The following is a 53,712-nucleotide window of genomic DNA, read 5'->3' on the forward strand; positions in this document are numbered from 1 at the left end:
TTTCCGCAACAGATCGAAAGGTGCTTTGTCCGCTTGCGCGATACGGGCTGTCAGGATCAGCGGTTGAAGCGTCTTCACGGCGATGAACCTTCGGGCCAGGTTGCGAACGGGTCTTCGAAGCCGAGATCTGGGATGCGGGCCCTCAATATCAATCCTTCAGTTGCGCGAACCAGTCGGCATAGGGCGTGTTCTTGGCCATATGCCGGTTGAGATCCGGCTCGCCGTCATCCCACCAGACAGGGCCGCGTTCGCCAAGCTGAACCTTGGCATCGTCGACCCGCCGGCGCGCTTCGGCCATCGCGTCGGGTTTGCCTTTCGCATCGCGGACGGCCCGGCGTGCCGACATCAGGTCCGAGACCAGCTCCTGACGCGTCTCGGCGTCCAGTGCCGGGTTGCTTCGACGCCAGAGCCTGCCGCGGACGACGAAGTATTTGCCGTCGGGTGTATCCGGATACGTCTCGCTCATCGTCCAACCCCGGTTTTCGCCATACCGATTACAGGAGCGTTCCCTGCGGAGGGTCAACGACGGGCGGCTGTGGTTGTTCACCGCGGCGCGTCAATTCGGCGCGGGCGGTGAAGCGGATATCGATATCCCGGTCTTCCGCGAGGTCCCGAAGCGCATCTTCGCTGATCCGGTCCCAGGGCTTGCCGCGATCCGCGCCTGATGGCACGCGCGGCAGCAGACCCGGCTCGCTGCTCCAGGCCAGGAGGTCTTCGAGCGATGCCTCGTTGAGGAGGTCGCGGAGGTGGTGCGCCGTGACATAGGCGTCAGGCATGGCACGATGCGCCGGCAGGCCGATCTCGTGGACCAGACCTTCTGGCATACGCAGGTAGCGCAGCATCTGGTTGGAGAACCGCGGCAGTTCGGGCCAGACCCGCAGGCTGCATTTCCAGGTGCAGATCCAGGGCAGGCCACCCGTCAGCCGCGGTGTACAGTATCGCTGTTCGAAGGCTGCGCGATGGGCGGCAAGCGCTTCGATCCGGTGCGGGGGACGCAGGACAGTCGGTGCGATATCTTTCCAGAACGGCGCGTCGGCGACATGGCTGTCAAGGATGTGATGGATCGCGATCGTGTCGGGCGACATCGGACGGCCGGGATTGACCAGAAGTGCACCGCGGTCCTCGTCGACCTGCCATCTTCCGTCTGCCCCTTGGGTGACATCCTGCCAGCCGATCTCGCAGACGTCGTTCGGTCCGTTGCCGCCGGTCTCGAGGTCGATGACGCGGATGGTGGGATTGCTCATGTCGAAGTCCTTGTCGACGCTTATTGGCCGCGCTCTTTGTGTGCTTGTCGATTATAAATCGAGACCGAGCTGCGGTTGTTCCACGTCATCCGGCCCGGCGCCGACCAGCGAAGAGAGGGATACGCCCAGCAGCCTTACCGAACGCCGGAAAGGGTAGACGGTAGCCAGGAGCCCCGATGCCGCCGCCAGCACTTCCGCGACGCTTGCATAGGGGAGGGACGCCGTGCGGCTGCGTGTCGCCTGGGTGAAGTCGGAATATTTGATCTTCACGGTGACGGTCTTGCCCGAAATGCGATGCGCTTCGCAGTGGCGCCAGACCTTTTCGGCAAGTGGCCTCAGTTCGGCGGTCGCAAGGTCGAGGGCGTCGATATCCTCGACAAACGTATCCTCGGCGCCGACGGATTTGCGGATCCGGTCGGGACGGACCTGGCGCTCGTCGATGCCGCGGGCGATGCCGTAGAAATAGGGTCCGGATTTGCCAAAGCTCTCGGCGAGAAACTGCAGCGACTTCGACTTGAGGTCAGCGCCGGTCTCGATGCCGTATTTTTTCATCCGCTCGGCAGTCGCCGGCCCGACGCCGTGGAATTTCTTGACCGGCAGCGATTCCGCGAAGCCCGGACCGTTCTTTGGCGTGATCACGGCCTGACCATTCGGCTTGTTGAGATCGCTTGCCATCTTGGCGAGGAACTTGTTGTAGGAAATGCCGGCCGATGCGTTGAGGCCCGTCACCTGCTTGATCTTGGCCCGGATCTCCAGCGCAATCTCGGTGGCGATCTCCATGCCCTTCAGGTTCTCGGTGACGTCGAGATAGGCCTCATCAAGCGACAGCGGTTCGATCAGCGGCGTATATTCCGCAAAGATCTCCCGGATCTGCTGGGATACCGATTTGTAGACCTCGAATCGCGGCGGCACGAAGATCAGGTCCGGACATTTGCGCTTGGCCGTGACGGAGGGCATGGCGGAGTGAACGCCGAAGGCGCGCGCCTCGTAGCTTGCGGCCGCCACCACACCGCGCGCCGCAGATCCGCCGACCGCCAGCGGCTTGCCGCGCAGGTCAGGATTGTCGCGCTGCTCGACGGAGGCGTAGAACGCATCCATGTCGACATGGATGATCTTGCGGGTGGATATGGGGACCGTGACATTCATGCGGGCGTGCGGTTTGCTGGATCGTATGGAAACAAAAAGAGAACATAGCAGTCTTCCGACAAATATCCAAGCTCTCTGACCAGCTTCCTGTGCATGAGGGAAACAAGCGGGCTTTGAAGGCGTTTGCTTCTGGTGATCTAGCAACAGGAGACAGTTTCATGGCTGACGACAGCACGACAACCATTCGAGCGACTTTCGACACCCGTGCGGCGGCAGACCTTGCGGTCGAACATCTGGTTCAGCAGCACGGTATCTCGCGTCCGGATATCTTCATCCAGTCCGTCGGTGCCGACAACACGGTCGGATCCGCTCCGTCGGGTGGCGATGCGTCGCATGATGGCGGAGAGCGCACCGATGGCCCGCTGGAGGGCGAGATCGAGGTTTCCGCCGATATCACCGAGAGCAAGATGGCGGCGGTGCAGAAGAGTTTTGGCGAAGCAGGCGCGATACGCGTGACCGGCCGCTGATTTAGTGAACCGAGGGGCCGGCTCTCAGCCGGCTCCGTATGGCGGTGAGCTCAGAGGTTTGCTGCAATCGAATCGGCGACGAGCAGCGCATGTTCGGCAACCTGCGGAAAGCCCATCAGCTCGCCAAAATGTCCGCGTGCCAGCGGTCCGGCGATGAAAAGCCTTGGTTCGGACTTGCCATCCGCGTCTATCGCGTTGGACTGCTCGTTGCAGGAAAGACCAAGCCCCGTCGGATCGAGGTGCAGAAAGCCGTGATCGCCGAGTTGCCGCAGCCATTGCTGGCTCTGCAGCACGTTGCCGTGGGCCGGGCCGGTCGTGACCGCGACGGCATCGAACTGGCGGACTTCGACACCATTCTTCCCGCGCCGCTTGATGGTGACATCGATCATGTCTCCGTCGGTGCTGACGTCGACGATGCCTGCGGCGAGGATATCGAGCCTGCCGGCTGCCGCCTCCGCGTCGAGCACGTCTTCCACCTGCGGCGCAATCCGGAAGCGGTGGACGTCCCAATAGGGACGCAGGTGTCGCACGATCCGGCGGCGTGCCTCGAGCGGCAGATGCTTCCAGATGCCGCCGCCTTGCGAGCGCAACTGGTCGAGAACCGCATGCCAGGTCTGACCCTCTGCCTGCGCTTCCCTGATCGCGGCCCGCACGCGGTGCAGGATCTCGGATGCGCTTGTGGCGGGATGGTCGAGAAAGTCACCGAACGGTTCCTGCGCAAAGGTGGCGTGTCCGCGCGAGCGCAGGCCACGGCGCGAGAGGGCGGTAATGCTGCCGCTATGCCCGCAACGCTTCAACGAAGCGATAACATCTGCGGAGGTCAGCCCGTTGCCGACGACGAGGACCCGATCGTCGGCCCGGATCGGCGTCAATGCGTTCGGCGCTGTCGGGTCCGCGACATAGCGTGGATGCTCGGCCAGTCGTCTCAAGGAGCGTGGGGCAACGGGAGCAGGGTGGGTGGCAGCGATCACCAGGATATCGGCAACCAGCGTCTGCCCGGTGGTATCGGTGACATGCCATTGGTCTTGCCGCTTTTCGACGCCGGTCACCGCGGCGCAGATATGGCGGACGGCTCCTGATGCCAAAAGAGGTTGAAGGTTGGACAGGACATAGTTTCCGAAGATGCCCCGGCGCGGAAACACGTTGCCATCGGCGCGAAATGCCGCCTCATCGTCCGCAACGGAGCCGGTCGTTTCCATCCATCTCGAAAAATGCTCGGGATCGCCAGGAAGTATGCTCATTCGCGTTGCCGGGACGTTGATCCGGTGCACCGGGTCCCGCGTATCGTAGGCCAGGCCCCTGCCGATTTCCGCACGCGGCTCGAAAATGGTGATGTCGACGGCGTCCGCCTTGTGGCCCGTCGCGAGATGGAAAGCGACCGCTGCTCCGGTCACGCCGCCGCCGATAATGGCGATTGAAGATCGTGTTGGTTTAGGCCGTTCAGACGTCGTCGATGCTGTCACTGTCAGTCACTTCGGTTAGACGCGGCCGCTCTTTTAAACTCGCACGGTACGTCGTTGAATCAAAAATCGATAGGCGCTGCGCTTGCAAAAACGGGCTTTTTCCTAGGCATCGGAAACGGAGCACGTTTATCCCTTGGCGCGGCTAAATTTAGTCCAGTGTTCTCGCAGGCAATATTGTTCACGACTCCCTCTGACGCGACATTACACATCAAAGATCGGGAAGGAATGGAGAGCGTGATGATTGGTGGCGGCTTTTCGATATTTGGGATCGATCTGTTCGGATCGACAAGGCAGTTGGCCGGTGACCGAAAAGAAGAAGCCGCGGCATTGCCACGGCTCGAGACGCAGAAGGTCGAGGAGACTGATGCCGATCGACTGACGGATACCGACCAGCAGGACATTTTTCTCTGGAGTACGTCTCTCGCCTACTGAGACATGACGCGGAAGCCGGTCTCAGCCGGGCCTTCGTCATGTCTCAACCGTCCGGATGACGGGAATCGCAAGCAGTTTTCATCAGATAGAAGTTCGGGCGCCCGCAGTGGAGCGCCCGAAACCATTAATCGAGAAGTTCGGCAGGCACCTTGCCGCCGTTTTCGGACAGCTTCTTCAGCAGCGCCTTGTGTAGCCACATGTTCATCGTGGCGGAATCGCTCTGGTCGCCGGGGTAGCCGAGTTCGTCGGCCAGTTCCTTGCGCTCCGAAAGGCTCGCGTCCATGCCGAGGGCCTTCATCAGGTCGACGATCGAATGCTTCCAGTCGAGCTTCTGGCCGCTCTTCTTGACGGCTGCGTCGAGGACCGGTGCGATATCGACGGTCTGCATCGTGGCAGAGGTCGAGCCTGGAGTTGCGACTGGCGGTGCGCCTGCAGTCTTCGGAGCAGCCTGGGCTGTTCCGCCGACCGGCGGGGCTGTGGTCGCAGCAGGTTCTGGCGTTGCCATGGACGTCGGTGTCGGCTCGGCGCCTGTTGGCGAAGCCGGTGCTGCTGCTGCAGGATGACCGAAGATGGCGTCCTTGATCTTGCTGAATATGCTCATGGATAGTTCCTCCGTTGGTTTATGCCATACATGGTACGAGATCACGTCGATGACGGATCACTTTAGTTCTGCGGGACGACGACGCGATCGCCGCGTGAGCCGCGGTCTGAACGGTCCGGTCCACCACGACCGCTGGAACGGTCACGGCCATCGCGACCACCCCGATCATTGCGGCCGTCGCGGTCGTTGCGGATGTAGCCGGGGCGCTCCGGGCGGTCGCCACGGTTCCAGTCCCGATGCGGGCGATCGTTGTCACGGTCGGGCCGGCGTCCGTCGTGACGGCCGTGGTGGCGATCGCGATCCCGGTTATGACGGTAGCGGTAGTTCGGACCGTCGTAACGGTTGAACCGGTCGTAGCGATCGGACGAACGATACTCGGTGTAGGTGCCGCCTTCGCTGACGCAGCCCGCCAGCATCAGGCAGGCAAGACCGACAGCGGTCACCGCCTTCAATGCTCTGAATTTCATGTGATTGCCCCTGTTACCATTTTATCGAGTGCTAAACAGGAGAAGGGGCCAAGAAGTTCCTCATATACCTCTTCGGGCGTGCGTGGCGCTGCAACAGTTTTTGATGTCGTAATCTGAGGTGACCTGGCGCGTCTGTCCCTCTAGTATCGCGGCTTCACTCGGTTGGGGCATGCAATGGCAGAATTTCCGCAAAAGGCTAAGGTCGTCATCATCGGGCTCGGTGGCATCGTCGGTGCGTCGATCGCGCACCACCTTGTCGAGCGCGGCTGGGATGATATCGTCGGCATCGACAAGTCTGGGGTCCCGACCGATATCGGGTCGACCGCGCATGCCTCGGACTTCTGCTACACGACCAGCCATGACTACCTGTCGGTCTGGACCACCCAGTATTCGATCGATTTCTACGAGAAGATGGGGCACTACGCCCGCATCGGCGGTCTCGAAGTCGCGCGCACCGGCGACGATGCCTGGATGGAAGAGATCAAGCGCAAGCTGACCTCTGCCAAGGCCTTCGGCACCCGGGCGCATTACGTCTCGCCGTCCGAGATCAAGGCGATGTTCCCGCTGATCGAAGAGGATCAGGTGCAGGGCGGTCTGTTCGATCCGGATGCAGGCCTTGTCATTCCGCGCTCGCAGACTGTCGCCGGCAAGCTGGTGGACGCCGCCGAAAAAGCCGGAAAGCTCAAGGTATTTGGCAATACGGCGGCGCAGTCTCTGATTATCGAGGGCGGCCGCATCAAGGGCGTCGTCACCCACCGCGGCACGATCATGGCCGACCATGTCGTCGTCTGCGCCGGCATCTGGGGCCGGCTGATTGCCGAGATGGCGGGCGAGGATCTGCCGGTCATGCCGGTCGATCATCCGCTGACCTTTTTCGGGCCCTATAACGAGTTCGAAGGCACCGGCAAGGAAATCGGCTATCCGCTTTTGCGCGACCAGGGCAATTCGGCCTATATGCGCGACACCGGCGATCCGAAGACGACCGAAGGCGGGCAGATCGAGTGGGGTTATTACGAGACCACCCATCCGCGCCTCTGTCATCCCCGCGACATTCTTGAGAAGCACGAAGCGCGGCTGTCGCCGTCGCAGCGCGATCTCGACATGGAACAGATCATCGAGCCGCTGGAAAAGGCGATCGAGCTGACGCCGATCCTTGGCGAGCTCGGCTATAACGAAGGGCATTCGTTCAACGGTCTCTTGCAGGTGTCGGCCGGCGGCGGTGCCTCCTGCGGCGAAAGCCAGAAGGTGCGCGGGCTCTGGTACTGCGTTGCCATCTGGGTCAAGGACGGCCCGGCCTATGGCAAGCTGATCGCCGACTGGATGACCGATGGCCGCACCGAGATCGACCACAACTCGATTGATTATGCGCGCTTCTATCCGCATCAGCTGACGGAAGAGTTCATCGAGGGCCGCACCTTCGAGGCTGCCCAGAAGATCTATTTCCCGGCCGTTCATCCGCGCGAACCCTATGCGACGGGCCGCGGCGCCAAGCGCTCGCCGTTCCACGATCGCGAAAAGGAACTGGGCGGTTACTTCATGGAGCTCGGCGGCTGGGAGCGTGCCCACGGTTACGCCGCCAACGAGCATCTGCTGGAGAAATACGGCGACCGGGTTCCGACGCGCGAAAACGAGTGGGACAGCCGCCACATCTGGCGCGTGTCGAATGCCGAGCATCTGGCGATGAGCGAGGATTGCGGCATCGTCAACCTCTCGCATTTCCACATGGTCGATATAGAGGGGCCCGATCATGTCGAGCTGCTCGAATGGCTGTGTGCGGCCAAGATCGGCGGCGACGGTAATATCGGCAAGGGCATCTACACCCACTTCCTCGACGACGAGGGCATGGTGCGGGCCGATTTCACCGTCTTCCGCCTGGCTGATCGCGGCCGTCTCGTCAACGGCGCCGATGCCGGGCCGCGGGACCTGCTCTACATGAAGCGTGTCGCGCAGGATCGTGGCCTCGACGTCACAATCACCGATGTCTCGGAAAAGTTCATCACCATCGGCATCTGGGGCCCGAACGCGCGCGAGACGCTGAAGAAGGTCGTGGCCGACCCCGATGGTCTCAATGTCGAGAACTTCGCCTTCGCCGCGATCAAGCCTATCGAGATCGCCGGCAAGCATGTCACGGCGTTCCGCATCTCCTATGTGGGCGAGCAGGGCTGGGAACTGCATATGAAATACGAGGACGGCGTTGCCGTCTGGGATGCGCTGCGCGCCACCGGCGTGATGGCCTTTGGCGTCGAGACCTATGCCAACTCACGCCGCATGGAAAAGAGCCTGCGCCTGCAGAACGGCGATCTCCTGACCCAGTACAACCTGATCGAAGCGGATCTTGCCCGTCCGAAGGTCAAGGAAGCCGATTTCCGCGGCAAGGCGAAGCATCTCGAATACAAGGCCCGCGACCATCAGCCGGCGATGCTCTGCACGCTCGTGATGACCGACAATGTCGATGCGTCCGGTGTCGCCCGCTATCCGGTCGGCTCGCTGCCGGTGATGGATCCTGACACGGGCGAGGTTCTGATCGACGACCTTGGACGGCGTTCCTATACGACCTCGATCGCCTACGGCCCGACGATCGGCAAGAACATCGCGCTCGCCTATCTGCCCTGGTCGCATTGCCAGGTCGGCCGGAAACTGACGGTGGATTATTTCAACGAGGCCTTCCCGGTGGAAGTCGCAGCGGTCGGTTACAAGCCGCTCTACGATCCTGAGAACCTTAAGCCGAGAAGCTGATTTCTTCGGATCCGACAAACAAAAAACGCTCCGCGGATGTCCACGGAGCGCTTTTTTTATTGGCTGAGACTGGTCTTAGTACTGCGCAGTCGGGGACGAAGAGCCCTGCTGGTTGCCGTTGAGGCCGGTTGCGACGACCGAAACGCGGAACTTGCCGTCGAGGTTCTTGTCGAAGATCGCGCCGACGACGATGTCGGCCTCGGCTTCGACTTCGTCACGGATGCGGCTCGCAGCTTCGTCGACTTCGAACAGTGTCATGTCGGTACCGCCTGAGATCGAGATGAGCACGCCCTTGGCGCCCTTCATCGAGATGTCGTCGAGCAGCGGATTGGCGATTGCGGCTTCGGCGGCGATCAGCGCGCGGCCATCGCCGGATGCCTCGCCGGTTCCCATCATCGCACGACCCATGCCCTTCATCACCGATTTCACGTCGGCGAAGTCGAGGTTGATCAGGCCTTCCTTGACGATCAGGTCGGTGATGCAGCTGACGCCCGAAAAAAGCACGCGGTCCGCGATCATGAAGGCGTCGGCGAAGCTGGTCTTGGCGTCGGCAATGCGAAACAGGTTCTGGTTCGGAATGACGATGACCGTATCGGCGGCTTCACGCAGGGCTTCGATACCCTCGTTGGCCGTCTTCATGCGGCGATGCCCTTCGAACGAGAAGGGTTTTGTGACGACCGCAACCGTCAGGATGCCGGCAGAGCGCGCTGCGCGTGCAATCGCTGGCGCGGCACCGGTTCCGGTTCCACCACCCATGCCGGCGGTGACGAAACACATGTGCGAGCCGGCGAGATGATCCATGATCTCGTCGATCGATTCTTCGGCGGCCGCGCGGCCGATATCCGGCAGCGAGCCAGCACCGAGACCTTCGGTCACCTGCGCACCCAGCTGGATGCGGCGCGACGCCTTGGATGTCGCCAGAACCTGGGCATCCGTATTGGCGGCGATGAATTCCACGCCGTGGAGATTTTCCGTGATCATGTTGTTGATCGCGTTACCGCCACCGCCTCCGACACCGATCACGGTTATCTGCGGTTTCAATTCGGTCAAGCCGCTCTTAATATCCGTCATCTTCGTCTCCTTCAGCTCCTTCCGGTCGTCCCATACCAGAAGGACGGCGAATCGCCCCGCAGGCTATCTGTCCGCAAGGTCATAGACCAGAGCGCTGTCAGGCCAAAGAGGCAGGAGTAGGGTGAGGGCGATGTCATCGCAATTTAATGTACAGCATCCCTGAATTGAGCGCCTCACGAAGGTCGTGACCAATCCAAAATAGACCGTTGCGTAAATTGGTATGTTATACTATTACACTAGGCAACGGCAGAGATCGCGCGGGGATCGCTCTGGACAAGCACCGGCGTGTTCCCTATCAGTTGGGGCGCTACGGTTCTGCAATCGCAGATGAAAAGGGAATGCGGTGAGGCTTTCGGGCCAAGTCCGCGACTGCCCTCGCAACTGTAAGCGGCGAGCCAGCCATCGATACCACTGATCATCCGATCGGGAAGGCGATGGAAGGCGTTCGAGCCGCAAGTCAGGAGACCTGCCGTGGCATGGACAACCAACACCGGACGAGGGGTTCCGGCAGGGAGATGATTATGTCGCAAGCAATGCGCTCGTGCGCCATTTTGACGTCGAGCCGCGATGCGGCTTCAAGTCGTCCTGCCCTTTTTTCCGATCATTAAAGGACAGGACATGAAATCAGGGCTTATCGCCGCCTTAGTTGCGGCACTTCCCACATTCGCCTTTGCCGCACCGACCAGCTACCCGCTGACGATCGAGAATTGCGGTCGCTCCGTCACGTTCGAGAACGCGCCCCAGAAGATCGTCTCGATCGGTCAGGGCATGACCGAAGTGCTTTATTCGCTCGGGTTGGCCGACAAGGTGGCGGGCACTGCCGTCTGGGTCGGGCCGGTGCTTTTGCCCTATGCCGGAGTTGATGCGAAGATCAAACGGCTTGCCGACAACGACCCGAGCTTTGAATCGGTCGTCAGTCTCGAACCGGATCTGGTTGCTGCCGAGTTCGAGTGGCATGTCGGGCCGATGGGGTCCGTCGGCAAGCGCGAGCAGTTTTCCGATCTCGGCATCAACACCTATGTCTCGCCCGCCGATTGCGTCGCCAAGACCAATGTCGATGGCGGGGACGGCGTTCGCAACGAACTGTTCAAGATGGACCTGATCTACCGCGAGATTACCGAGCTCTCGAAGATCTTCGACGTCGAGGACAGGGGTACGGCCCTGATCGAAGACCTGAAACGACGCGAAGCCGCGGCCGTGGCATCGATCAAGGGTGTTGAGCTAAAGAACCTGCCGATCGTCTTCTGGTATTCCAGCAAGGAAACCAAGGGCGATGCCTTTATCGCCGGCAAGAACAGCGCACCGGCCTATATTCTCAACACGATCGGTGCCCGCAATGTGGTGACGACGGAAGAAGAATGGCCGCTGGTTGGCTGGGAAACGATTGCTGAGGCCAACCCCTCCGTCATCGTCATCGCCACCATGGACCGTCGCCGCTATGCCGCGGATGATCCGGCTGTGAAGATCAAGTTCCTCGAAACCGATCCTGTTGTCAGCCAGCTGGATGCGGTGAGAAAGAAGCGTTTCGTGATGATGGACGCGCAGTCAATGAACCCAACGATCCGCACGATCGAGGGCATCGAGACACTCGCCCGGGGCATCCAGTCCTTCGGCCTCGCGAATTAGGCGCGGCGGGTGATGACGTCTTTCCCTATTGCTGATTTCGACGAGATGGCGGCTGCACCCGATCAGTTCGGGCGTCTAACGTGAGGCGATCCTGCACTGGACGCTGGGTACTGGGTGCCGCGGGCGTGTTCCTCGTTCTCGCCGCGCTTCTCGTCGCCATCGTTGCCGGCGTGGCGATCGGCGAAATGACCATTCCCATGGAGACGACGATCGCTGCGGTGACAAACCGGCTCGGCTTTACGGCCGTGGCCTTGCCGCGCATTCAGGAAGCGGTGATCTGGGATTATCGCCTGTCGCGCTCACTTGTCGCGGCATTTTGCGGCGCCGGGCTGGCGCTGTCGGGGGCGATCCTGCAGTCGCTGCTGCGGAACTCGCTGGCCGAACCGTATGTTCTCGGCATTTCGGCTGGAGCATCGACCGGTGCGGTCAGCGTCATGCTGCTCGGGTTTGGCGCGGGCGCGATCTCGCTTTCCGCCGGAGCCTTTGTCGGCGCGCTGATCGCCTTTGTCTTCGTGGTGATGCTGTCGAGCGGACGCCAGACGGCGGACCGGACCATTCTTGCGGGCGTTGCCGCCTCGCAATTGTTCAACGCGCTGACCTCCTACATCGTCTCGACGTCTGCCAATGCCGAACAGGCGCGCAGCGTGATGTTCTGGCTGCTCGGCAGCCTTGCCGGCGTCCGCTGGCCGGAGGTGACGCTTGCCGCTTCGGTCGTCACCGTCGGGCTCATCGTCTGCATCTGGCATGCGCGGGCGCTCGATGCGTTTACCTTCGGCGAGGATGCGGCCCGTTCGCTCGGCATCGCCGTCCGGCGGGTCCGGGTGCTGCTGCTGCTTGTCACGGCGCTGATGACGGCGACGATCGTCAGCATGGTCGGCGCGATCGGCTTTGTCGGGCTCGTTATTCCACATGCCGCCCGGTTCATCGTAGGCCCTGGCCATATCCGGCTTTTGCCGGCCTGTGCGCTGATCGGGGCGCTGTTCATGGTGCTTGCCGATATCGTCTCGCGCATCGTCATCGCACCGCAGATCCTGCCGATCGGGGTGGTAACCGCGCTGGTCGGCGTTCCCTTTTTCTGCGTCATTCTCTACCGGGCAAGGAGGGTCGCATGACGTCCGACCCCGTCTCCGCCCCGGTCCTGGCCGCAACTGCCGTCCGGTGGCTTGCCGGGCGCAAGGTGATCGTCGATGGCGTCACGGTTTCGGTCGATGAGGGCCGGACGCTCGGGCTGATCGGGCCCAATGGTTCCGGCAAGTCGTCGCTGATCCGACTTCTCGCAGGTCTCCGGCCACCCGCCGCCGGCAATGTCACGCTGGATGGAAAGCCGATGAGCGGTTTCGCACGGCGCGAGCTTGCCAAGCGGGTTTCAGTCGTCGAACAGCATTCGGCAACCGAGGCGAATGTTACCGTCATCGACGTGGTCCGGCTTGGACGCACGCCGTACCGGTCGGCGCTGTCGCCGTGGACGCAAGAGGACGACCGGATCGTGACCGAGGCACTGGTCCGCGTCGGGCTGGACGATCGCCGCGAGCAGTTCTGGCATACGCTGTCGGGGGGCGAGCGTCAGCGCGTGCAGTTGGCCCGGGCGCTCGCACAGTCGCCGGCGGTGCTGATCCTCGACGAACCGACCAACCATCTCGACATCCAGCACCAGATCGACATCCTGCGGCTTGTCTCGGAGCTGCCGCTGACGACGGTCGTCGCGATCCACGATCTCAACCTCGCCGCCCGGTTCTGCGACGTGATCGCGGTGCTTTCCGAAGGACGTCTGGTCGCCTGCGGTTCGCCGGTCGATATTCTGACCGAGAAGATGATCGCAGACGTGTTCGGGGTTGAAGCCCATGTCTCGACCTCGCCGCATCACGGCCGGCTGCATATCCAGTTCCTGATGTGAACCAGTCTAGGCGGCGGCGATCTGCAGCAGGTTGCGCAAGAGCATCGCACGGGTGAGCGCGCCGACCGAACCCTGCGGCGGCGTTACCCAGCCTGCGACATCAGTGACATCGGCCGCTACATCCGAGACCATGGAACCGTCCGTGCCGTAGCTGATGCCGACGCCGACGACGGCGGCACCGGGCTTGACCATGTCTGCGGTGACGAAACCGGGCTGGCCGAGGGCGGCGATGACGATATCGGCGCGCCTGACTTCCTCGGCGATATCCCGAGAGCCGCTATGCAGCAGGGTTACCGTCGTATCGATTCCCTTGGCCGAGAGGAGCATCGCGAGCGGTCGCCCGACGAGCTGGCCGCGGCCGATTATCGCCACCCTGCGTCCGGCAAGCGGAAAGGCATTGTCCTGCAGAAGCGCGAGGATCGCGGCCGGGGTACAGGGCAGCAGGCCGGGCTTTCCCGCCATGAGAAGGCCGAGGTTCTGCGGATGCAGGCCGTCGATATCCTTGGCTGGTGAGACGGCAGTCATCACCCTTATCTCGTCGATCTGATCCGGCAGCGGCAGTTGCACCATCAGGCCATGGATGGCGGGATCGGCGTTCACAGCGGCAATCCGTTCGAGCAGGGCTTCGGTGGTCGTATCCGAGGGCAGGCGCAGGTCGATGGCCTCGATACCGACCTCGACGCAGTCTGCATGTTTTCGGCCGATATAGGTGGCGCTGGCCGGATCGTCTCCCACCAGCACCGTCACCATCTTCGGCGCAATGCCGCGCGCGCGGAGACCGGCAACCTGCGCTGCCATCTCGCGCCTCAGCCGGGCGGCGAGAGCTTCGCCGTCCAGCAGTGTTGCGGTCGTTCTCGGCAGGGTCACGCTCATTTCAGCCCGATCGAGGGATCGATGAAGCGGTTGGTGACGACCTGATCCGGCTTCACATCCGGGTCGGCGCGCTCGTCGAAACGCGGCTTGACCAGTTTGAGCATCTCGGCGACGCGGTCCATGTCGAAATCGCCGATCGTCGCGTTGGGGCCGTTGCCGATAATGCCGGTGTCGACCATCGTCTTTGCGGCATAGGCCATCAGCTCCGGCGCGGTCTTCCACCAGCTGGCAGCGTGACCGGCAGCGTTGAAGTCGACGATCACCTTGTTTGCCTCGGCCGGATCCTTGGCATAGTCGGCAGTTGCTTGCTGCAGAAGCGGGACGAGCTTTGCGAGGCACGGTGCAAGCTCTTCCATTCTAGCCGTCGCGACGGAGAGCATGCCGGTGTAGTTGCGATAGCCGAGGTCGTTCATGTTGAGGTAGCCGATCGGCTTGCCCCAGTTGTTGCCGTGCTCGAACTTGTAGACTTCGCTGGTGACAAAACCCTGGTTCAGCCATGTGCCGTTGTTGGTGACGAAATTCTCGCCGTCGCCGCGATAGCCCTCGACGAACACATCCGCGGGGACGCCCTGCTCGACGAGGTAGAGACCGAAGGTGCGCTTGATGGTCGAGACGTAGATCTTGCCCTTGCCGCTCTCTGCAAAGGTCTCGAGATCGGCGATCGACTTGAAGCCGTCAGGATAGGTGGCCTTGTCCCACAGGAGAACCGTCGGCGCGATATCGAGCGGTGCCATGACGCCGACAACCGGGAAGCGCTTGGAAAAGATAAAGGCGTTGTCCAGTTCCTGATAGCCGAGATGCGGCGTGACACCGGCCTTGGAATTGCCCATGTAAAGCGCCGAATAGGCAGTCTCGCCATCGCCCATGCCAAGCCCGCCGCCACCTTCGAGGATGGTCAGCTCGATGCCGGTCGAGCCGAGGGGACCGGTATATTGGCCTGACGTCATCTCCCCGCCCGAGCCGATCAGCTGATAGAGCGGACCTTGCTCGGCCTGGGCCAGCCAGTCTTTCTGGATGATGAACGGGCTGGGGCAGACATCGGCGAGCGGCGTCTTGTAGCGGCTCTTGGCGAACTCGCCGGCGGTCGCGCCATTTGTAGACAAGGCCGTTGCGAACGTGGCGATCACCACTGCGGTGGTCAGTGTGGCAGTCAGTTTATTTGTCATTTTTGTTCCCCTGATTGCTTTTTTTCTAGGTCAGTTCAGCGGCGGTGTCAGCGTTGCCTGTCGCTCGATTCGTGCCAATGCGCAAACAGCCGGTTCCCGAGCCAGTTGAAGGACAGGTAGACGGTGATCGACAGGGCAGAGGCGACGATCAGCGCGGCATACATCTGCTCGTATTTGAAATCGATTTTGGCGTTCATCAGCAGCTGTCCGAGGCCTCCCTTGCCGGACAGGAAGAACAGTTCTGAAACGATCGCGGCGATGACCGCGAGGCTGCCGGAGATCCGCAAGCCCGCAAACAGCGTCGGTGCCGCAGAGGGCAGCGCGGCCTTGCGCAGCATCACCCACCAGGAGGCATTCTGCAGCTTGAACAGTTCGAGAATGTTGCGATCGACGCTTTTGAGGCCAAGCAGCAGCGTCGTTGGAATGGCGAAGAAGGTGAACAGCGCGACGATCAGCACCTTGGGCAGAAAGCCGAAGCCGAGCGCGCTCTGGATCAGCGGAATGATCGCCATGATCGGGATCGACTGCAGCGCCACGAGATAGGGGAAGACCGCCTTCTCCAGCGCATAGACGCGGAACATGACGATTCCGAGCATGATGCCGACGGGGATAGAGACCGCGAGCCCCGTGATGGCGATGGAGATCGTGGTCAGCGCCCGCATCAGCAGCTCAGAGCGGAAGGCTGCAATGCCGAATGCCTGGCTCCACAGGCCCTCCGCACTCGGCATCAGGAACTGGCGATGGGCCGGAAGGTCGGCCCGGATCAGGGCATAGGCTGCGACGATCAGGATGCCGAGGAGGACAGGCGGTGCGACGCTCAAGACGAGACGGCGGCCGACGCTTGGTGCCGGTGCAAGCGGGACGGGACTGTAGCGTTCGACCTGGGCCTTCAGCGGCGGGGATTTGTAAGCGGCGACAATAGGATCCGACATGGCGCTCAAGCCTCTATGGCATGGCGAAGGGCACGCGATACCGCTCCGCACAGTTTCGAGAATTCCGGCTCGTAACGCAGGTCCGGCTGGCGCGGGAAGGGAAAGCCGATGTCGAACGTATCGATGATGCGGCCGGGACGGCGCGACATCACCACGACCTTGCTCGACATGTAGACGGCCTCGGGAATGGAGTGGGTGACGAAGATGCCGGTGAAACCTTCGCGGCAATGGAGGTCGATCACCTCGTCGTTCAGCCGTTCGCGGGTGATTTCGTCGAGCGCGCCGAACGGTTCGTCGAACATGAAGACGTTGGGATTGAGCGCGAGCGACCGCGCCAGCGAGGCGCGCATCCGCATGCCGCCGGAAAGCCTTCGCGGATAATGGGCCTCGAAGCCGGAAAGGCCGACGAGCTCGATCTTTTCCTTCGCGATTTCGCGGCGTTTGGCGGCCGGGTACCCGCGCAGCTCCATCAGCAGCTCTACATTCCCCTGCACGCGCCGCCATGGCAGCAGGGTCGCATCCTGGAACGTGTAGCCGAGCTGTTGCCGATCGACCCAGACATCGCCGGAACTGTGGCTCGACAGGCCGCTCGCGATCCGCAGCAGCGTCGATTTTCCGCAGCCGGACGGGCCGACGATCGACACGAACTCCCCATGGCCGATAGCAAGGTCGACATCGGAGAGCGCTTCCGTTCCATCCGGGAACGTCATGGAGACCTTTTCGAACACGACGGCATTGCCGCCGGGCAGGGGCGGATGGGGACGTGCACCAATATCGGTGGCGGCGACTGTCGGCGATCCCGTCATGACAAATCCCCTTTTCTCATCTCAAAACCGTCTCTCAAAACCGCAGCATGGACGTGCGGACCTGCGCGATGAAGGCCTCCGTGCGCTCATTGGTGACGTTGTTGATATCGTAGAGCGCGTGATATTTCACTTTTACCCGCGGATTGCAGACGACGCGCAGGAAGCGGGTGGCGTTGCGGCGTGGCGGATCGCCGAGAACCATCGCACGCCAGCGTTTCGAGCCATAGGTGGTGACGGTTGCGAGCTTGCGGATATTGGTAAGTCCCGGCGAAAGCTGCCCGTCCTGTAGATTGAACGAGACGTCGGGGAGGAAGACCCGGTCGAAATACCCCTTGAGGATCGCCGGCCAGCCGAAATTCCACACGGGATGGCAGAGAACCAGCGCATCGCAGGACATCAGCCGGTCGACATAGGGCGCGACGCGGCTGCGATTGATAGAAAGGTCGTGATAGTCTCGCCGATCTTCCGCCGACAGAACCGGATCGAACCCTTCGGCATAAAGATCCAGGTCGTCCACCGTATGCCCGGCCTCGAGCAGGCTCGCGACGACCGTATCGTGCAGGCGCGAGGCGAGGCTTTCCTTCAGCGGGTGGGCGTAAATGACATGTACCTTCATCGGTCCAAAATTCTCGTTATCGGTTGAAAAGGAAGATGCGGCCGGGAGCGGGGACCCAGTCAGGATGCGTCCAGGCGATCATCTTGCCGGGGTTGAGAAGGCCCTTCGGATCCGTCTGGCGCTTGAATTCGAGCTGGGCCGGATCGGTACGTTTCATGCCGCCTTCCTCGAGCGTTACCCGATGCGGGTTGAACACGGTGACGCCCAGCCTCACCTCGAGGATCTCGATCACCTCTTCGAGCCGCTCAGCGCTTTCGTAGCGCAGCAGCGGCATGGCGACCGCGGCGACCTTGCCGGAAAACCGGGTGAATTCGAAATGCAGGATCAGCTCGTCGCCGAATGTCTCGGCGATGCGGTCGATCGCGCCGTAGAGATCGTCCTGCGGCAGCATCATCTGCAGGTAGGTGATCGACGGATCGATCTTGATCGCTCGAAGCGTCGTGTGGTTCCAGGCCAGCTCATAGGCCGGCGGCAGGCGCATGCCGTCACCATCGCGGTCGGCGCGGAAGCGGATGGAGGCGCCGGCGGTGTCGTCGACCGCGGTGACCAGCCTATCGAGATCCTGCCTTGCGACCATGACCGCGATCAGCGCTTCGCCGGATTTCAGGAACGGTGCGTGCCGGGTGAAATAGCGATCGGGGATGGCGCTTTCGAAGGTCGAGAGCATGCGGAGCGTGATCGCGTCATCTTCTCCGAGACGAAAGGCGAGCCGGTTTGCGGCTGCAAAATCGGGTGTGCCGATCAGCACGTCGACCCAGTCTCCGGCCGGGTCGACCGGGATCTCGATTTCGGTGATGACGCCGTTGACGCCGTAGGCGTGTGCCGCCTTGGCAATGTCGTCGCCGACAAGGTCGAGGACGCGGGGCTCTGCCTCCATCGTCACAAGCCGCAGGCGGCAGATGTTGGCGGGATTGCGCAGACCGCCCCAGCGGATGGCGCCGACACCGCTCGATCCGCCGGCGATGAAACCGCCCAGCGTCGCAGTTGCCGTGGTGGAGGGAAACAGGCGGATTTCCAGACCCTTTTCGCGTGCCGCCAGTTCGAGATCCGCCATGACGGCGCCGGCTTGGGCAACGAGATGATCGTCACCGATGCGAACGACCACGTTCATGTGTTTCATATGCAGAACGACGCCGCCCTGCAGCGGCATGGACTGGCCGTAATTGCCGGTTCCGGCACCTCTGACAGTGACGGGCACGTTGCAGCGGTGGCAGATCGAAAGGATCTCGATCACCTCGGCCTCGCTGCGGGGAGCAACCACCAGATCGCCGCAGACGTCTTGCAAAAGATCCTTCAGGACCGGACTGTACCAGTAGAAGTCCCGGCTTTTCTGCTGCACCGTGCGCGGATTGTCGTCGATGTCGAACCGGGCGAGAGCTGCCCGGCAGGTCGTCATATCTGCACTCACGCGCGCCTCCGTTCGATACCTGCCGCTTCGGCAGTCTCGATCCCCAAGGGTTTGCCGTTGCGCAAAACCGTGCGGGCGGTGTTCGTGCGGGAGAAGAGGTCGGTCCAGCCGGTTGCCTCGAAGATGATCGCATCCGCCGGTCCGCCGGCGCGGATCATGCCTCCGTCTTCAACTCCCATGGCGGTCGCTGGTCCTGCGTTGCAGGCCTTGGCCCAGCCGGCGGGATCGCCTTCGAGCTGGCCAAGGAGCTGCGCCTGGCGCATCACATCCAGCATGTCGAAATCGCCGTAGGGGTAGAATGCGTCCTGCACATTGTCCGAGGCAAAGGCGACGTTGACGCCGGCGGCGCGCAGTTCGGTGACCGGCGCAAGGCCACGCAGGCGGGGCGTGCGGCCAGGCTTGCGGTCCTGCAGGAAGCCGTTGGTGAGCGGCAGCGCGACGACATGGATGCCGGCTTCGGCAATGCCGGCGATCAGGGCCTGCGCTTCGGGTTCGTCTTTCATCGCCAGCGCGCAGCAATGTCCGGCGACGATGCGCCCGGCAAACTTGTGCCGCAGGGCCGTCTCCACGACGAGCGACAGGCCGTCAGCGGACGCGTCCGTCGTTTCGTCCACGTGAAGATCGAGGTCCAGCCCGTGTCGTGCGGCTGCCAGAAACAGGCGGTCGATCCGCTCCGGCGTGGCGCTGCCCGGTCCGATAAAGCCGCCGAGCACGCCGCCGCGCTTGGCGATTTGCGCGCAGCGGCGATCGAAACCGTCCTGCTCCACCCGAAACAGCGCCATCAGGGCGACCGCCTGCAGGGTCAGCCGGTGCTTCCAGGCGGACTGGATTTCGCCAAAGGCGATCCAGGCGGGGCTGTTTTCGGGTTCCTCGAACGTATCGAGATGGGTGCGCAACGCGACCGTGCCGTGCTGTTCGGCCCTCACGAGTGCGCGGTCCATGCGCTGCATGATATCCTCGACCGTTCGGTTTGGCGCGTCGGCCATCGCCAGTTCGACCGCGCCGGCAAGGCCGTTGTCGGAAAAGCCGGTTCGCTCGGAAGTGAAAGCCTTGTCGAGATGGACGTGCATGTCGATGAAGCCGGGCAAAGCGAGGCGGCCCTGCGCATCCCACTCGCGCTCGCTTGAGGTGGGCGCATGGAAACGACCATCGCGGATCGTCACGTCGAAAGTGACGAGGCCGCTGCGGCTGTCTGCCGCGTGGTGGGGAAGGCCATCGACCAGCGCTGCGGGTGCACGCAGATTGTGGATGGTGAGCGGCGCGTCGCCGAATGGCGGGATAACGGCACTCATAGCGGCTGTATCCCGATGGCAGGCATTCCCGGATGCGCTGCGACCTCGTCCAGAAGCTTGGCGTAGCGGGTTGCCGCATGGGCAACGATGGCGGCGCCGATCTCTAGCGTTGCGGACGCGGCATCGCCGGCGACGCCTGCCGGGTGCAGGTCCTCCGCGACCCAGCCGGCGCTGATCGGGCCGAGCAGGCGAAGGACCTCGTTGTTCTCGGCGACGGCTGCCGAGGCCGGCACGAAATTGCGGGCTTCGCTCATCTCGACCAGATCCGGCCGGAAATGCAGCATGGCCGCGGTTTCGACCAGTCCGCCATGGATGCCGTCGCGCTGTTCGAGCAGTGAGACGAGACCCGGCGGAAAGCCCATCGAGATCCATCCTGCCGACACCACGAACAGCTCCGTTTCCAGCCGCAGGCTTCTCGCCGCGATCTGGAGAACCGGAACGTTGCCGCCATGGGCATTCAGAAACACCAGCTTGCGGAAGCCGGCGCGGGCAACGCCGTGACCGATCTGGGTGAGGGATGCCAGCAGCGTCGCCGCATCGAGCGTCAGCGTTCCGGGAAAGGAGAGGTGCTCGTCGGATTTCGCGTAAGCGATGGTAGGAAGGATGTAGACGTCTGCATCCTCGACACGCTGGGCCGCCTCGATCGCCATGCGCTCAGCCAGGATGCTATCGGTGGCGAGCGGCAGGTGCGGGCCGTGCTGCTCCGTCGCGCCGACAGGCAGGACCGCGACAGCGCGACCTCTGTCGATGGCTGCGAAATCGGTGGTCTTGAGGTCTTGCCAAAACTGAAACGACATGGTTTGTTCGCTTATCGAGCAATTGTTCGCTAAATCGTAACGGAAGCCGCCGGTTCGTCAAGGTGAAAAATGTTGCGGTGCGGAAAAGATAGGCAGAACTGGGTTTACCCTCGGGTCTGGAAGGAGCGCCGGTGCTGGATGAAAACGACAAGGAAGTCTCGCTGACCTTCGCCAAGGGGCTGGCCGTCCTGCTCGCCTTCGACGCGAAGGATCGGGCCATTACGATCACCGAGATTGCCGACAAGGTCCAGCTCAACCGCGCCGTCGCACGGCGGCTGGTGCGGACGCTGGAGCAGCTCGGCTATCTCGCCTGCGATCGCGGCCGCTATGAGCTGACCCCGCATGTGCTGCGGCTGAGCCAGGGCTTCATCGAGGGCCGGGGCATTCCGCAGATCATCCAGCCGGTGCTGCGCAATGCGGCGCAGGAGGTCGGCGAGTCCGTGTCCTATGCGATGCTGGACGAGACGGATGCCGTCTATGTCGCCCATGCGTTCCTACCCTCGAAATTCACGCTCAACCGTGTCACGACCGGCACGCGGGTGCCGTTGCTGCCGACAGCTTCGGGGCGGGCGATCCTCGCATTCCTGGATACCGTCCGGCTCGATGCGATCCTCGACGGCGCCGCCTTCTCGGCCCATACCGACCAGACCGAGACCCAGCGGGATCGTCTGGAGGAGGCGCTGAAACAGATCCGCGAGCGCGGCTATGCGCTGACGGACAGCGAATATGTCAGCGGCGTCGCGTCGCTGGCGGCCCCCGTGTTTCACCCCGGCATCGGCGAGGTCGTCGGTGCCGTGTCGATTATCTTCGAGCATGGGCAGTATGACGAGGCGGCGCTGGCCGAGATGGCGGCACGGCTGAAAATCTGCGCCGGGCAGATCGGCTCCACACTCTAGGGAAGTTACATGCTTGAGATCGTCACCGGGTTTGAAATTGCAGCCGGGATCAATACCGAAACACGCCGGCGCATTTCGGCAAGCGGCCGGACGGTTCGCTGCGTCGTGCTGCTCGATGACAGCAATCCCGGAATGGCCGCGTATGCGCGTCGGCAGCAGGTCAGCGCGCAGGAGGTCGGCATAGACCTGCAGCTCGAAACCTATCCGTCGGATGTCGGGAGGCTCACGGCGCGGCTGGAGGAACTGGCGGTTCTGGCCGAGATCGACGCAGTCGCGACACTCTATCCGTTGCCGGCGGGCATGGATGCGCGGACGGCTGCGCTTCTGATCGGGCAGAGCAAGGACGTGGACGGACTGCATCCACTCAACGCCGGTGACCTGGCGCTCGGCGCCGTGACCCGTCCCCCGGCGACGGCGAGGGCTTGTTTTCTGATGGCGCAGGCGCTGGCTGGGTCGCTCAAAGGGCGCGAGATCGTGCTGGTCGGCGCATCGCGCATCGTCGGTCGACCGCTCGCCAACCTGCTGCTTGACGCTGAGGCGACCGTCACGATTGCGCATGCGGCGACACGGGATCTGGCGGCTCATACGCGCCGCGCCGATATCGTCGTGACGGCTGCGGGCGTTGCCGGGTTGATCGGGTCGGAGCATCTTCGCGATGGCGCGATCGTTCTCGATGTCTCGATCAATCGCGGCCCGGCCGGACTTGTCGGTGATGTCGATCTCGACGCGATCGCCGGTCGCAACGTCACGGTGACGCATGTGCCCGATGGCATCGGCCCGGTTACAACGGCCTGCCTGATGCGCAATGTTGCGGAGGCGGCACTCGGAGTGTCCTGACGGAAATCAGTGCGGTGATATTGCGCTGCACTAGAATTTGCGCTTTTCTACTTATATCCGAACACAAGTTCGATAAACGAACAAACCGGGGAACTCGTAATGACCTTCCATCTTCGCAGCTTCGTGCTCAAAACGCTTTCCGCCGCTCTCGTCGTCGCCTCCGTCGGCTCGGCTCAAGCCGCGGACATCCGTCCCGGTGTCACCTTCGCGGGCACGCCGTCCACCGATCCCGCGCGTGCCGCCATGGAGAACCTGGTCTTCGACCTCGCCTCCGCCTGGGCGTCCTGCAATCGCGAACTGATGACGAATGCCGTTACGGAGGACGTGGCATTCTCCTACCCGACCAGCAGCATCACCGGTCGCGACAAGATGCTGGCCGACCTCGACACGTTCTGCAAGGCGGCCAAGGATACGAGCATCTACCTTCCGGAGGACGCGTTCTTTATCGATACGACGACCGGCCGCATCGCTGTCGAGCTGCAATTCCGCACGTTCCAGCGCGGCAACCGCCAGGTCGTCAATGATGTCTGGATCGCCCATGTGAAGGACGGCAAGATCTCGGTGATCAAGGAATATCTCGACGGCCGGGTGAAGGATCTGCAGGCGCTCGGCGTGCTTCAGCTCGAGGAAAGCCCGAAGACGCTGACGCCATGGCCGGCCCGCACCGAACAGTGGAAGGGCTGCTTCCCGATCGTGAAGGCAGCACCGGTCAACACCTGCCCGTAGTCCTCACGTCGTGAAGGCAGCACGCGAGCCTTGGGGTCGCGTGCTGCAGATTTCCGGTTATGCCGAGAGCAGGACGCTCATCTGATAACCGCCTTCGAGTTCCACGACCACGCGTCCGGCGCCGGGCAGCGGCATCGCGCCCGAGAGCGCACCTGTTGTCACTGCCATGCCTGCGGTGAGGGATGTCGCCGGGCGTGTGGCGTCATTGGCATAGGCGACCAGCCAGGCGAGCACGTCTCCGACTGGATGGGCCACTGGTCCGTCATAGACCGGGCTGCTGTCGTGGGTGACCTTGAGGACAAGCCCACCAACCGTGTCGATCAGCGTCTTCGGGACCTTCGGGCCGAGCGCATAGCCGCCATTGCCGATCCGGTCGGCGAGGTAGAGCGGGAAGGAAACGCTGCCACCTTCCTCGACTGCGGTGACAAGCAGTTCCGAGCCGAGATAGGCATCCGCCACCGCGTCCAGCACTTCCGCCCTTGTATAGGCTTCGGACCTCACCGGTAGATCCGCGCCGAGCTTGACGGCGATCTCGACTTCGAACCGCGTGCCGGGGGAGTAGGGAAGCTTCGCTTCGCTTGTGGTCTCGACGTAAGGGAACAGCGGCGCGATCACCGGATGCTTGTCCGTCGACATCGCGACCTTGATCATCTTCGCGTTGGCGCCGATTCTCTGTGCCACGGCGTTCTGTGCCGCCATCCCGGCCGCAATATCCTGGGGAAGGGCAAAGCTTGCGGACGGCGCCTTGCGGCCTTCGTTGCGCAGCGTGATCAGGCTCTCGGCCAGTGTTTCTGGATTGAACGCCTGGGTTGAGAGTTCGGCCATGAATGTCTCCGATCGAATGATTTGCGGCTGAGCTTTTTTGGGCTCTCGCCAGCGTTTCGCTGTGGTTCAGCGGGGTGGAGATCGTCGCGAACGCAGAGCCGTCCGTCAAGGCTTTGCGGGCAATATCCCGGCCCGACGCGCAGGTATCCGTTCAGCAGGCAGCCTTAACCTGCTGATATCGTTCGTTGAGACGTAGGGATTCTGCGTCAGTCGACGAGATACTTGTCGTTCTTTGCGCTCGGTATCTTCACCACCGTCAGCGTCGCGTCGGTGAGCGCTTCGAAGGCGTTGACCGTGCCGGGCTCGATGACGATCAGGCTGCCTTCGCCCCATTCCCTGTCCAGCATGCGGACACGGCCGGAGACGACGAGCGTGATTTCCCGGGCGATCTTGTGGTAGTGCCGGGCATCGCGATCGCCCGCCTTGTAGCTCTTGACGCCCACTTCGAACGCGTCGGTCTTGACGACGCTCGGATCGAAATCGCCGACGAACCAGCCGCCGATCATGTTGTCGAGATTATAGGAAGCTTCGCTCATCTTATGCCCTCAGATCGACAGTTCGCTCAGCTGGCGGTCGGATTTGATCGGATGATAGTCCTTCGCGTCGATCGGGTAGACGCCGATCTTCTTGTCCTCGAGGACGAGCTCGTTATAGACCGGGCAGACATAGAACATGTCGTTGTGCCGGGCGTCCTTGCGGATCGCGGCCTTGGCTGCCTTGACGAAATCGGACCCTTTGCGGAAGTAGTAAAAGCCCGCCGTCGCATTGTCGCTGATCGGGTGCTTTTCGGCCGCCTCAACGACCATCTGGCGCTCGTCGAGCCGGACGAACGAATAGCGCGGGTGGACCGACCGGAAGGTAACGGTGCCGCCATCGAGCTCGCGCCGGCTGAAATCGGCGATGATGGTTTCCATCGGAACGGTCAGGAATTCGTCGCCGTTGAGGATCAGAAGCGGTGTGTCGTTGTCGATGCTGCCGGCGGCCAGCAGCGCGGTGCAGGCAGCACCCTGGGTCTTGTCCTTGACGGCAACGATCTCGGCGGTCGGATCGATCAGCCGGACGACGTCGTCGAGATGATAGCGGCGCAGTTCCTTTTCCTGCATCGCGATGATCACCCGGTGGCCGGTGATCCGCGCGCATTGTTCTAGCAGGCGCTGCACCAGCGGCATGCCGTCCACCTCGACCAGCGGGGTCGGGAAGCTGTCTGCGGAAAGGATGCGGGGCTCGCCCGCCATGAGGATCAGGATGTTCATGCGACCACCTGCAATGCCGGAAGCTCGAACGATGCCTGCAGCTTGTCGATAGACTTGCAGATCGACTGGTAGTTCACCTCGGACACGTCGTTGACAACCATGACATGGGCACCGGAAGCGCGCGCTGCCCGAATTCCGTGGTCGTTGTCCTCGACGATCAGGCATTCTTCAGGCGCAAGGCCAAGGATGCCGATGGCCTTCAGGTAGATTTCCGGGCTGGGTTTGCCGACGCTCACGTCTTCGTTGCTGAGCTGGAATTCCAGGTAGTCCTCAAGGCCGGCCTTCGCCATCATCAGGTTGACGGTGCTGCGGATGGAGTTCGAGGCGACGCCGAGACGGTAGCCTTCGCCACGCAGGCGCGCGAGCGCATATTGCTGGCGAAATACCGGCTTGCATTTTGTGTGGATCAGCTCGGTCGTATAGCGCTGCTTCATCTCGTTGACGAAGCCGTGCAGGGATTCCGGAAGGCCGCGGGTGGAGGTCAGCATCTGCAGCTTGGTGCGGGTCGGCAGGCCGTCGAACGTGGTCAGGTGCTCGTGCAGCGGAATGGTAAAGCCGAACAGTTCCAGCGCGCGGTTGAGCGCTTCGTAATGCCATTCGCGGGCATCGATCAGCACGCCATCCATGTCGAAAATTACAGCCTTAATCATCGTCATCAAACCTCGTGCGCCAGACTTTGCGCTATACGCGCAGCAGTTCCTTGGCTTTCTCGGGAAAATCGGTGCAGATCATCAGCCCTTCGCGATCGCGCAGGCCGGACGAGACCAGCCAGTGCAGGAAAGGTTCGTATTCGTCTTGCCGGCGATGCAGGTCGGGCGCGACCAGCGCGACCAGCTTGCCGTCATCCAGCAGTTTTTCGACCAGCGGCGCTTCGTACCAGCGGCCGGGCAGAAAGTTGTCCAGCCAGACGCCGGTGATGCCGGGTTCGCTGTAAAGCGAAGGGACGCGCTCGTATTCGCTCAGTCGGGTAAACGAGGTCATGCCGCGCTTCACGCCCTGGATCAGGTCCGGAACCGAGCTGTCGAACAGGAAATAGTTGTCGTAGCCTTCGGCGGTCAGTACCTCGGCCAGCATATCATGCAGCCCGTCGGCCTTGATATTGAGTGCCAGCGTCGGAGACCCGTGCTGTCTGGCGAGGCTCAGAAGATAAGCGAAGGAGATTTCGGTGCCGTTTGGAATGTCGTGCGAGATGACCAGCCGCGGCTTGCCGCCAACGAGGCAGTCGCGCACATCGGTCTCGGTGCCGTAGCCGAGCGAGAACGACCGGACGAAGGCCTCGACCGTGTTCTTTTCCTCGGGGGATTTCCAGTATCCCCGATGGCTGAGGATCTGGATCATGCCGGTTCCTTGATCGACTGAGTCACGCTCAGAGACAGCGGCAGATTGCGGAAGCTCTCAAGATCTTCGGGAACGCCCAGGCCGTGCATGCCCTTGTCGACGGAGCCGATCGAATAGGCGCCGATCTTCATGCCGTCCTCGATCATGAAATTGTAGACGGGCGCCACGTAGAACTCGCCGTTGACGCGGAAGTCGCGCTCGATCATCCGGTCCGCATGGGCAACGAAGTCGGATCCCTTACGGAAATTGTAGATGCCGACGGTGGCGTGGTTGGAGATCACCTGTTTTTCGACGACGTTGTCGATAAAGCCGTTGTCGCCGAAGGAGACAAAGCTCCACTTCGGATCGTCCGCCGACATGGTCATGATCAGGCCATCGAGACCGTCTGCGGCGGCAAGGTAGGCGTTGATGTCGACATCGACATACTGATCGCAGTTGGCGATCATCATCGGGTTGCCGTTGTCGATGGCCTCGCGCGCCAGAAGCACGGTGCAGGCGGCGCCCTCGGTGACGGTTTCGACCAGATAGATATCGCAACCCGGCGCCCACTGGCGCAGATGCGCGTCGAGACCGTAATCCCGGACATGCGAGGCCTGGCAGATGAAGATGAAGTGATGCTCGACCTTTGGTTTAAGGTTCTCGATCACGAGGCGGATCATCGCGACGTCATGCACGGGCAGGAGCGGTTTTGGAAGCGTATAGCCGGCTTTTGCAAAGCGGCTTCCATGACCTGCCATCGGCACGACGATATTGAGCATCTGCGGCGGTATCCAAAATAAAAGTTTGCAGTTGATCTAGTGCCTTAACCTTAAGGCTTGAAGCTGGTGCCAAGCTGTCAAACGACCCCTGTTCGCAGCCTCGTTCCCGGCGGTTTGCCGGGCCCGAAACCCGCTATTCGGCCTGGATTTCGCCGAGCTGCATGCCCATCGACGGCGACGGTGTCGTCAGTCGCGGCCGGTTGAAGATCTTGTAGAGCGGGTTGTCGCATTCCGGATTGGCAAACAGCGTGTTGGAATCGAAGTAGCCGTCTTCGATGAAGCGCAGATTTGCGTGCATGGTGCGCAGGAAATAGTACATCAGATGCAGGTGAGCGCGGCCCGAAAGCTGGTTCATGATCATGGCATTGTAGAAATGCGAAATCGCGCTCTTGCCGATCACATGCACGGCGTCGCCGACGCGCCAGTGGTCACGCCAGTAGGATTTATATTCCTTGAAAGGAAAGTAGATGCTGTCGCGGCTGATATCGACATTCCAGTCCGTGATCTTCTTCCTGAACTGCAGGTCGAAGCGGATCACGGCGAGCGCATCGTATTCGTCTTGGGCGAACACGTGCTTGAGGCCTTCCTTGTAGGTCTCGATCTGCGAGCTGCCCTGCGCATCCAGCTTGATCAGCTCGCACGGTCCAAGCTTATCCTGAAGCTCGGCCAGGGCCGGGCTGTCATAGGTGGCGAGGTAGAGTTTCGCATCGGGATTGCTTTCACGCACCGGCGCCACAATATTCTCGATGATCGAGTCGATGTTCTTGCGCGCATCCATCGGCAGGCCGAAACGGTCCTTCTCGATGTAATTGTTGCCCCGGATCAGTACGGAAAGTCTCAACGTTGCCCCCTATGGAAACGATTATCGCAGTCGCTGATCAACGTCTTGCCCCCGCCGATCCTGTCTCTCTGCGATAGTCCCCGTAGCTGGTGCGGAGCAGGTCAGGCCCTCTTTCAGGCCGGAATCGACGCCGCCTGCACATCGGTCGCGGTCTGTTTCGGCTTGCCGTAGAGCCCGATATTCTCGTCGCCCCAGGCCTTTAACGCGGTCAGGATCGGTTTGATGGTGAGGCCGAGCGGCGAGAGGCTGTATTCCACCTTGGGCGGCACCTGCGCATAGACCTTGCGAGTGATCAACCCGTCCGCCTCCAGCTCGCGTAGCTGGTTGGTCAGCATGCGCTGGGTCACGGCGGGAATCTGGCGGCGGATTTCGTTGAAGCGCAGCGTGCCGTCCAACAGATGAAACAGGATGACGGACTTCCACTTGCCGTCGATCAGGCCGATCGCCGCTTCCACCGAGCAGCCGGGGCTGCAGTCGAACCTGGTATGGTGGGCCTTGGCCATCACGGTATCCTTTTTGACACTATAGGCTGTTTTTGTGCGTATTGGCTTTGGATGATCATAGCGCCATATGAGGCTTACATCAATTCTGCAAGCAAAGGAGAACGCCATGAAAGCCATAGCCTACAGAACTGCCGGATCGCTCGATCGGGACGACGCGCTTGAAAATGTCGAACTGGACCGGCCAAAGGCGACGGGGCGGGATATTCTCGTTGCGGTGAAAGCGATTTCGGTCAATCCGGTCGATTACAAGATCCGCAAGAACGTCTCGGCTGAAGACGGCCAGTGGAAGGTGCTGGGCTGGGATGTGGCGGGCGAGGTGGTCGAAATCGGCGATGACGTGTCCGCCTTCAAGCCGGGCGACGAAGTGTTCTATTCGGGTTCGCTGATCCGGCAGGGCGCCAACAGCGAGTTTCATCTGGTCGATGAGCGGATCGTCGGCCACAAGCCGAAGTCGATCTCGAATGCGCAGGCGGCCGCCTTGCCGCTGACGGCGATCACCGCGTGGGAAATGCTGTTCGACCGGCTCGATGTCGAAAAGCCGGTCCCGGGTGCAGCCAATGCGATCGTCATCATCGGTGGTGCTGGCGGTGTCGGATCGATCGCCATCCAGCTTGTCCGGGCTCTGACCGACCTCACCGTGATTGCGACGGCGTCACGGCCGGAGACCCAGGCCTGGGTCAAGGAACTGGGCGCCCATCACGTCATCGATCATTCCAAGCCGATCGCCGAACAGGTGAAGGCGCTCGGGATCGGCGCACCCGGTTTCGTCTTCTCGACGACCGAAACGCCACGTCATACGAAGGAGATCATCGAACTGATCGCGCCGCAGGGTCGATTCGGGCTGATCGACGATCCGGAAACCTTCGACATCACCGGTTTCAAGCGCAAGGCTCTTTCTGTGCATTGGGAGCTGATGTTCACCCGGTCGATCTATGAAACGGCCGACATGGACGAGCAGGGAGAGCTTCTGAACGAAGTCGCCGCACTGATCGATGCCGGCCGAATCCGCACCACCGTCACCGACGTGATGAGCCCGATCAATGCGGAAAACCTGAAGAAGGCGCATGCCACGCTGGAAAGCGGCAAGGCCCGCGGCAAGATCGTGCTCGAAGGGTTCTGAGGCCTGCGAAACAATGATCCGGGGTCAGCCCCGGATTACCTCTTCCGCTCCCATCGCGGCGGCGAGGAGCATCTCGTCGTCGTGAGCAACCGCCGACAGGAGGAATCCGACCGGCATGCCGGCTTCGCCGGTTCCGCAGGGGATCGACACGCCGCACCAGTCGAGGAAATTGCCGTAGCCAGTATTGCGGAGCGTCCTGCCGTTGGCCGCGAAAAACGCCTCGTCGTCGGCCTTCAATGGCGCAATGGCGGGTGCCACATGGGCGACGGAGGGGAAGGCGACGAGGCGACCGGCGATCAAGGCCTCCGTCTCTGCCGTCATCCGGGCGCGGGCATCGATGATTGCGAGATAGTCGGCGGTCGTGGTCTTTTCGCCAAGCCTGGTGCGGGCAACGACGCGCGGGTCCATTCCGCCAGCATCCGCACTCGCCAGTCGTTCTCGATGGAGCGCAAAGGCTTCCGCCGTCACCATCGGTCCGTATTTCGCCATCAGTTGCGGCAGTTCGTCGAAGGACGGGAAGGCGAGGCGGGTGATGCGGGCACCGCCTGCTGCCAGCCTCTCGATCGCTGCCTCGAACGCCTCGACCACACCCGGCTCGGCGCCGTCGAACACACCATTGGTGGGGATGACGATATCGAGCGGCTGCGTGGGCTTTCGCGGTGTCAGCGGTGTGCCGAGACCCCGCATTGCCGCGTCGATCCACACGGCGTCCTGTACGGTATTGCAAAGCGGTCCCAGCGAATCGAGGCTTCTCGCCAGCGGAAAGACGCCGTCCATGGCATATCGGCCACGGGTCGCCTTGTAGCCGACGACGCCGTTGAAGGCAGCCGGGATGCGGACCGAGCCGCCGGTGTCGGTTCCCATGGCAACCGGCACGAGGCCCGCAGCCACGGCCACGCCAGCACCTGACGAGGATCCGCCCGGCACGCGGGGCATGTCTGTCGAGCGCGGATTTTCCGGCGTGCCGTAGGTCGGATTGATGCCGATGCCCGAAAATGCAAATTCGCTCATGTTGGTGCGGCCGATCGCGACCATGCCGGCCTGTTTCAGGAGATCGACGACCGCTGCATCCTTGGTCGCCGCCGGATCTTTGGCCATCACGCTCGAGCCTGCCGTGGTCGAAAGGCCTTCGATGTCGAATAAGTCCTTCCAGGCGATCGGGATACCATCAAGAATGCCGAGCGAGCGGTTTTCGCGCAGGCGCTTTGACGCAGCCTGTGCTTCGGAAAGCGCACGGTCCCGCAGAAGCGTCACGAACACGGCCTTGTCGGAATAGGATTCAATCGTCGACAGGACCGATTCGGTCACTTCAACCGCATCGACCTTGCCAAGCTGCAAAAGCGTCGAAAGCTCGGCAATCGACATCGATCCGAAAGACTTGGTCACAGTGCTCATCCTTTATCCGTTCACCTGGGATCAGAGGTGTAACGGATTCGTGCAAAAGGAGAAGACATTGCCGCTCCAGCGTCAGGAAGCGTGTTCCGGCTTTCCCTTGCGTTTCGTGGAGGCCAGTTCGTCGAGCTGCTTTTCGCTCATCGACTTCTCCATGCTTTTGGAAGCACCCTTCAGTTCCGATTTCTTGGTCTCGCCGCGCTTTGCGGAAAGCGCGGCGCCTGCTGCCTTTTGCTGCGCACTTGATTTTGCCGGCATGTCGTCCTCCTTCGTTTCCGTTCAAAACTTGGCAAACCGTGTCCCGGTTCCCGACAGCACGGAACCTCTGCAGCGTCTCGGCGGTTTCCCCACCGGCTCGCCACATTGCTGGCCTGACGACGTCAAAGGAGACCATGATGGAAAACGAAAAGCACGAAGACGACAAGGCGCGCGAACCGGTTCGTGACGAATTGAGCGAGCAGATGGAAACGACCAACCCGGCAGCCGTGCGCGAAGCTGCGCGTCGCGGCGAAATCGACCGTTTCATGGTCAAGACCGATCTTGAAGACATCGACCAGCGCGAAGACGGCGACCAGCCGGACGGACGCCCAAGCCCGATGGCCAATGCGGACAACCAGGAAAAGCCGTGAGGCTGAGCCTGACGCTCAGGCGGGAAACAGCGGGAAAACGCGCTGTTCCCGCTACCCACTGACATTCGGAGAAAACCGATGAATGCCGATGTAGAAAAGCGCCATGGGCTCGCCCCCGCACCGACGGCGGCGCGAGAAACGCCGCCCCATCCGCTCCAGGCAATGCCCGATCTCGAGGTCAAGGCGGCGCCGTTTCTGGCCGATGCCGATGCGGAGGCCTTCGTTGCCGTAGCGCTGGAGGATCTGGTCGATTGCCACATCCCGTTTCTTCTGGCCGGCACGTTCGCGCTCAGCGCCTACACCGGCATTACTCGTCAGACCAAGGATCTCGATATCTTCTGCAAGGCCGGTGACTACGCCCGGATCCTCTCGCATTTCAAACAGAAGGGATACGAGATCGAGGTCGAGGACGACCGCTGGCTGGGCAAGGTCAAGAAGGGGAAGCACTTCTTCGATGTGATTTTTGCAGCCTCCAACGGCACGATGCCGATCAGCGACAGCTGGTTCGAGAATGCCAGACAGATCGAGATGAACGGCCACAAGGTGCGCATCATCGCGCCGACGGAGCTGATCTGGTCGAAATGCTTCGTCCAGCTTCGCCACCGCTACGACGGCGGCGACATCGTCCACACGATCCTGCGCGCCCATGACCAGATCGACTGGGAGCGGCTGCTCAACCATATGGAAGTGCATTGGGAAGTGCTGCTGATCCACCTTCTCAACTTCCGCTGGATCTACCCGACCGAGCGCGACAAGGTTCCTGATTGGCTGCTCGACGAGCTTCTCGACCGCCTGAAGGCGCAGCGCGAACTGCCCCTGCCGCAGATGAAGGTCTGCCGTGGCCGCATGTTCAGCCGCATCGATTTCGAGATCGACGTCAAGGAATGGGGTTTTGCCGACGTCGGTGGCGAAGGAGAACTGCGCGCGGGCGTCGATGAAAAAACTTTGGAAGGAGGCCCGGTATGAGCAAGTCTGACAAGGCTGCCGAAAAACAGAAAAGCGATCGCAAGAAGCCTGAGGGCCTGCAGCGTATCGCTGCCATGGGCGATCTCCACGTCAAGGAACACGGCTCGGAATCCTACAAGGACCTGTTTGCCGAGATCTCGCAGGAGGCGGACATTCTGGTCCTGACCGGGGACCTGACAGACCTCGGCAAGGTCAAGGAAGCCGAACTGCTGGCCGCCGATCTGCGCTCATGCTCGATCCCGATGGTCGCCGTACTCGGCAACCACGATTATGAATGTGGCTGCGTCGAGGAAGTCACCCACATCCTGAAGGACGCCGGCGTTCACCTTCTCGAAGGTCAGGCAGTCGAAATCAACGGCGTCGGTTTCGCCGGAGCCAAGGGTTTTGCCGGCGGCTTCGGGCGTCACATGCTGGGTTCGTTCGGCGAGCCGGCGATCAAGGCGATGGTGGCCGAAAGCGTCGAGGAAACGATGCGGCTCGAAAACGCGCTGCGTCAGGTTCGCTCCGAACGCGCCATGGTCGTGCTCCACTACGCTCCGATCCGCGAGACGGTGGAAGGCGAACCGGAGGAAATCTTCCCCTTCCTCGGCTCGTCGCGTCTGGCCGAAACGATCGACCGCTTCCCGGTCAAGGCCGTTGTCCACGGCCATGCCCACCGCGGCCGCTACGAAGGCAGGACGCCAGGGGGCGCGCCGGTCTATAACGTTGCTTCGCATATCGAAAAGCCGACAGGTCGGCCTTATGCGCTGCTCGATCTCTGAGCGCTTTCCAGGCTGAAAAACATCAGCCTGCGAAAATCACTGATCGTGAAAGGTTTGCCTGTTCCATGATGGAACTGTCACGCCTTTCACTCGTTTGCCGGTCGCTCTCAACCTGATGAAAGGGACCCCATGTCGGACGTCAATGCCGTCGCCGAACTCCGAAGCTTTCCGAAAACCTGGGGAGCGGAATATGTCGCTGCTGGCGAGGTAAGGTTCCGTCTCTGGGCTCCGGGCCAGGAAACGGTCGTGCTCCGTCTCAACGGCAAGGATGCCGAGATGAGCCGCAGCGACGACGGATGGTTCGAGATCCTGGCAACTGGCGTCGAACCAGGCGCGGAATACAACTACGTGCTGGCCGATGGTACCGCTGTCGCCGATCCCGCATCCCGTGCCCAGAAGTCCGAGGTCAACGGAGCTTCGCTTGTCATCGATCCGACCAGTTACGACTGGCAGACAACGGAGTGGACCGGTCGCCCCTGGGAAGAAACCGTCGTTTACGAGATGCATGTCGGTACCTTCACCCCTGACGGCACGTTCCGCGCCGCGATCGAGAAGCTGCCCTATCTCGCCGAACTCGGCATCACCATGGTTGAGATCCTGCCGATTGCGCAGTTCGGCGGCAACCGTGGCTGGGGTTACGACGGCGTTCTTCTTTATGCGCCGCATGCCGCTTATGGCTCGCCCGATGATGTCAAAGCCTTCGTCGATGCAGCTCACGCGCACGGCATCTCCATCGTGCTTGATCTCGTGCTCAATCATTTCGGCCCGGAGGGCAACTATCTGCCGCTTCTGGCGCCCGACTTCTTCCACAAGGAGCGTCAGACACCGTGGGGTGCGGCCATCGCCTATGACGTCGATGCGACCCGCCGCTACATCGTTGAGGCCGCGCTCTACTGGCTGCATGAATACAATTTCGACGGCCTTCGCTTCGATGCGATCGACCAGATCGAGGATATTTCCGACAGCCACGTGCTGAACGAGATCGCCGAGCGCATCCGCGCCGAGATTACCGACCGGCCGATCCACCTGACGACCGAGGATGCCCGCAACATCATCGACCTGCATCCGCGCGACGAAGACGGCAACGCACCTCTGTTTACCGCGGAGTGGAACGACGACTTTCACAATGCCGTCCATGTTTTCGCGACCGGCGAAACGCACGCCTATTACGAGGATTTCGCCAAGCAGCCGGAAAAGCTCGTCGCCCGGGTTCTGGCCGAAGGGTTTGCCTATCAGGGCGAAGTCTCGCCGCATGCCGGCGAAAAGCGCGGCGTGAAAAGCGCAAGCCAGCCGCCCGTCGCTTTTGTGGATTTCATCCAGAACCACGACCAGGTCGGCAACCGCGCCGAGGGCGAACGTCTGATCGAGCTTGCCGGTGCCGATCGCACCAAGGTCCTTTACGCCTCGCTTCTGTTCTCCCCGCATATCCCGCTTCTGTTCATGGGCGAGGAATATGGTGAGACGAACCCGTTCCTGTTCTTCACCGATTTCCACGGCGATCTTGCCAAGGCCGTGCGCGAGGGCCGCGCGAAGGAATTCCAGGGCCATGCCGGCCACGAGGGCGATGTCGTCCCCGATCCGAATGCCGAGACGACCTTCGACGCCTCCAAGCTCGACTGGAAGAAGCACGATAGCCGCGATGGCAAGGAGTGGCTTGCGCTGACGAAGGAACTGCTTTCCCTTCGCCAGCAGCACATCGTGCCGATGCTTGCAACGGCCACCGGCAACTCAGGCAAGGTTCTGAAGACCGGCGATGGCTTCCTGGCCGTCACCTGGACTTTCCCGAAAGGCACGTTGTCGATCGCGCTCAACATCGGCGAAAAGGCGCAGCCGCTTCCCGATCTGCTGGGTGAGACGCTCTTTGCCTGGCCGTCCGAAACGCCGGATCTGCCCCAGAACTCTATCATCGTCCGCCTCGCGCCCGCCGGAGACATCAAGTGACCATCCCGACAGCTACCTACCGTATCCAGTTCCGCAACGGCATGACCTTCGATCGCGCGAGTGAGCTCGTGCCTTACATGAAGCGCCTCGGCATCAGCCACCTCTACGCGTCGCCGATCTTCACGGCCACGTCGGAGTCAACCCATGGCTATGACGTGACCGACGCTAACGAGATCGAGCCATCGATCGGCGGTCGCGAAGGCTTCGATCGCATGGTGAAAATGTTGAAGGACGCAGGTCTTGGCCTGATCCTCGATATCGTTCCCAACCACATGGCCGCTTCGCTTGAAAACACGTGGTGGCGCGATGTTATTGAAAATGGCCAGAACAGTCGGTTCGCAAAGCATTTCGACATCAACTGGTCGCGCCCGCTGACGCTGCCTTTCCTCGGCGACTCGTTCGAGACCGCACTTTCCAATGGCGATATCTCGGTGAAGCCCGACCCGAAGACCGGCAAGCCGGCTTTTGCCTATTACGACAGCTACTATCCGCTCGCGCCGGAAACTTATCAGGGCCGCGAGACCGAGGTGACCAAGCTCACCGACAAGGCATCACTTGTCGAACTGCACGAGCGCCAGCCGTACCGGCTGATGTCGTGGCGGGAAGCGCCGCGCGATCTCTCCTACCGCCGCTTCTTCGAGATCACCGGCCTTGCCGGCGTCCGCGTCGAAGACAAACAGGTATTCGACGACACCCACCGCCTGATCCTCGAACTGGTTCACTCCGGCGCCGTCGACGGTTTGCGCGTGGACCACGTGGACGGTCTCGCCGATCCAAAGGCCTACATCGAGCTTCTGCGCCAGGAAGCTGGTCCCGATTGCTACATCACCGTTGAAAAGATCCTCGGCGAAGGTGAGCACATCCCGAGTGACTGGCCGATCTCAGGTACGACGGGTTACGAGTTCATCGCCTCGCTGTCCGACGCTCTTGTGGACGGCGCAAAGATCAACGGTCTGCGCAAAGCCTATGACGACGTTGTCGGCAAGCCGGTCGACATGGCGGCCGAACTGCGCGCTGCCAAGCTTCTGATGGCCGACAAGAACTTCGAGGGCGAGTTCACGACGCTGCTGAAACTTGCTGTCGCGATCGCCAAGACGGATGGCATCAGCGTGGACGAGAAAACCACGAGGTCGGCACTGCGCGAACTGCTGGTCGCATTCCCGGTCTACCGGACCTATGGGACGGAAACAGGTCTGCCGCCGGAAGGCCACGAGATGCTGAAGAGCGTCGTCGACAAGGTCAAACAGGGACCGAATGCACCGGATCAGGCAGGCCTCGATCTGATCACCCGCATCCTCGGCAACGACGTCTCCGAGAAGGCCTCTCACGATGCGGCGAATTTCCGCACCCGCTTCCAGCAGCTGACCGGCCCGCTGATGGCAAAGTCCGTCGAGGACACGCTGTTCTTCCGTCAGCATATGGCGCTTGCACTCAACGAAGTCGGCGCCGAACCGCTGCCGCGCGATTTCTCGATCGAGCGTTTCCACCACGACATGGAAACAAGGCTGCAGCGTCAGCCGGATGCGCTGTCTGGGACATCCACGCACGACACCAAGCGCGGCGAAGATGCCCGTGCCCGTCTCTACGTGCTGACCGAGGCGCCGGAACTCTGGTCGGAATGCATTGCCCGCTGGCGCAAGATGAACGAGACGAAGGTTGTCTTGCTGGATGATGGCCCGGCACCGGAGCCTGCGGTCGAATGGATGCTCTATCAGGCGCTCGCAGGCGTCTGGCCGACGATGCTGCAGCCGAAGGACGAGACCGGCCTCAAGGCACTCGAGGAGCGTTTCCTTGCCTATGTCGAGAAGTCGATCAAGGAAGCCAAGCTGCGCACCAACTGGGGCGACAGCAACGAGGCGTACGAGAAAGCTGTGCTCGACTACGCCCGTTACATGCTGTCGCCGAAAAACCAGGAATTCCTGGCGGACTTCTCCTCGGCGCTCCAGCCCTTCATCCGGGCCGGTCTGGTCAACAGCCTGACCCAGACGATCGTCAAGCTGACGGCACCGGGCGTGCCTGACATCTATCAGGGCAGCGAGGCGCTAGATTTCAGCCTTGTCGACCCCGACAACCGTCGCGAACCGGATTTCGCCATGCTGCAGGACCTCCCTGCGGAGAACGACAATCCGGACTCCTCGACAGAGGACGGATGGTTGAGCGGACGGCTGAAACAGCACCTGATCCAGCGTCTGCTGCACCAGCGTCGCGACGCGCCGGACCTGTTCCGCAAGGGCGACTACATGCCGCTCAAGGCGACCGGAAACCGGGCCGAAAACATCCTGGCCTTCGCCCGCACCGATGGCGATCAAGCCGTGATCGTGATCGTACCGCGGCTGGTCTTCGGCGCGCTCAACGGCGACGTCTATCCGTCACGGGGCGAGCGCTGGGCGGAGACGGAAGTGGAGCTGCCTACACAGCTCGCCAACCGTCGCTACCGCGATCTCTCCACCGGCAAGGACGTCGAGGCCAAGGACAGCATCGCCGTCAACCTCGCCTTTGCCGATCATCCGTTTGCACTCCTGACTGCCGAATAGGCGAGCCCTCATCTAATCACACTGCTCGCCGAAGTGACGGCGGGCAGTAACCCACCCAGGCGGGACGTCACCAATACGAAAAAGGCGCCGGTTCGATCAGAACCGGCGCCTTTTTGTTTCTCCACCTGAACGTGAAGTTCAGTGGAAAAGGGCAATCAAATCAAGCAAATCCAACAAGGTTCAGAACCGCGATTACGATGACGACTGCGCCTACCAACCATACGATGCTATTCATGATAGTGTCTCCTTTTGCTGTTGGGAGGTGAACGGTGAGGCGTAAAAAAGGTTCCTGAAAACGTGATCTCTGCGTCGACAGATGTGAGTCCGCCTCAGGCGCCGGGTGCTGCACTGCCATCGCCCCGGCGCAACCGCTTCAGCTGGTTGACGACGCGCAGGGAATTGTTGGCTCGGAGGGCCGATCCGTCGGAGCTTGTGGACAGGATGCGAAGCATGTCTTCTGCCTCATCCACCGAAATGGTGCCTCTTGCGGCAAGGCCGTCGATCATCAGCAGCATTGCGCCCTCAAGCGCCAGCGACCGCCGCTGTGCTTCCGTCTCAGTCTCTTGCATTTCCGGCATGACAGGCTCCTTGCTTGTCATGTCGAATGGTTGGCGCGGGAAATTGTTCCGGTACTCGCGCGACGAGCGGCGGTCGGAGACCACCCGGTCGCACCAGAATCAGACGTCGTTTGGGCTTCCTTGCAATCTGCCCTCCCGCGCCCGGTAGATATATTGGCTGGCGACGAGCCAGCCTTTCAGCGGTCGCAGCGGCAGGATGCAGGTCAGAAGCAGGAAGGGGAGAGAGATGAGAAGATGCACCCAGAACGGCGGCGAAAACACCGTCTCGATCCACACTGCGAGTGCCACCGAGGGCACGCAGGCAAAGCAGATGACGAAGAAGGCCGGACCGTCTGCGGGATCCGCAAAGGCGTAATCAAGCCCGCACGCTTCGCATCGCGGCCTGATCGTCAGAAAGCCCTTGAAGAGATGGCCCTGGCCGCAGCGCGGGCAGCGCCCTCGCACGCCCGTTGCGTAAGGCGAAAGCGGCGCCCAGTTCCCGTCGTCTGCCATGTTGCCTCCCAATCATGCCATGTCGATCTACCCGACACGGAATAAGTGCAACGGCTGCAACCCACAAGAGGCGCGCGTGAGGCGCGTCAATCTGCCTCGCCCGACGAAAGTCGATCGCAGGGCGCCCTCTAGTCGGAGAAGGACTCTGAAATCACGTGCCGATCGATGATGCGCAGGCTGCGGTCCGGCTCGATCACATAGGTCTCGCTCACCCGGTCGCCGAACTGGTCGATGAACTCATGCGGAAACGTGCTGCCGATGGGGGATTTGGTCAGCTTCGAACGCGGCTGGCCGCCATAGGTGATGCTCCCCTTGATCGGGGCAATGTCAGATCCGCCGCCACTGGCGCCGGCGGTCGTGCAACTGCTGAGCGCCAGGGCAAGTCCCAGAAGGCCGGCAGAGAAGGCGACGATTTTCATGGCATTATCCTCATTGGTTAGCACACGCTGCACCCACCTCTATCCAACTTAGGGTCCAGAGCGCTTTTGGCTAGATTGACCCATTCTGCCTGTGCGCTCATGCCGTCGGCAGCGGGCGAGCGGGAACCGCGGGCGCCATTTCTTCTCGACGCAACGGTGTCAGTGGGGCATTCTTGTAAACGGACAACCTCCTGAAAGCTCACAGATCGAGCGCGATTCCAATCAACGATCGAAGGGATGAAACAATGGCGCCACGGACGATACCCGCAGAACTCGATGCTGCCTTAACGGCGTTGCCTCTGAGGACCGGCATCTATGTGCCGGAAGATCTTCTGGAAGACTGGTTTGCGCCAGGGACGGGCATGAGCCCTGTCAGTGCCGAGGCGTTGTCGCAGGCCGAAACCTACGGCCGAAAACTCGAGTGCGAGTTCAAATATTACCCGGAAAGATTGGAAGGCGTGTTCTGGAAATGGGTGCCGGCTCTTTAAGGAGCCTGTTGTCCGCTGATCCGCGCTGCTGCGCAAATCGTGTAGGTTCGGAAATTATCCAATCCGAACCTACATCACTTACAGGCTCGCGTAACGATCGCGCAAAGCCTCGAATTTCACCAGCTGATCCGCCATCAGTTCACGGCCAGCGTCGCGCTTGACGAAAACCTTGAACATGGCGGCGCCCTTCTGGTTCATGAACCAGACCGAGCAGGAACGGCGACCATGGAACGCACGGTCGACGAAGGTGATAGAGGCGCAGTTGTCCTTGCGGATGTGGCCACCGATCGGGCTGTCGCCATGGATGTTGAACCAGCCGTGGCTTTCCGATCCGGCCGGAAGGATGCCGTCGATCTCGGCCACCACGTCCTCCGTGTGAACGAGAAACAGCACGACGCCCCAGGTGGTCAGCTCCGACCAGATTTCGTCGAAGCGTTCCTTGCCGGCAATGACGGCCGACCCCTCCGGCAGGACTGCCAGGATTTCTGCCGCCGTCACACCGGCGCCTGCTGCAATCGATTCAACGACGCCGTCGGGCTTTTCTGAGAGGGCTTTGAGCGCGCGTTCGCGGCGGTCGGGCGCGATCTCCGAGTGGGTGTCCATTGCGGACCTCAGGCTGCGTCGGCGGCGCGGACGCCGTTCTTGTCTTCACTGATGATGACTTCGAAACCTTCAAACTGCGGGCCGGAGAGGTATTCGACCTTGCCGCGGTTCTGGCCGGCATTGGCATGGGCTGCACGGAACTGTTCGGACTTTGTCCAGGCCTGAAAATGCTCAACGGTTTCCCAGATCGTGTGGGAGGCATAGAGCGTGTGATCGTCGGCCTTCGGTCCCTTCAGCATGTGAAACTCGACGTAGCCTGGCACTTCGGCAAGCCGGCCCTGGCGGCTTTTCCACATGTCTTCAAATGCTTGCTCGAAGCCCGGCACGACGCGGAAACGGTTCATGGCGATGTACATGGAATCAATCCTCACATAAGTTTCACTTCGCACTCAAGTTATCTCTTGATGCCTGTCTTGAAAACCGGAAAAAACTTGTCTAGTCAACTCAAGTTATAGGGCGGCTGGGGCGGATCGCATCGCAACCGAGTTTGCCCTCTGGTATCACAAGGGCGGGTCTCATGGTTTTCTCTCTCCGGGTTTCCTCACCAAGGTTTGCACATCTGCTTGCGCTTGCCGTCGTCTCTTCCGCGGTCGCATTCGGTGGCGCGGCGGCATCGGACAGGGGCAATCCGGACGCCCGGCGCATCGTTTCGATCGGCGGCACGATCACCGAAATCCTCTACGATCTGGGCGCCGAGGACCGTATTGTAGCGCGAGATTCCACCAGTTCCTATCCTGCCGCCGCAAATTCCAAGCCTGACGTCGGCTATATCAGGGCACTCTCTGCCGAAGGCATTCTCGGCCAGAAACCTGATCTGATCCTGATGGAAGAGGGGTCCGGTCCGCCACCGGTGCTGGAGATCCTCAAGGCCAGCGAGATCCCTGTCGTGGTGATCCCGACACCGCCGGCTGCGGACAAGATCGGCCAGAAGATCCGCGACGTGGGTGCCGCCGTCGGCCTAGCGACCAAGGCGAGGGTGCTCGCCGCAAAGACCGAGGACGGACTGAAGGCGCTCGCTGCCGATGTCGCGAAAATTGCCGGCGACAAGAAGAAGGTGCTGTTCGTTCTGTCGGTCGCCAACGGCCGGCTGATTGCGGGTGGTGCCGATACGGAAGCCGGCGCAATCATCGAAATGGCGGGTGGCGTCAATGCCGCGCCCTCGATCAAGGGCTATAAGCCACTGTCCGACGAGGCGGTGATTGCCGCGGCTCCTGACGTGATCCTCTCCATGTCGCGCGGCGACCATTCGACCACGCCGGATGAGATGTTCGCGCTGCCGTCGATGCAGACGACGCCGGCCGCTGCGTCGAAGGCGCTGATCTCGATGGACGGGTTGCTGCTCTTGGGCTTTGGTCCGCGAACGCCCGAGGCCGGCCGGGCGCTTGCCGAAAAACTCTATCCGGATGCGATGCACTGATGATGAAGACGCTGGCCATGCCGTTTCGCAACACGGGCGAGGGCGATCGCACGTCGCAGGGCGTGCTGGTCATCGTCCTTCTCGTGGTGCTCCTGATCGCCGCCTGCCTTCTGTCGCTCGGCGTCGGCCCGACCGGCGTTGGCCTTCGCGATCTCTTCGCCTACCTGACCGGCAACGGCGACAGCCTCACCACCCAGGAACGGGTCATCCTCGAAGCCGTCCGCCTGCCGCGCACGGCGCTCGGCCTTCTGGTCGGCGCGGGGCTCGCTGTCTCAGGTGCAATGATGCAGGGCCTGTTTCGCAATCCGCTTGCCGATCCCGGCATCGTTGGCGTCACATCCGGTGCAGGCCTTGCGGCGGTCTTGGCGATCGTACTCGGCGGCACGGTGCTTGCCCCGGTCTCGATGCTGCTTGGAAACCAGTTCCTGCCGCTGATGGCGTTTTTCGGCGGCCTGATCAACACCTGGATGCTCTATGTTATCGCCACCCGCGACGGCCGAACCTCGACCACGGCGCTGATCCTTTGCGGGATCGCGATCGGTGCCCTGTCGGGCGCTTTCATGGGCCTTCTGATCGTCATGGCCGATGACCGGCAGTTGCGCGACATCACGTTCTGGAGCCTCGGTTCGCTCGGCGGTGCCACCTACGGGCGGGTGCTGTCGATCCTTCCGTTCATCGTCTTTGTGATGGCGATCATCCCCTTCGTCGCGCGCGGTCTCGATGCGCTTGTGCTCGGCGATGCGGCGGCCTTCCACATGGGCGTGCCGGTGCAGCGGCTGAAGCGGATCGTCATCGTCGCGGTTGCCGCGGCCTGCGGCTCGACGGTCGCCGTTGCCGGATCGATCGGTTTCGTCGGGATCGTGGTGCCGCATCTGTTGCGCCTTGCGATGGGGCCGTCGCACCGGTTTCTGTTGCCGGGCTCGGCACTCGGCGGCGGCGCACTTCTGCTGATCGCCGATGCCGTGGCCCGCACCGTTGCCGCCCCCGCGGAACTGCCGATCGGGGTGATCACCGCGCTGTTCGGCGCGCCGGTCTTCCTGTTCCTGCTGATCGGACGCAACGGCATCGGGATGAGAGATTTGCCATGAGGGGCATACGAGGAGGACGGGCATGATCAGGGCAGAAAACGTCACCGTCAGCCGCGCCGGTCGCAAGCTGATCGATCAAGTCAGCCTGACGCTGGAGCCCGGCCGTTTCAGCGTGGTGATTGGCCCGAACGGTGCCGGAAAATCGACGCTGATGAAGGTCCTGTCCGGCGAGATGGTCCCGGATAGCGGTCATGTTTGCTACTACGGTGCCGATGTGGCGGCCTGCAAGCCGGTCGATCTGGCGAGGCGCCGAGCGGTGCTACCGCAGGCGACGCAGCTGGCCTTTCCCTTCTCGGCGCTGGAGATCGCCCGCATGGGGGCGGTCGCTCATGGGTCGCTCAATCCGGACGAAGAAGCGCGCAAGGCCTTGGCACGCGTGGGCCTGCGCGGTTTCGAAAGCCGGCCCTATCCGTCGATGTCCGGCGGCGAGCAGCAGCGCGTCCAGTTTGCTCGCGCGCTGGCGCAGGTGCCAAGGCCGGTGGTCGGCGGCGTGCCGTGCGCGCTGTTCCTCGACGAGCCCACAGCCAGCCTCGATCTTGGCCACCAGATCTCGGTGCTGGAAACGGCCCGTGATTTTGCGGCTGCCGGCGGCATGGTTCTCGCCATCCTGCACGACCTCAACCTCGCTGCGGAATTTGCCGACCATTTGGTGGTTTTGAACCACGGCTGCGTGGTTGCGGAAGGTCCGTGCCATGACACCGTGAGCGACGAGATGATTGCTTCCGTCTATGGCATCGCCGGTGCCGTCGGTCGCGTGCCGGCAGCGCATGTGCCTTACGTTCTGCCTCAGTCGCGGCATCGCTAGCTCAGGCGTCCGGTCGCGTCAGCATGAAGATGGCCGGGCCGATCATCAGCGCGGCGACCAGAATGGCGAGCCAGGCTGCCGGGTGCGAGCCGAACCAGAAGCCGGTATAGCTGACGGCCATCAGCGAGATCGCCGTGACCTTTGCCCGTCGCGAAATAGCGCCGCGCTCGCGCCAGTTCCTGAGCGGCGGGCCCAGCGTCTCATGGTCCATCAGCCATGCCTCCAGCTTTGGCGACGAGCGCGCAAAGCAGGCGACGGCCAGCAGCAGGAACGGCGTCGTCGGCAGGATCGGCAGGAAGGCGCCGATCACGCCAAGCCCCACGAACAGCCAGCCGAGACTGAGAAAGATGTAACGCATCAAAGGACCTACGGGAATCTGCTGACAAGGATAGACAAGTTCGCGGCGCCCGTCTTCATGTAAAGAATCAACTGCATGGGGATGCTGTCTGGTGTTCTGCCATGGGGAGCGGGACCCCTGATATGGCCTCTACCCTTCCCATTTGAAACCCTGTCGGTATAGTGCCGCCGATTTCGACGAAGCAGGAGCGATGATGTCTAAGAAAAAGGTGCTTGTCGTTGGTGGGGCAGGGTATATCGGGTCCCATACGTGCCTCGTTCTGGCGGACCGGGGTTACGAGCCCGTCGTCTTCGACAATCTCTCCAACGGCCATGCGGAATTTGTCCGTTGGGGCGAGCTCGAACAGGGCGATATCCGCGACCGTGCACGGCTCGACGAAGTGCTCGCCAAGCACAAGCCGGACGCCATCCTGCATTTCGCTGCGCTGATCGAAGTCGGCGAATCCGTCAAGAACCCGGTCGGTTTCTACGACAACAATGTCATCGGTGCGCTGACGCTTCTGTCGGCCGCGATCGACGCTGGCGTGAAGGCCTTCGTGTTCTCCTCGACCTGCGCAACTTACGGTCTTCCAGACCGGGTGCCGATGGACGAGACTCACAAGCAGGCGCCGATCAACCCTTACGGCCGCACCAAATTCATCATCGAGCAGGCGCTGAAGGACTACGGCACCTACAAGGACCTGAAATCGGTCATGCTGCGCTATTTCAACGCGGCCGGTGCCGATTTCGAAGGCCGGATCGGCGAATGGCATACGCCCGAAACCCATGCGATCCCGCTTGCCATCGAGGCAGCGCTTGGCCGCCGTCAGGGCTTCAAGGTGTTCGGCGACGATTACGACACGCGTGATGGTACCTGCGTCCGCGACTATATCCATGTTCTCGATCTGGCCGACGCGCATGTCCGCGCCGTCGATTACCTGCTCGCCGGCGGCGATACGGTCGAGCTCAATCTCGGCACCGGCACCGGCACCACTGTCAAGGAACTGCTGGACGCCATCTCCGATGTGTCGGGCAAGCCGTTCCCGGTCGAATATGTCGGCCGCCGCGAAGGCGATTCCACCTCGCTCGTCGCCAACAACGACAAGGCCAAGGCCGTGCTCGGCTGGGAGCCGCAATATTCCCTGGAAGACATTATCCGCTCCGCCTGGGACTGGCATTCCAAGTCCAACCACATCCTTCGTTAAGGAGCGCCCTGATGGCAAAGATGGTGCATTCGATGATCCGCGTGCTGGACGAAGCGCGCTCGGTCGAGTTCTACAGTAAGGCGTTCGGCCTGAAGGTCGCCGATCGCCGGCCGTTCGACGGGTTCACGCTGATCTACCTCTCCAATCTCGAAACCGGTTTCGAGCTGGAACTGACGGTCAACGGCAATCGTTCTGAACCCTACAACCTTGGAGACGGTTACGGCCATCTGGCGGTGACGGTCGAGGATGTCGAGGCGGAACACAAGCGCTTCTCCGAACTGGGCCTGACGGTGGGCAAGCTTGCGGACATGCCGCATGAAGGCCGGCCGTTTGCGAAATTCTTCTTCGTCACCGATCCGGATGGCTACAGGACCGAAGTCATCCAGCGCGGCGGACGTTTCACCTAAAGGACACCTGCATGGCGGACGGCGATATCAAGCTCGAGGAAACCTGGAAATTCGCGCTCGAAACAGAGTTCGAGGATCCGTATATGGCCGATCTCAAGAGCTTCCTGGTGTCCGAGAAGAAGGCGGGAAAGCTCATCTTTCCAAAGGGTTCGGAGTATTTCCGCGCACTTGACCTGACGCCGCTCGATGAGGTGAAGGTGGTGATCCTCGGACAGGACCCGTATCACGGCGAAGGCCAGGCGCATGGCCTGTGCTTCTCCGTGCGGCCCGGTGTTCGTATCCCGCCATCACTCGTCAACATCTACAAGGAAATGGAAGCGGATCTCGGCATTGCGCCGGCAAAGCACGGTTTTCTCGAGCATTGGGCCGAACAGGGCGTGCTGCTTTTGAACAGCGTGCTGACCGTGGAAGAGGGCAAGGCCGCGGCGCATCAGGGCAAGGGTTGGGAACGCTTCACGGACGCTGTCATCCGCACCGTCAACGAGGAATGCGACGGCGTCGTCTTCATTCTCTGGGGAGCCTATGCCCAGAAGAAGGCGGCTTTTGTCGATGAGGAACGGCACCTCGTCATCAAGTCCGCCCACCCGTCGCCGCTGTCGGCCCATAACGGGTTTCTGGGCTCCAAGCCGTTTTCCAAGGCGAATGAGTATCTGCAGTCCATCGGCAAGGATCCTGTCGATTGGCAGCTGCCGGAAACCGTCTGAGCGGTGAACGCTTAGGTCACCTCGTCAACGAAAAATGAACAATCCGTTCGGATGTGATCCTCTATCCAATTCGCATGCGATCACCAATTATCACCCCAGACAACGGCTCGCTCCCGAGCCGACAAATTGAAAAGGGGTTTGACATGATTAACCAGATCAAGGGCCTCCACCACGTCACGTCGATGGCGGCCAGCGCGTCCACCAACAACCGGTTCTTCACCGATACGCTCGGTCTGCGCCGGGTCAAGAAGACCGTCAACTTCGACGCACCTGACGTCTACCATCTCTATTACGGCGACGAAATCGGCACGCCCGGCTCGGTCATGACCTATTTCCCGTTCCCGCATATCGCCAGGGGCCGCCCCGGCTCAGGCGAAGTGGGCACGACCGTATTCTCTGTACCGCAGGGCTCGCTCGGCTACTGGACGGATCGTCTGACCAAAGCCGGTGCCGATGGTTTGAAGGCCGACGAAGCCTTTGGCGAAAAGCGCCTGCAGTTTGCAGGTCCAGACGGCGACGGGTTTGCGCTGGTCGAAGTCAAGGATGACGACCGCGCCCAGTGGACGGGCAACGGCGTCGGTGCCGACGAAGCGATCCGCGGCTTTCACTCCGCTTCGCTCAGACTGCGCGACGACGGTGCCAATGCCGAGCTCTTGAAGTTCATGGGCTATGAACAGGTTGATGCCAGAGACGGTGTCACGCGGTTCGGCATGCCCGGCGGTAACGGCGCCGACTTTATCGACGTCGAGACGATGCCGAATATTTCGGGCGCACGTCTCGGTGCCGGCTCCGTGCATCACCTGGCGTTTGCGGTCGAAAACCGTGAAAAGCAGCTCGAAGTCCGCAAGGCGTTGATGGATACGGGGTATCAGGTAACTCCGGTGATCGACCGCGATTACTTCTGGGCCATCTACTTCCGCACGCCCGGCGGCGTGCTGTTTGAGATCGCGACCAATGAACCCGGTTTCGACCGCGACGAGGATACCGCGCATCTGGGCGAGGCCCTGAAGCTGCCGACCCAGCACGAGCATCTGCGCTCGACGCTCGAGGAGCACTTGGAACCGCTGGCCTAAGGAGAGTGACGATGAGTTTTGACAGTTATGTGCACCGGGCGCGGCCCGGTGCACCCGGTGCGCCGATCCTGTTCACCTTCCATGGCACAGGCGGCGACGAGAACCAGTTCTTCGATTTCGCGAGCCGGCTCGTTCCGGGCGCGACGATCATCTCTCCGCGCGGCGACGTCGCCGAGCATGGGGCGGCGCGCTTTTTCAGGCGCAAGGCAGAAGGGGTCTACGATCTCGACGACCTCGCCCGTGCAACCAAGCGGATGTCTGACTTCGTGGAAGCCAATCGCGACCGCTACGAATCCTCGACCGTGCTTGGCCTCGGGTTTTCGAACGGCGCCAACATTCTTGCCAATGTGATGATCGAAAGGCCCGGCCTGTTTGAGGCGGGCGTGCTGATGCATCCGCTCATCCCGTTCACGCCGCCTGCGCGCACGACGGGTGAGAAGGCGCATGTGCTGATCACCGCCGGCGAGCGGGACCCGATCTGCCCGGTGCCGCAGACGCAGGCACTTGCCGACTATCTCCGCGCGGCCGGTGACGAGGTCACGCTGGAATGGCATGCCAGCGGCCACGAGATCCGCCCGAACGAGATCGAGGCGATCAAGACGTTCCTGGCGCCATACGGCGCCCGAACCGAATGAACTGATCAGCCAGGCCCGCAGATCCGTGGGCCTGGCGGAACCGTCAGGTATGCGGCTCGGAATAGGCCGTGCACTCGCCGACATCCTGCCATGTCGGCTTTCTGCCGGCGCGCTTTGCCTTGCGGTCGGAATGGCCGAGATAGAGATCGAGGCGGCGGTCATGCAGGCCGGGAATGAAGCTCAACGGTGAGAAGGGCAGCGGCGAGAACGGATTGGTGCGGTGATAGGCATGCAGTTCGACCCGCATCGTGTGCTTGAAGCTGACCGCGCGCGAATGGAACGCATAGGTATCGGCAACGACAAGCGTATTGGCCGGCACAGTCACCTTCTTCGGCTCGAAATCACCAAGCGTGGTCAGCTCTTCCGGCGTAATCCGAAATGATCCGTCGGCGTGATGGGCGCGGTTGTCCGTGCTGGCGATCAGGCTTTGCCGATATTCCCATTCGATCCGCTTTTCCGTCAGCTTGTGGCTGCCCGGCACGAATACGAAGGGACCGTTGTCCGCCTCGACATCATCGAGAAACAGCCAGGCCTTGGAGGTCGAGTGAAACGTGTCCGCGTGCAGTGCGGTCTGCGGATCGGCCTTGGCCAGCGCCGGTTCGGCAATCACCGTCTGGATGAAGTGGATCGGATCGCCGCCGGCACCGCCGACATAGCGCAGGAGGCCGGCGATCGACTGGTTGTGGCTGAAGCGAGCCAGATCCGGCAGGCGATTCAGCGCTGTCGGGCCGATCGGAATCATCCGCGTCACCGCCTGTCCCTGCCGCATCTCGCGTGCCGGCAGAGGCTCGCTCTTGAGGAAATCCCGGATGCGCAGGAAGACGTCCTGCGGCAATGCGTTTTGCCGGATCACGAACCCGTCGCGATCAAACGCGCTGCGTTCCTCCGGTCTGACCTGTGACCCCAGGATGCGGCGACGGTAGTCTGCCATCCAAGCGGCTATCCGCACCCGCTCCCGATGCAGGCCAAGCTCGTTCAGGTGCGGATGGCCGATCAGCGGGTTTTTGCGAAACGACTTGTCGCTGCCAAGAATGCCAAGCGCCAGCCGCGGATAGCGCCACCATTGAATTGTCTGCTGCGCCATACCCAACCCCGTATCTTCGTCGCTGCGATCATACCATCAGGCATTGAGGCCGCAAGGGATCAGGTCGCCTGCTCTTTGCCCCGTCCCAGGCTCGTTTTCAGGGGAGGGTTGGCTTGCAGCGTCGGCCGTTGAGAGGTCTAGTGCGCCATTGCCATGCTTTGAAGAGAGTAGCATTCCTCGATGAAGACGACATTCAATCCGCCATCCGTCCGTCAGCCGTTCGGCGCCTACAATCACGGTCTGCTCGTGCCGCCAGGAGCCAGTCTGCTGGTCACCTCGGGCCAGCTCGGCATTGGCCTTGACGATGCAATCCCGGCCGATGTTACCGCCCAGGCAGAACTCTGCTTTAAGGCGATTGGGGCGATCCTTGACGAGGCCAAGATGACCTATGCCGACGTCATACGCATTTCCGGCTTCGTGACGAGGCGCGAGGACTTCCAGGCCTACATGGCGGTGCGCGATCGTTTCACGCTCGACCCAAAGCCAGTCTCGACGCTGATCATCGTCGGCGGATTCACCCGCGCGGAATTTCTGGTCGAGGTCGAAGTGACGGCTGCAAAGGTATTTTAGGGCGGATCTCGCTTTGCCACGATACTATCAGGTTAAAATGGCAATAGTCTTATCAGTTGATGGCTTGTTTTCGAAATTTACTGTGCCGATTAAACAAAATTCAAAATAATCAACGACGGGCACGCTAGACTATATTGAAACGTTTCTCGCAAAGTGATGATGTCTTTTCAGGGTAAGGGGCTTTCCGGGGGACATTTCATGCGCCACTACATGGTTGGAGCTGCACTGTTTTCGTGCGCGCTTGTCTTTGCGTCGTCCGCACTGTCCGCCGGCCTGGTCGCCAGCGTCAGCCTGTCGTCCCAGACGATGACGGTGAGCGAAGATGGTGTTGATGTCTACCGCTGGCCGGTATCGACCGCTCGGAAAGGCTACAGCACGCCGCTCGGCAGCTGGAGCGCAAAATGGCTCTCGAGGAGCCACAGGTCGCGCAAGTACGACAACGCGCCAATGCCGTTCGCCGTGTTCTACAATGGCGGCTATGCCGTGCATGCGACGTTCGATACCAAGCGCCTCGGTCGACCAGCCTCCCATGGCTGTATCAGGCTGCATCCGGAAAATGCCGCAACCTTTTTCGCGCTGACGAGCCGGTATGGAACCGCTAACACCCGCATCGTCGTCGGCTATTAGGCCGTGTGCAGCTTAGCCTGCACGGGAACCAAGGTTCAGTATCCGCAACGGCGCAGTTGCGCCTCGTATCTGGCTGCCATGGCGGCAGATTTCTTTGCGGTCTGGCGAACCCCGCCGCCGAACTGGCCGCGCTCATAGCCGCCGTGGCCGGTATAGTAGGCGAGGTATAGGTTGTAGGTATCGCTGAGGGGGATGTTGTTCCGGATATGGCTCTGGTGGTGATACCAGCCGACAAAGCGGATGGCATCGCCGAAATCACTGCGGCTGGCGGCCCAGCGACCCGTCGATTTGCGGTAACCGTCCCAGGTTCCGTCCAGCGCCTGTGCGTAGCCATAGGCCGAAGAGATACGGCCCCAGGGAATGATGCCGAGCACATATTTGCGCGGCGGGCGGGCGCGGGCGCGGAAACTCGACTCGACGTAGATCGTCGCCATCAGGATCGGGACCGGCACGCCGTATTCGCGGCTTGCTGCGCGCGCCTGGCGGGCCCAGTTGTTGAAAAGCCCGTCTCTCTGCTCGAAAATCGCGCAGGCATCTCCGATCCGGCTCGGCGCGGAGGCGCAAGCCGTGAGGGACATCATCAGAAGGGCGATGTAAAACGCATTACGCATCGCGCGTTCTTTCAGGCTTGGACTTAAGGCTCTATCTCTGAGGTTTCAGATTGGAACAATGCCACTAAAACTTAACGAAAAGTTTAACGGCCCGGAAAGCAGCCAAAAGGCTCCACGTGCTCGCCTCGGCGCGATGGTTTGCGATCGTCGACATTGAAGGGGTTGCGGAGACGAGGACTAATCGTCGAGGTATCTTTCGCGGTCCTCGACCGTCGCTTTTTTCGAGAAGGCTGACTGGATCAGCGCTGCGGGCAAAAGCACTATAAACGCGACCACGGTGGCGACACCGTAGGCGAGGGCTGCCAGCGCCCATAAAATGCGGTTGATCATCGGCTTCATCCAGGTTGCCCGATCGGTTGCCTCGGCCTGCACACATAGCACGAAGATCTCTCCAATTCATGAGTGTGTTTTCACATACACGAACTGCGCAGAGAAGTTTTATAGCGCAGTAACAGGGGCGTTCGCGGAAGCCCCGATAACGACAGAAAAAGGCCGCTCAATGGAGCGGCCTTGATCATGTCTGCGATACGCCAGAGGGCGATCAGCAAGTTGGATTGGTTTCCATGGTCATCATGGCTCCACCGGCGGTACCTGTGTTGGTGCTGGCGCCGGGATTGGAGTTGTTGCCGGAAGCCACGCCCGGATCCTTCATCGTGCCTGCCTGGCAGTTGGTCGATGGCGTTGTGCCGGATGTGCTGTTGGTCGAGGACGAATCCACGCCCGGCAGCGACGTTGTCGGCGCGGTCTGTTCGACACCGGACATCGGCATCGACTTGCCGGTGCTTCCGGATCCGTCATTGCCGCCCGAACCGGAGCCGCTGGTCTGTGCAAAAGCCGAGGTTGCGAGACCGAGCGAAAGGGCTGCGACGGTGATTAGTTTAATGCTCATGGGAATGTTTCCTTCTTGTTGTCCTCACAGTTACCAAACCGCCCCAGGTGCAGTTGGTTCCAGCTATTGCGCGCCAATTCCTTTTGTGTGCCAGCGCGGGAAAAAAATGGATTTCAATAAAATTGCATCTATTCGTTTAAGCGCACCGCAAACCTGCCTGCGTATGGTCGTCCCATAACGAAACGAGATGGCGACATAGCCATCCGCCAAACAGGGTACGGGCCATGATCAAGAAGCTCATCATTTCCGCGATCGTACTGACCGCGCTGGTTGCAGGCAAGGAAGCCAATGCTGCAGGTCCGGGCTCGTTTGCCCGCTCGCTCTCAGGCGTTTCCGCTCTCCACATGCAGGTCGCCCAGAACCGTACCCAAGGCGCCGAAGGCTCCAACACGATTTCCGAATTTACCATCGACCAGGTCCGCGAACTGAAGCGCGTCAACGACGCGGTCGACGGCACGCTTGCAGCGCTCGACGGCTATCTCGACACGTTTGCCGCAGACATGGCCGTCGATCAGGCACTCTGCCTCGATTGCGCCGACCTCAAGCGCGACCGTCTCGTCTCCATCGGCTGGGATAGCCGCACCCTTTCGATCGGCTACGCACTCAACGACGAGGGCAGGATCGAACGGGTTCTGGTCGTTGCAACGCCGCGCGGCGACATCGTGCTCTCGCATGGCGGCCTGACGGTCGACCGCAGCGCACAGACGATGACTGAAACGACGAAGGCTAGCGAGGCTCTGCCGGTACCTGCGGCAACTGCCGACCATTACGATATCTGAAGCTCACTGACTGGCCGGCGGCGTCGACGTGCCCTGACGCTGCCGGTCCTTTTTTCTTATGTGTCGCCCGCCCCGCGTTTATCGCTGCGCGGGTTTTCCCCATTCCGCGATGGCGATGCCGCCAAGCGCCAGGACAAGCGCTACGACATGGAATGCCTGCAGGTGTTCGCCGAGAACGATCACGGAAAGCAGGGTGCCGAAAACAGGCACAAGATTGATGAAAAGGCCGGCCCGGTTGGCACCGATCTCCTCGACGCCGCGGATATACAGAACCTGGGCAATCAGCGAGGCGAAGACGGCCGTGTAGGCGGCAATGATCCAGCCGTTGGTATCCGGCCAGACCATGCGGCCTGCCGAATATTCCCAGGCGGCGGCGGGAATGCTGCCGAGCAGGGCAAACAGCGCCGGAACCGCCATCAGGCTGCGCCAACTGATGGCCGGGCGAAAGCGCAGCGCCACCGTATAGACCGCATAGGCGACGATCGCGATCATCATGACCGCATCGCCAAAATTGACGCTGAGCGTGACGATGGTCGACAGATCTC

The 53,712-nt window shown here is 61.6% G+C and carries 64 protein-coding genes and 1 riboswitch (2 of these 65 only partly in view); of the genes, 27 read left to right on the plus strand and 37 right to left on the minus strand.

What is annotated here, in order from left to right; translation table 11 throughout:
* The 4 genes from BLW69_RS03775 to dinB all read right to left on the minus strand — a co-directional run.
* Positions 1-78, minus strand: the start of a protein-coding gene (locus tag BLW69_RS03775; protein ID WP_092660007.1) for a 2'-5' RNA ligase family protein. 504 nt of this gene lie to the left of the window's left edge; 78 of the gene's 582 nt are visible here — the first part of the coding sequence; it begins with the start codon at positions 76-78; the stop codon falls past the left edge of the window.
* 70 nt (positions 79-148) lie between these two features.
* Positions 149-466 (minus strand): hypothetical protein, encoded by a 318-nt coding sequence (locus BLW69_RS03780; protein ID WP_092660009.1) that lies wholly within the window; start codon positions 464-466, stop codon positions 149-151.
* A gap of 28 nt (positions 467-494) precedes the next feature.
* The gene (locus tag BLW69_RS03785; protein ID WP_092660011.1) at positions 495-1,244 is read right to left on the minus strand and encodes a DNA polymerase III subunit epsilon; all 750 of its coding nucleotides are present in this window, start codon (positions 1,242-1,244) and stop codon (positions 495-497) included.
* A 51-nt stretch (positions 1,245-1,295) separates the two neighbouring features.
* A complete protein-coding gene (gene dinB / locus BLW69_RS03790) occupies positions 1,296-2,390 on the minus strand; it encodes a DNA polymerase IV (RefSeq protein WP_092660013.1) in 1,095 nt (364 codons plus the stop codon).
* 158 nt (positions 2,391-2,548) lie between these two features.
* On the opposite strand from dinB, the gene BLW69_RS03795 reads away from it, so the two are divergent.
* On the plus strand, positions 2,549-2,857 hold the full coding sequence (locus BLW69_RS03795) for a hypothetical protein (RefSeq protein ID WP_062455075.1): 309 nt from the start codon (positions 2,549-2,551) through the stop codon (positions 2,855-2,857).
* Positions 2,858-2,907: 50 nt separating this feature from the next.
* Here BLW69_RS03795 and BLW69_RS03800 read toward each other — a convergent pair whose 3' ends face one another.
* The gene (locus BLW69_RS03800) at positions 2,908-4,320 is read right to left on the minus strand and encodes an FAD/NAD(P)-binding protein (RefSeq protein WP_280141279.1); all 1,413 of its coding nucleotides are present in this window, start codon (positions 4,318-4,320) and stop codon (positions 2,908-2,910) included.
* Between the two features lie 54 nt (positions 4,321-4,374).
* Between BLW69_RS03800 and BLW69_RS22500 the strand changes: the two genes are divergently transcribed.
* Positions 4,375-4,752: a hypothetical protein gene (locus BLW69_RS22500; RefSeq protein WP_139283779.1), complete on the plus strand. Its 378-nt coding sequence runs from the start codon at positions 4,375-4,377 to the stop codon at positions 4,750-4,752.
* Positions 4,753-4,876: 124 nt separating this feature from the next.
* On the opposite strand, the gene BLW69_RS03810 is transcribed toward BLW69_RS22500, so the two are convergent.
* Entirely contained in the window at positions 4,877-5,353 is a 477-nt protein-coding gene (locus BLW69_RS03810) for a DUF3597 domain-containing protein (RefSeq protein ID WP_092660019.1), read from the minus strand.
* Positions 5,354-5,415: 62 nt separating this feature from the next.
* Positions 5,416-5,820, minus strand: coding sequence for a hypothetical protein (locus BLW69_RS03815; RefSeq protein ID WP_139283781.1), 405 nt, complete (start codon positions 5,818-5,820; stop codon positions 5,416-5,418).
* Positions 5,821-5,994: 174 nt separating this feature from the next.
* On the opposite strand from BLW69_RS03815, the gene BLW69_RS03820 reads away from it, so the two are divergent.
* Positions 5,995-8,556 carry a GcvT family protein gene (locus tag BLW69_RS03820; RefSeq protein ID WP_092660022.1) on the plus strand — a complete coding sequence of 854 codons (2,562 nt, stop codon included), beginning with the start codon at positions 5,995-5,997 and terminating at the stop codon, positions 8,554-8,556.
* A 75-nt stretch (positions 8,557-8,631) separates the two neighbouring features.
* On the opposite strand, the gene ftsZ is transcribed toward BLW69_RS03820, so the two are convergent.
* Positions 8,632-9,627: a cell division protein FtsZ gene (ftsZ, locus tag BLW69_RS03825; protein WP_062455086.1), complete on the minus strand. Its 996-nt coding sequence runs from the start codon at positions 9,625-9,627 to the stop codon at positions 8,632-8,634.
* Positions 9,628-9,920: 293 nt separating this feature from the next.
* Positions 9,921-10,116, plus strand: a riboswitch (cobalamin riboswitch).
* Between the two features lie 129 nt (positions 10,117-10,245).
* On the opposite strand from ftsZ, the gene BLW69_RS03830 reads away from it, so the two are divergent.
* The 3 genes from BLW69_RS03830 (at position 10,246) to BLW69_RS03840 (ending at position 13,147) form a co-directional block, all read left to right on the plus strand.
* The gene (locus tag BLW69_RS03830; protein WP_092661023.1) at positions 10,246-11,253 is read left to right on the plus strand and encodes an ABC transporter substrate-binding protein; all 1,008 of its coding nucleotides are present in this window, start codon (positions 10,246-10,248) and stop codon (positions 11,251-11,253) included.
* An 80-nt stretch (positions 11,254-11,333) separates the two neighbouring features.
* Positions 11,334-12,365: a FecCD family ABC transporter permease gene (locus BLW69_RS03835; RefSeq protein WP_092660024.1), complete on the plus strand. Its 1,032-nt coding sequence runs from the start codon at positions 11,334-11,336 to the stop codon at positions 12,363-12,365.
* A complete protein-coding gene (locus tag BLW69_RS03840; protein ID WP_092660026.1) occupies positions 12,362-13,147 on the plus strand; it encodes an ABC transporter ATP-binding protein in 786 nt (261 codons plus the stop codon). The genes BLW69_RS03835 and BLW69_RS03840 overlap by 4 nt, the downstream gene beginning before the upstream one ends.
* A gap of 6 nt (positions 13,148-13,153) precedes the next feature.
* Here BLW69_RS03840 and BLW69_RS03845 read toward each other — a convergent pair whose 3' ends face one another.
* Genes BLW69_RS03845 through BLW69_RS03880 form a run of 8 tightly spaced genes read right to left on the minus strand, consistent with a single transcriptional unit; the run spans position 13,154 to position 21,037 of the window.
* Positions 13,154-14,014, minus strand: coding sequence for a bifunctional 5,10-methylenetetrahydrofolate dehydrogenase/5,10-methenyltetrahydrofolate cyclohydrolase (locus tag BLW69_RS03845; protein WP_210184900.1), 861 nt, complete (start codon positions 14,012-14,014; stop codon positions 13,154-13,156).
* A 2-nt stretch (positions 14,015-14,016) separates the two neighbouring features.
* Positions 14,017-15,186 (minus strand): hypothetical protein, encoded by a 1,170-nt coding sequence (locus BLW69_RS03850; protein WP_210184901.1) that lies wholly within the window; start codon positions 15,184-15,186, stop codon positions 14,017-14,019.
* 47 nt (positions 15,187-15,233) lie between these two features.
* Positions 15,234-16,118, minus strand: a complete 885-nt coding sequence (locus tag BLW69_RS03855; RefSeq protein WP_092660030.1) for an ABC transporter permease — start codon at positions 16,116-16,118, stop codon at positions 15,234-15,236.
* 5 nt (positions 16,119-16,123) lie between these two features.
* Complete coding sequence (locus BLW69_RS03860) at positions 16,124-16,924, minus strand: ABC transporter ATP-binding protein (protein WP_175487239.1); 801 nt, start codon at positions 16,922-16,924, stop codon at positions 16,124-16,126.
* Positions 16,925-16,958: 34 nt separating this feature from the next.
* Positions 16,959-17,540, minus strand: a complete 582-nt coding sequence (locus BLW69_RS03865) for an NAD(P)H-dependent oxidoreductase (RefSeq protein WP_092660032.1) — start codon at positions 17,538-17,540, stop codon at positions 16,959-16,961.
* 16 nt (positions 17,541-17,556) lie between these two features.
* Entirely contained in the window at positions 17,557-18,936 is a 1,380-nt protein-coding gene (locus tag BLW69_RS03870) for an FAD-binding oxidoreductase (protein WP_092660034.1), read from the minus strand.
* Between the two features lie 8 nt (positions 18,937-18,944).
* On the minus strand, positions 18,945-20,240 hold the full coding sequence (locus BLW69_RS03875) for a cytosine deaminase (protein ID WP_092660036.1): 1,296 nt from the start codon (positions 20,238-20,240) through the stop codon (positions 18,945-18,947).
* Positions 20,237-21,037 (minus strand): creatininase family protein, encoded by an 801-nt coding sequence (locus tag BLW69_RS03880; RefSeq protein WP_092660037.1) that lies wholly within the window; start codon positions 21,035-21,037, stop codon positions 20,237-20,239. The genes BLW69_RS03875 and BLW69_RS03880 overlap by 4 nt, the downstream gene beginning before the upstream one ends.
* A 131-nt stretch (positions 21,038-21,168) precedes the next feature.
* Here BLW69_RS03880 and BLW69_RS03885 point away from each other — a divergent pair, with 131 nt between their 5' ends.
* From BLW69_RS03885 to BLW69_RS03895, 3 genes are all read left to right on the plus strand, one after another.
* A complete protein-coding gene (locus BLW69_RS03885) occupies positions 21,169-21,933 on the plus strand; it encodes an IclR family transcriptional regulator (protein ID WP_092660039.1) in 765 nt (254 codons plus the stop codon).
* Positions 21,934-21,942: 9 nt separating this feature from the next.
* Positions 21,943-22,770 carry a bifunctional 5,10-methylenetetrahydrofolate dehydrogenase/5,10-methenyltetrahydrofolate cyclohydrolase gene (locus tag BLW69_RS03890; protein ID WP_092660041.1) on the plus strand — a complete coding sequence of 276 codons (828 nt, stop codon included), beginning with the start codon at positions 21,943-21,945 and terminating at the stop codon, positions 22,768-22,770.
* 99 nt (positions 22,771-22,869) lie between these two features.
* Positions 22,870-23,496 (plus strand): nuclear transport factor 2 family protein, encoded by a 627-nt coding sequence (locus BLW69_RS03895; RefSeq protein ID WP_210184902.1) that lies wholly within the window; start codon positions 22,870-22,872, stop codon positions 23,494-23,496.
* Between the two features lie 57 nt (positions 23,497-23,553).
* Here the strand turns inward: BLW69_RS03895 and BLW69_RS03900 are convergent, their stop codons facing one another.
* From BLW69_RS03900 to BLW69_RS03935, 8 genes are all read right to left on the minus strand, one after another.
* Complete coding sequence (locus BLW69_RS03900) at positions 23,554-24,321, minus strand: hypothetical protein (RefSeq protein ID WP_092660043.1); 768 nt, start codon at positions 24,319-24,321, stop codon at positions 23,554-23,556.
* Positions 24,322-24,527: 206 nt separating this feature from the next.
* The gene (locus BLW69_RS03905) at positions 24,528-24,857 is read right to left on the minus strand and encodes a cupin domain-containing protein (protein ID WP_092660045.1); all 330 of its coding nucleotides are present in this window, start codon (positions 24,855-24,857) and stop codon (positions 24,528-24,530) included.
* Between the two features lie 9 nt (positions 24,858-24,866).
* Positions 24,867-25,574, minus strand: a complete 708-nt coding sequence (locus BLW69_RS03910; protein ID WP_092660047.1) for a glycosyltransferase family 2 protein — start codon at positions 25,572-25,574, stop codon at positions 24,867-24,869.
* Positions 25,571-26,230, minus strand: a complete 660-nt coding sequence (locus tag BLW69_RS03915; RefSeq protein ID WP_092660049.1) for an HAD family hydrolase — start codon at positions 26,228-26,230, stop codon at positions 25,571-25,573. The genes BLW69_RS03910 and BLW69_RS03915 overlap by 4 nt, the downstream gene beginning before the upstream one ends.
* A gap of 25 nt (positions 26,231-26,255) precedes the next feature.
* The gene (locus BLW69_RS03920; protein ID WP_092660051.1) at positions 26,256-26,912 is read right to left on the minus strand and encodes a PI-PLC domain-containing protein; all 657 of its coding nucleotides are present in this window, start codon (positions 26,910-26,912) and stop codon (positions 26,256-26,258) included.
* Entirely contained in the window at positions 26,909-27,670 is a 762-nt protein-coding gene (locus BLW69_RS03925; protein ID WP_092660053.1) for a glycosyltransferase family 2 protein, read from the minus strand. The genes BLW69_RS03920 and BLW69_RS03925 overlap by 4 nt, the downstream gene beginning before the upstream one ends.
* 133 nt (positions 27,671-27,803) lie before the next feature.
* Positions 27,804-28,511: a hypothetical protein gene (locus BLW69_RS03930; protein WP_092660055.1), complete on the minus strand. Its 708-nt coding sequence runs from the start codon at positions 28,509-28,511 to the stop codon at positions 27,804-27,806.
* A 113-nt stretch (positions 28,512-28,624) separates the two neighbouring features.
* Entirely contained in the window at positions 28,625-29,014 is a 390-nt protein-coding gene (locus tag BLW69_RS03935; RefSeq protein ID WP_062455119.1) for a winged helix-turn-helix transcriptional regulator, read from the minus strand.
* A gap of 106 nt (positions 29,015-29,120) precedes the next feature.
* On the opposite strand from BLW69_RS03935, the gene BLW69_RS03940 reads away from it, so the two are divergent.
* On the plus strand, positions 29,121-30,134 hold the full coding sequence (locus tag BLW69_RS03940; RefSeq protein ID WP_092660057.1) for a zinc-binding alcohol dehydrogenase family protein: 1,014 nt from the start codon (positions 29,121-29,123) through the stop codon (positions 30,132-30,134).
* Positions 30,135-30,158: 24 nt separating this feature from the next.
* Here BLW69_RS03940 and BLW69_RS03945 read toward each other — a convergent pair whose 3' ends face one another.
* Positions 30,159-31,520 carry an amidase gene (locus tag BLW69_RS03945; RefSeq protein WP_092661031.1) on the minus strand — a complete coding sequence of 454 codons (1,362 nt, stop codon included), beginning with the start codon at positions 31,518-31,520 and terminating at the stop codon, positions 30,159-30,161.
* Positions 31,521-31,601: 81 nt separating this feature from the next.
* Positions 31,602-31,784 (minus strand): DUF3008 family protein, encoded by a 183-nt coding sequence (locus BLW69_RS03950; protein ID WP_062582591.1) that lies wholly within the window; start codon positions 31,782-31,784, stop codon positions 31,602-31,604.
* A 137-nt stretch (positions 31,785-31,921) separates the two neighbouring features.
* On the opposite strand from BLW69_RS03950, the gene BLW69_RS03955 reads away from it, so the two are divergent.
* The 5 genes from BLW69_RS03955 to treY all read left to right on the plus strand — a co-directional run bounded on the left by BLW69_RS03955 (position 31,922) and on the right by treY (position 38,357).
* Positions 31,922-32,155, plus strand: coding sequence for a hypothetical protein (locus BLW69_RS03955; protein WP_062455125.1), 234 nt, complete (start codon positions 31,922-31,924; stop codon positions 32,153-32,155).
* Positions 32,156-32,317: 162 nt separating this feature from the next.
* The gene (locus tag BLW69_RS03960; RefSeq protein WP_062457812.1) at positions 32,318-33,121 is read left to right on the plus strand and encodes a nucleotidyltransferase family protein; all 804 of its coding nucleotides are present in this window, start codon (positions 32,318-32,320) and stop codon (positions 33,119-33,121) included.
* A 74-nt stretch (positions 33,122-33,195) separates the two neighbouring features.
* Positions 33,196-33,882, plus strand: a complete 687-nt coding sequence (locus BLW69_RS03965) for a metallophosphoesterase family protein (RefSeq protein WP_062457815.1) — start codon at positions 33,196-33,198, stop codon at positions 33,880-33,882.
* 129 nt (positions 33,883-34,011) lie between these two features.
* A complete protein-coding gene (gene treZ, locus BLW69_RS03970) occupies positions 34,012-35,823 on the plus strand; it encodes a malto-oligosyltrehalose trehalohydrolase (RefSeq protein WP_092660059.1) in 1,812 nt (603 codons plus the stop codon).
* Positions 35,820-38,357: a malto-oligosyltrehalose synthase gene (gene treY, locus BLW69_RS03975; RefSeq protein WP_092660061.1), complete on the plus strand. Its 2,538-nt coding sequence runs from the start codon at positions 35,820-35,822 to the stop codon at positions 38,355-38,357. Before treZ ends, treY begins: the two co-directional genes overlap by 4 nt.
* A 329-nt stretch (positions 38,358-38,686) precedes the next feature.
* Here treY and BLW69_RS03980 read toward each other — a convergent pair whose 3' ends face one another.
* From BLW69_RS03980 to BLW69_RS03995, 3 genes are all read right to left on the minus strand, one after another.
* Entirely contained in the window at positions 38,687-38,935 is a 249-nt protein-coding gene (locus BLW69_RS03980) for a hypothetical protein (RefSeq protein ID WP_139283784.1), read from the minus strand.
* 99 nt (positions 38,936-39,034) lie between these two features.
* The gene (locus BLW69_RS03985) at positions 39,035-39,427 is read right to left on the minus strand and encodes a DUF983 domain-containing protein (protein WP_062455132.1); all 393 of its coding nucleotides are present in this window, start codon (positions 39,425-39,427) and stop codon (positions 39,035-39,037) included.
* A 128-nt stretch (positions 39,428-39,555) separates the two neighbouring features.
* Positions 39,556-39,846, minus strand: coding sequence for a hypothetical protein (locus BLW69_RS03995; protein ID WP_062455134.1), 291 nt, complete (start codon positions 39,844-39,846; stop codon positions 39,556-39,558).
* Between the two features lie 245 nt (positions 39,847-40,091).
* Between BLW69_RS03995 and BLW69_RS04000 the strand changes: the two genes are divergently transcribed.
* Positions 40,092-40,334 (plus strand): hypothetical protein, encoded by a 243-nt coding sequence (locus tag BLW69_RS04000; protein ID WP_062455136.1) that lies wholly within the window; start codon positions 40,092-40,094, stop codon positions 40,332-40,334.
* A gap of 78 nt (positions 40,335-40,412) precedes the next feature.
* On the opposite strand, the gene hutX is transcribed toward BLW69_RS04000, so the two are convergent.
* Both hutX and BLW69_RS04010 read right to left on the minus strand, forming a co-directional pair.
* On the minus strand, positions 40,413-40,937 hold the full coding sequence (gene hutX / locus BLW69_RS04005) for a heme utilization cystosolic carrier protein HutX (protein WP_062455138.1): 525 nt from the start codon (positions 40,935-40,937) through the stop codon (positions 40,413-40,415).
* An 8-nt stretch (positions 40,938-40,945) separates the two neighbouring features.
* Positions 40,946-41,293, minus strand: coding sequence for a heme-degrading protein HmuQ (locus tag BLW69_RS04010; protein ID WP_062582599.1), 348 nt, complete (start codon positions 41,291-41,293; stop codon positions 40,946-40,948).
* 161 nt (positions 41,294-41,454) lie between these two features.
* Here BLW69_RS04010 and BLW69_RS04015 point away from each other — a divergent pair, with 161 nt between their 5' ends.
* The 3 genes from BLW69_RS04015 to BLW69_RS04025 are packed head-to-tail and all read left to right on the plus strand — an operon-like array spanning position 41,455 to position 44,247.
* Positions 41,455-42,354 carry a heme/hemin ABC transporter substrate-binding protein gene (locus BLW69_RS04015; RefSeq protein ID WP_092660063.1) on the plus strand — a complete coding sequence of 300 codons (900 nt, stop codon included), beginning with the start codon at positions 41,455-41,457 and terminating at the stop codon, positions 42,352-42,354.
* A complete protein-coding gene (locus BLW69_RS04020) occupies positions 42,354-43,442 on the plus strand; it encodes a FecCD family ABC transporter permease (protein ID WP_082472008.1) in 1,089 nt (362 codons plus the stop codon). Before BLW69_RS04015 ends, BLW69_RS04020 begins: the two co-directional genes overlap by 1 nt.
* 22 nt (positions 43,443-43,464) lie before the next feature.
* Positions 43,465-44,247, plus strand: coding sequence for a heme ABC transporter ATP-binding protein (locus tag BLW69_RS04025; protein ID WP_092660065.1), 783 nt, complete (start codon positions 43,465-43,467; stop codon positions 44,245-44,247).
* 1 nt (position 44,248) lies between these two features.
* Here BLW69_RS04025 and BLW69_RS04030 read toward each other — a convergent pair whose 3' ends face one another.
* The gene (locus tag BLW69_RS04030) at positions 44,249-44,605 is read right to left on the minus strand and encodes a YbaN family protein (protein WP_062582604.1); all 357 of its coding nucleotides are present in this window, start codon (positions 44,603-44,605) and stop codon (positions 44,249-44,251) included.
* 193 nt (positions 44,606-44,798) lie between these two features.
* Here BLW69_RS04030 and galE point away from each other — a divergent pair, with 193 nt between their 5' ends.
* From galE to BLW69_RS04055, 5 genes are all read left to right on the plus strand, one after another.
* Positions 44,799-45,788: a UDP-glucose 4-epimerase GalE gene (gene galE, locus BLW69_RS04035; protein WP_092661032.1), complete on the plus strand. Its 990-nt coding sequence runs from the start codon at positions 44,799-44,801 to the stop codon at positions 45,786-45,788.
* An 11-nt stretch (positions 45,789-45,799) separates the two neighbouring features.
* Positions 45,800-46,195, plus strand: coding sequence for a VOC family protein (locus BLW69_RS04040; protein ID WP_092660067.1), 396 nt, complete (start codon positions 45,800-45,802; stop codon positions 46,193-46,195).
* Between the two features lie 11 nt (positions 46,196-46,206).
* On the plus strand, positions 46,207-46,899 hold the full coding sequence (gene ung / locus BLW69_RS04045; protein WP_062455148.1) for a uracil-DNA glycosylase: 693 nt from the start codon (positions 46,207-46,209) through the stop codon (positions 46,897-46,899).
* Between the two features lie 143 nt (positions 46,900-47,042).
* The gene (locus tag BLW69_RS04050; protein WP_062455149.1) at positions 47,043-47,972 is read left to right on the plus strand and encodes a VOC family protein; all 930 of its coding nucleotides are present in this window, start codon (positions 47,043-47,045) and stop codon (positions 47,970-47,972) included.
* An 11-nt stretch (positions 47,973-47,983) separates the two neighbouring features.
* Positions 47,984-48,607 (plus strand): alpha/beta hydrolase, encoded by a 624-nt coding sequence (locus BLW69_RS04055; protein ID WP_092660069.1) that lies wholly within the window; start codon positions 47,984-47,986, stop codon positions 48,605-48,607.
* 43 nt (positions 48,608-48,650) lie between these two features.
* Here the strand turns inward: BLW69_RS04055 and BLW69_RS04060 are convergent, their stop codons facing one another.
* Positions 48,651-49,691 (minus strand): phytanoyl-CoA dioxygenase family protein, encoded by a 1,041-nt coding sequence (locus BLW69_RS04060; RefSeq protein ID WP_092660071.1) that lies wholly within the window; start codon positions 49,689-49,691, stop codon positions 48,651-48,653.
* A 180-nt stretch (positions 49,692-49,871) separates the two neighbouring features.
* Between BLW69_RS04060 and BLW69_RS04065 the strand changes: the two genes are divergently transcribed.
* The gene (locus BLW69_RS04065; protein WP_062582616.1) at positions 49,872-50,261 is read left to right on the plus strand and encodes a RidA family protein; all 390 of its coding nucleotides are present in this window, start codon (positions 49,872-49,874) and stop codon (positions 50,259-50,261) included.
* A gap of 198 nt (positions 50,262-50,459) precedes the next feature.
* Positions 50,460-50,888 (plus strand): L,D-transpeptidase, encoded by a 429-nt coding sequence (locus tag BLW69_RS04070; protein ID WP_062457824.1) that lies wholly within the window; start codon positions 50,460-50,462, stop codon positions 50,886-50,888.
* 35 nt (positions 50,889-50,923) lie between these two features.
* On the opposite strand, the gene BLW69_RS04075 is transcribed toward BLW69_RS04070, so the two are convergent.
* The 3 genes from BLW69_RS04075 to BLW69_RS04085 form a co-directional block, all read right to left on the minus strand.
* Positions 50,924-51,499 carry a transglycosylase SLT domain-containing protein gene (locus BLW69_RS04075; RefSeq protein WP_062455153.1) on the minus strand — a complete coding sequence of 192 codons (576 nt, stop codon included), beginning with the start codon at positions 51,497-51,499 and terminating at the stop codon, positions 50,924-50,926.
* 177 nt (positions 51,500-51,676) lie between these two features.
* Positions 51,677-51,880 (minus strand): hypothetical protein, encoded by a 204-nt coding sequence (locus BLW69_RS04080; RefSeq protein WP_139283786.1) that lies wholly within the window; start codon positions 51,878-51,880, stop codon positions 51,677-51,679.
* A 160-nt stretch (positions 51,881-52,040) separates the two neighbouring features.
* Positions 52,041-52,388, minus strand: coding sequence for a hypothetical protein (locus tag BLW69_RS04085; RefSeq protein ID WP_092660075.1), 348 nt, complete (start codon positions 52,386-52,388; stop codon positions 52,041-52,043).
* A 224-nt stretch (positions 52,389-52,612) separates the two neighbouring features.
* Here BLW69_RS04085 and BLW69_RS04090 point away from each other — a divergent pair, with 224 nt between their 5' ends.
* Positions 52,613-53,167, plus strand: coding sequence for a transglutaminase-like cysteine peptidase (locus BLW69_RS04090; RefSeq protein WP_092660077.1), 555 nt, complete (start codon positions 52,613-52,615; stop codon positions 53,165-53,167).
* Positions 53,168-53,245: 78 nt separating this feature from the next.
* On the opposite strand, the gene BLW69_RS04095 is transcribed toward BLW69_RS04090, so the two are convergent.
* Positions 53,246-53,712 carry the 3' portion of a DMT family transporter gene (locus tag BLW69_RS04095; RefSeq protein ID WP_092661034.1) on the minus strand. It continues 421 nt past the right edge of the window, so 467 of the gene's 888 nt are visible here — the last part of the coding sequence; its start codon lies off the right edge, out of view; its stop codon occupies positions 53,246-53,248.

The organism is Rhizobium sp. NFR12 (genome assembly GCF_900108545.1).
Lineage (GTDB): Bacteria > Pseudomonadota > Alphaproteobacteria > Rhizobiales > Rhizobiaceae > Neorhizobium > Neorhizobium soli.

Coding starts and splice junctions, on each gene's coding strand:
- BLW69_RS03780 (WP_092660009.1), bottom strand. CDS start 466: ATGAGCGAGACGTATCCGGATACACCCGACGGCAAATACTTCGTCGTC.
- BLW69_RS03785 (WP_092660011.1), bottom strand. CDS start 1,244: ATGAGCAATCCCACCATCCGCGTCATCGACCTCGAGACCGGCGGCAAC.
- dinB (WP_092660013.1), bottom strand. CDS start 2,390: ATGAATGTCACGGTCCCCATATCCACCCGCAAGATCATCCATGTCGAC.
- BLW69_RS03795 (WP_062455075.1), top strand. CDS start 2,549: ATGGCTGACGACAGCACGACAACCATTCGAGCGACTTTCGACACCCGT.
- BLW69_RS03810 (WP_092660019.1), bottom strand. CDS start 5,353: ATGAGCATATTCAGCAAGATCAAGGACGCCATCTTCGGTCATCCTGCA.
- BLW69_RS03815 (WP_139283781.1), bottom strand. CDS start 5,820: ATGAAATTCAGAGCATTGAAGGCGGTGACCGCTGTCGGTCTTGCCTGC.
- BLW69_RS03820 (WP_092660022.1), top strand. CDS start 5,995: ATGGCAGAATTTCCGCAAAAGGCTAAGGTCGTCATCATCGGGCTCGGT.
- ftsZ (WP_062455086.1), bottom strand. CDS start 9,627: ATGACGGATATTAAGAGCGGCTTGACCGAATTGAAACCGCAGATAACC.
- BLW69_RS03830 (WP_092661023.1), top strand. CDS start 10,246: ATGAAATCAGGGCTTATCGCCGCCTTAGTTGCGGCACTTCCCACATTC.
- BLW69_RS03840 (WP_092660026.1), top strand. CDS start 12,362: ATGACGTCCGACCCCGTCTCCGCCCCGGTCCTGGCCGCAACTGCCGTC.
- BLW69_RS03850 (WP_210184901.1), bottom strand. CDS start 15,186: ATGACAAATAAACTGACTGCCACACTGACCACCGCAGTGGTGATCGCC.
- BLW69_RS03855 (WP_092660030.1), bottom strand. CDS start 16,118: ATGTCGGATCCTATTGTCGCCGCTTACAAATCCCCGCCGCTGAAGGCC.
- BLW69_RS03860 (WP_175487239.1), bottom strand. CDS start 16,924: ATGACGGGATCGCCGACAGTCGCCGCCACCGATATTGGTGCACGTCCC.
- BLW69_RS03865 (WP_092660032.1), bottom strand. CDS start 17,540: ATGAAGGTACATGTCATTTACGCCCACCCGCTGAAGGAAAGCCTCGCC.
- BLW69_RS03870 (WP_092660034.1), bottom strand. CDS start 18,936: ATGACGACCTGCCGGGCAGCTCTCGCCCGGTTCGACATCGACGACAAT.
- BLW69_RS03875 (WP_092660036.1), bottom strand. CDS start 20,240: ATGAGTGCCGTTATCCCGCCATTCGGCGACGCGCCGCTCACCATCCAC.
- BLW69_RS03880 (WP_092660037.1), bottom strand. CDS start 21,037: ATGTCGTTTCAGTTTTGGCAAGACCTCAAGACCACCGATTTCGCAGCC.
- BLW69_RS03890 (WP_092660041.1), top strand. CDS start 21,943: ATGCTTGAGATCGTCACCGGGTTTGAAATTGCAGCCGGGATCAATACC.
- BLW69_RS03895 (WP_210184902.1), top strand. CDS start 22,870: ATGACCTTCCATCTTCGCAGCTTCGTGCTCAAAACGCTTTCCGCCGCT.
- BLW69_RS03900 (WP_092660043.1), bottom strand. CDS start 24,321: ATGGCCGAACTCTCAACCCAGGCGTTCAATCCAGAAACACTGGCCGAG.
- BLW69_RS03905 (WP_092660045.1), bottom strand. CDS start 24,857: ATGAGCGAAGCTTCCTATAATCTCGACAACATGATCGGCGGCTGGTTC.
- BLW69_RS03910 (WP_092660047.1), bottom strand. CDS start 25,574: ATGAACATCCTGATCCTCATGGCGGGCGAGCCCCGCATCCTTTCCGCA.
- BLW69_RS03915 (WP_092660049.1), bottom strand. CDS start 26,230: ATGACGATGATTAAGGCTGTAATTTTCGACATGGATGGCGTGCTGATC.
- BLW69_RS03920 (WP_092660051.1), bottom strand. CDS start 26,912: ATGATCCAGATCCTCAGCCATCGGGGATACTGGAAATCCCCCGAGGAA.
- BLW69_RS03925 (WP_092660053.1), bottom strand. CDS start 27,670: ATGCTCAATATCGTCGTGCCGATGGCAGGTCATGGAAGCCGCTTTGCA.
- BLW69_RS03935 (WP_062455119.1), bottom strand. CDS start 29,014: ATGGCCAAGGCCCACCATACCAGGTTCGACTGCAGCCCCGGCTGCTCG.
- BLW69_RS03940 (WP_092660057.1), top strand. CDS start 29,121: ATGAAAGCCATAGCCTACAGAACTGCCGGATCGCTCGATCGGGACGAC.
- BLW69_RS03950 (WP_062582591.1), bottom strand. CDS start 31,784: ATGCCGGCAAAATCAAGTGCGCAGCAAAAGGCAGCAGGCGCCGCGCTT.
- BLW69_RS03955 (WP_062455125.1), top strand. CDS start 31,922: ATGGAAAACGAAAAGCACGAAGACGACAAGGCGCGCGAACCGGTTCGT.
- BLW69_RS03960 (WP_062457812.1), top strand. CDS start 32,318: ATGCCCGATCTCGAGGTCAAGGCGGCGCCGTTTCTGGCCGATGCCGAT.
- BLW69_RS03965 (WP_062457815.1), top strand. CDS start 33,196: ATGGGCGATCTCCACGTCAAGGAACACGGCTCGGAATCCTACAAGGAC.
- treZ (WP_092660059.1), top strand. CDS start 34,012: ATGTCGGACGTCAATGCCGTCGCCGAACTCCGAAGCTTTCCGAAAACC.
- BLW69_RS03980 (WP_139283784.1), bottom strand. CDS start 38,935: ATGCCGGAAATGCAAGAGACTGAGACGGAAGCACAGCGGCGGTCGCTG.
- BLW69_RS03985 (WP_062455132.1), bottom strand. CDS start 39,427: ATGGCAGACGACGGGAACTGGGCGCCGCTTTCGCCTTACGCAACGGGC.
- BLW69_RS03995 (WP_062455134.1), bottom strand. CDS start 39,846: ATGAAAATCGTCGCCTTCTCTGCCGGCCTTCTGGGACTTGCCCTGGCG.
- BLW69_RS04000 (WP_062455136.1), top strand. CDS start 40,092: ATGGCGCCACGGACGATACCCGCAGAACTCGATGCTGCCTTAACGGCG.
- hutX (WP_062455138.1), bottom strand. CDS start 40,937: ATGGACACCCACTCGGAGATCGCGCCCGACCGCCGCGAACGCGCGCTC.
- BLW69_RS04010 (WP_062582599.1), bottom strand. CDS start 41,293: ATGTACATCGCCATGAACCGTTTCCGCGTCGTGCCGGGCTTCGAGCAA.
- BLW69_RS04015 (WP_092660063.1), top strand. CDS start 41,455: ATGGTTTTCTCTCTCCGGGTTTCCTCACCAAGGTTTGCACATCTGCTT.
- BLW69_RS04020 (WP_082472008.1), top strand. CDS start 42,354: ATGATGAAGACGCTGGCCATGCCGTTTCGCAACACGGGCGAGGGCGAT.
- BLW69_RS04025 (WP_092660065.1), top strand. CDS start 43,465: ATGATCAGGGCAGAAAACGTCACCGTCAGCCGCGCCGGTCGCAAGCTG.
- BLW69_RS04030 (WP_062582604.1), bottom strand. CDS start 44,605: ATGCGTTACATCTTTCTCAGTCTCGGCTGGCTGTTCGTGGGGCTTGGC.
- galE (WP_092661032.1), top strand. CDS start 44,799: ATGTCTAAGAAAAAGGTGCTTGTCGTTGGTGGGGCAGGGTATATCGGG.
- BLW69_RS04040 (WP_092660067.1), top strand. CDS start 45,800: ATGGCAAAGATGGTGCATTCGATGATCCGCGTGCTGGACGAAGCGCGC.
- ung (WP_062455148.1), top strand. CDS start 46,207: ATGGCGGACGGCGATATCAAGCTCGAGGAAACCTGGAAATTCGCGCTC.
- BLW69_RS04050 (WP_062455149.1), top strand. CDS start 47,043: ATGATTAACCAGATCAAGGGCCTCCACCACGTCACGTCGATGGCGGCC.
- BLW69_RS04055 (WP_092660069.1), top strand. CDS start 47,984: ATGAGTTTTGACAGTTATGTGCACCGGGCGCGGCCCGGTGCACCCGGT.
- BLW69_RS04060 (WP_092660071.1), bottom strand. CDS start 49,691: ATGGCGCAGCAGACAATTCAATGGTGGCGCTATCCGCGGCTGGCGCTT.
- BLW69_RS04065 (WP_062582616.1), top strand. CDS start 49,872: ATGAAGACGACATTCAATCCGCCATCCGTCCGTCAGCCGTTCGGCGCC.
- BLW69_RS04070 (WP_062457824.1), top strand. CDS start 50,460: ATGCGCCACTACATGGTTGGAGCTGCACTGTTTTCGTGCGCGCTTGTC.
- BLW69_RS04075 (WP_062455153.1), bottom strand. CDS start 51,499: ATGCGTAATGCGTTTTACATCGCCCTTCTGATGATGTCCCTCACGGCT.
- BLW69_RS04085 (WP_092660075.1), bottom strand. CDS start 52,388: ATGAGCATTAAACTAATCACCGTCGCAGCCCTTTCGCTCGGTCTCGCA.
- BLW69_RS04090 (WP_092660077.1), top strand. CDS start 52,613: ATGATCAAGAAGCTCATCATTTCCGCGATCGTACTGACCGCGCTGGTT.